We start from the raw sequence: 42,268 nt of genomic DNA on the forward strand, positions 1-42,268 counted from the left end.
TTCGTAGTGAGAGTGGTGGGGGAACAGAATCAGCCAAGGTGGATATATTCTTGCATGAGGGGCTAATTGATGATGCAATTGCGATCGCTAGTGAACTCAGTTCTGATAATTCAGAATTGATTCACCGAGTCATGGATGCTGCTATCCCTTACAATCCTAGTTGGGTGATTGCTAATGCTCGTCGCCGTGCCGAAAAGATTATGGATGCAGGTAAAGCCGAATACTATTACTACGCAGTTGAATGGTTGAAAAAGGTACGTAACGCCTACTTGGAATCGGGAAATAAAGCTGACTGGTTAAGTTATCGCCAAAACTTGATGCAAACCCACGCTCGAAAACGTAAATTGATGGGAATGTTTCAGCAAAGGGATATGCAGTAACCCTAAACCATAACAAAACGCAAGTTTACCTACTTTTAACAAAGGGATTTTGCCCTAAGTCTTGTTAGTTGAGATAGTAGGTAGATTTATGCTGTACTCCCGCAGCAACAGATAATTCTAATAGACATCTCCACAAATTAATTATGCGTTACCTGAAACCCTTGTAGAGACGTTGCAATGTAACGTCTCTATATATCTGCTTACTTATGCAGATCGAACACCATCAATGCTTTTAAGTCTGCAATAACCAGTTGATTTAACTTTTAAATTGAGATTTGCCCAAGATATCAACTTTAGTGACAAAAGATGAAGTAAGATTCACATCTGAAACAATCCCCGAATAATCCCATAGGTTCTAACAAAAAATAGCCCAGTACGATGATTGATAAATATCCTCAAAATCTTATAGTGTGCTGCTTACCACTGAGTATACTTCTATTACTTGGCAGCATAACTTCTAGTCCACTGAAAGCTCAGGCTGTTGATAATAGACAATTACCAACTAGTAATTTCATCCTGTCACAACGACAACTCCCACCACCACAGGATGTCCAACCACCCTTACCTTCGCCAGTTCCCTCACCTGAACTGCCACAACCACTCCCCCCACCAGCAGAACTATTTCCACCCTCTATCCCAACTCCCACACCTGATCAACCACCCCCTGGCAACTTTCCTCAAACTATTGTTGTTCAACGGTTTGAAGTTGTTGGTAGTACAGTATTCAGTCCCGAAGAGTTGGCTCTCGCCACTGCTGAATTTACCAAACGACCGATATCACTGACTCAAGTGTATCAAGCACGTTCTAAAATTACTGATTTATACATCCAAAATGGTTACATTACTTCTGGTGCTTATATCCCGCCCCAAACAATGCAATCCGGTGTTATAAAAATTCAGGTGGTCGAAGGTAAATTAGAAGATATCCAGGTAACTGGAACTCGGCGGTTGAATCCGAATTATGTCCGCAGCCGACTAGCAATAGCGACATCAGCGCCTCTGAATCGGCAACGTATACTAGAGGCACTGCAAGTTTTGCAACTTAATCCTTTGATTAAAAACGTTTCTGCTGAACTCACCGCAGGATCGCACACTGGTACAAGTTTGTTGCAAGTGAATATCAGCGAGGCAAAAACCTTTAGTAGCCCAATAATTCTTGATAATGGGCGATCGCCTAGTGTTGGCACTTTCCGCCGGGGATTACGATTGAATGAAGCCAACTTACTCGGATTTGGAGATGGTCTAAGTTTAGGATACACCAATACTGATGGTAGCAACTCCTTTGACGCTAGTTATACATTGCCTCTCAATCCCCGCAACGGGACACTTAGCTTGAACTATGGCACTACGTCGAGTAATGTCATTGAACCTGCTTTCAAATTTTTAGATATCGAATCGGCTTCTCGCTACTACGAATTGACATTCCGTCAGCCTATAGTCCAAACTCCCACACAAGAATTCGCTCTTGGGTTAACAGCTTCCCGACGCGAAAGTGATATCTCCTGGATACTACAGAGACAGAACCCACCAACTCCCCCCTCTGTACTTTCGCCTGGTGCTGATGAACAAGGACGCACCAAGGTATCTGCCTTGCGATTTTTTCAAGAATGGACGAGCCGTAACAGTCGTGAAGTCATCGCCCTACGCTCTCAATTTAGTTTGGGTATAGATGTGTTGAATCCCACGATTAATCAAAATCCTCCCGATAGCCGTTTTTTTGCTTGGCAAGGACAAGCGCAGTTGGCACGCCTTTTAGCTCCTGAAACTTTACTTTTACTTCGTTTAAATACGCAACTAGCATCCAGAACACTCTTACCTATAGAGCAAATTGGCTTAGGTGGACAGGATAGCGTTCGGGGTTACCGTCAAGATTATTTGCTGACAGATAATGGCACTTTTGTTTCTGCCGAAGTTCAAGTACCGATTCTGCGCTTACCCCAGATAGATAGCAGGTTACAGGTTATCCCGTTTGTGGATTTTGGTGTTGGCTGGAACAGTTCTGGTAGAGAGAACCCCGATCCTAATACTTTAGCTGCTGTTGGTCTGGGGTTGCGTTGGTCACAAGGCGATCGCTTCACCGTTCGTCTTGACTGGGGCATTCCTTTAGTATCTATTAACTCGAATGATAGAACATTGCAAGAAAACGGACTGTATTTTAGTTTATTCTATAATCCTTTTTAAATAGGGGTTCATTCTCCTTCCCTTCTCTACCATAGCCTTGTCCTGAGCCTGTCCTGAGCGTAGCCGAAAGGAGTCGAAGTATTACGAATTATTTAATTCAGAGTCTCCCCACCGCTCAGAATGAAAAACCGCAAATATACCATGTCTTCTATTCAGTGTTTGATTTTATTTTGGGTATCCTAAGAAAGACAAGGTTAGATGATATGGACAAAGGGGGAAAGTTTATAACTTATGTATGAGTAGAGAAAACAGCTATAACTTCTACCGCAAAACTAATTGAACAATTAGGCATCTCATTCCAAAAGGTCAATTATGAAAAGAAGGGCTGGTTTGAACTCTCATACCAATTTTGGAATCACAGACGGTAACAACTTTGATTGAGCAAATTTCCCCATAAATGTAGCCTGAAAATCTGAAGTTATCGCAATACCTTGGTGTTAGTGATATTTTGCCCCGGAAGATCCCCCCTACCCACGCCAGGTGCTCCTTTGTGGAAACCAAAAAGACCTTTCCGGTTGAGCAGTTGTTCATGGGGAAAACCGCCAAAACCACACTGCTTCGCCGCGCCCGCTCCCATTAAAAAGGGAGACTTAATTCCCTGCTTTTTAAGAAAGGTTAGCGAGGATAAAGCCTTAACCCAAAGGGATTAAAACTTTTGGGAATAGGGTTTTTCAGACTAAGACATAAAAATATGAGAATTTGAGGAACAGCCATGCTAGGAAACGAGCGGGAAAAAATACGCCATCTGTTGGTCATCCAAGACCTGCAAGGCCAGCGAACTGTCCACTTGCAAGAGACTACTTATTCTCTGGGGCGGCATCCCGCAAACACTATTATTTTATCTTCCCGGTCAGTATCAATGCAACATGCAATTTTATTGCGAGTAACTGTTCCAGAGACTGATCAATACGGCTTTCAGATTATTGATGGCAACTATAAGGGGAAAGGGAGTACTAATGGCTTATTTGTCAATGGCACTAAAAGCTTTTCCCATAATCTCAGAAATGGAGATGTCATTGCCTTTGGCAGTAATCAAGCTCAAGCTAAATATTATGCTATTTCTAACATTTCAGAAAAAGCATTTTCTGAATCTTTTGATGTTGAAGACTTATCTGCTTTCCTCTCAGAGCAAGGCAGTCCTGCCAATCCTTTTCAAACCTTAGCGATCGATCCCAGCGTTGAATTAGCTAGTGAGTCTGCCCTCGCTCGCCTAGCATCCTTCCCTGAACTCATCCCCAATCCAATCATTGAGATGGATTTCGAGGGAACAGTTACTTATCTCAATCCAGCCGCAGCTTTGAAGTTTCCCAAACTTAGGGAAATTGGAACAAAACACCCGATTTTAACAGGACTCCTGAGTACAGTTAAGAATCTAGAAAAAAATTCTTTTGTGCGGGAGGTTGAAGTAGGTACAGAAGTTTTTGAACAATCCGTTCTCTACCTTCCTGAAAGTGATTTAATTAGAACATTTATTATTAGGGATATTACAGAGCAAAAACAAGCCACAGCCGAACTACGTCAGCGCGATCGCTTGCTACAGGCAGTCGCAGAAGCTACCAATTATTTGCTAGGGGAAATGAATTATGAAACTGGTATTGATCTAGCTCTAGCTGTATTGGGTGAAGCTGCCAAAGCAGATCGTGCCTATCTCTTTCAGAACCATCCCCATCCTGCTACAGGAGAAATAGTAGTTAGCCTACGGTTTGAATGGACACATCCTTCTATTGAATCTACTTATCAATATTGGCAGAATCAGCCTTATCAAAGTTGTGGATTAGCTCGTTGGTATGCTGTTCTCTCTAGCGGCAAGTCGATTAGTGGACTTACCCAAGAATTTCCTGCCACCGAACAAGAATTCCTGATTAGAGATGGCATTCAATCTCTTCTCCTGGTACCTCTTTGCTTGGAAAAAGAGTTCTGGGGTTACCTTGGCTTGGCAGACTGCACCTTTGAGCGTCATTGGTCAAAGCACGAAGAATCTACCCTTTTGACGATGGCCGCCAGTATCATTGGTGCACGGCAGCGTCAGCAAGTAGAAGAAAAGATTCGCTATCAAGCCCTACATGACATGCTGACAGGGTTGCCTAATCGCTTCCTATTTAATGAACTGCTTAATAAAACTCTCCCCAACGCCACTCGCAATCGTGAAAGTTTAGCTGTGATCTTTCTCGACCTGGATCGCTTCAAGGTGATTAATGACACTTTGGGACACACTCTGGGAGACCAATTGTTACAAAACGTCGCTCAAAGATTACAAGACTCACTCAGAGGCGGAGACACTATAGCCCGTTGGGGAGGTGATGAATTCACTATCTTACTCCCGCGAGTCAATGATATTGAAGAGGTAACACTGGTGGCATATAGAATATTACAAGCATTGGAGGAGGCTTTCCATCTCCAAGGGCATGAACTTTATGTGACTGCCAGCCTTGGTATTGCCTTGCTTGATAACAACAGTCCTGACGCTGAAACATTAATCCAGCACGCAGATGCAGCTTTGTACTACGCCAAGGACAAAGGGCGGAATAACTACCAATTCTACAGTGTTTCCCTGAGTGCTAAAAATCCTGAACTCCTGACTTTAGAAAAGAGCTTGCGCTATGCCCTAGAACGCAATGAATTTACGCTGTACTATCAACCTCGCGTAAATATTGCTACAGAAGAAATTAATAGTATGGAGGCTCTATTGCGTTGGCAGCACCCAGAGATGGGATTGGTCGCACCCAGTGTTTTCATTCCCCTAGTCGAAGAAAGTGGCTTAATTGTCCCCATCGGCGAATGGGTGCTGCGGACAGCCTGTATTCAAAATAAAATCTGGCAAGATGCAGGATTACCACCTATAACGATCGCTGTTAATCTTTCTCTTAAGCAGTTCCGCCAACCCAAATTGCTGGAGACTATAGCTACAGTTTTAGAAGAAACGGGTCTGGAGCCGCACTTTTTAGAATTAGAAATTATGGAAACCACAGCTATTGAGGATTTAGATTTTGCCAGAACGGTGTTAAAGGATCTACAGCAGATGGGTGTTTATCTCTCCATTGATGATTTTGGTACGGGTCATTCCTCGCTCTCGCGTTTACAGCTTTTGCCACTGCACAATCTGAAAATAGATAAATCTTTTATTCAATATTTAACGCAAGATGTTAAAGTAGCTCATATTATCAAGGCGATAGTTACCTTGGGACACAGCTTGGGATTGAGGTTGATAGCCGAAGGGGTAGAAAAAGAAGAGGAACTGGAGTTCTTGAAATCTATTAATTGTGATGATGTACAAGGCTATTTATTCTACCGACCACTTTCTGCCCAGAAAGCAACAGAAATCCTCGAAAGTAAACGACCAACGCTTTAGTACGGTTTCTGGCGGACTAATATTATTGTTACAGTCGATCAATTATCTTGGCATTTTCTGGCAACTTGGCGTCTCGTTGCCCAGCAGCACGCGCCCTAGCAGTGAACAAACCAATGGGAGTATTTAATAAATCTACAAGAGTGGCTTTACCTGCGATGCCTGCTCTAGGCTGCGCCAACGCCTTTTTCATATCCCTTGGTATTTCCTTGACTAACCAACGTGCCAAACGATAGCCGCATTCTTTGAGTGTAATATCTCGCATCAAATCTACACCGTGTAGTTCGTGTAGATAGCGATTTGAGCGTCCATAGCGCCGCCATTGACTTCGCAGTTCTTGAAGTGTGGCGCGGTGGCGGTGCTTAACTATCGCATTTGGGGCAAATTCCAAACGCCCGATGTTTTGGGCTAAAATCCGCCAGCAAATATCGGCGTCGCCACCAGTGGTAAGATAGGGACGAAATAAACCCGCTTTTTCTAAGGCAATGCGTCGAATCGCTAAATTAGCGGTTTGACCATAGGGACGAAAGGAATGGTTAAGGGTATGCTTTTGCGACAAAGTTTCTTGACGCTCTGCGTGCTGTTCTAGCAGAGTTGTACCTGGTAGTGCCAAAATTTCACCAGCGACAATTACCACTTGTTTGTTGATAAAAGGCTGAATTAATGCTTTTAACCATTGTGGTTGTGGGCGACAATCAGCATCGGTAAAAACGATAATTTCACCCGTAGCGGCGCGAATCCCAGTATTACGAGCAGCGTAAGAGCTTTGAATTTGGTTTTCGCTCAACGAGCGGATTGTGATGGGGCAATTTTCGCCAGATGTTTTGAGGATGGTGAGAGTGCGATCGCTACTATTATTGTCCACCAACAAGTACTCTACCCGGTCTTTCGGGTAAGTTTGCGACGACAAACAATTAATTAACTCTGGTAAATCCGCCTCACCGTTATAAATAGGAACAACCACCGACACCATTGGTAAAAAACTGGTGACGGTGGTTGCATCAACTGGCTGATGATTCATAAATCTGAGATTTTAGAGATTGGATTACTAGCTAGTATTCCCAATCCAAAATCCTAGAAGGGTAATATAGCTTTTCCTACTTTTCCTAATCAAAGGAGGTACATCATAGCCCCCTCCCTGCTTGCGGGGAGGGGGTTGGGGGTGGGGTTCTTGATTGTTTGCGTAAATCTAAAATTTTAGGTTATCGGCGCGGCTCATGGGTCGAGTGGGCTGATTTGCTGGGGGTTGGGCAAAGTTGTGATTTGATAAAATTGCGATCGCCCGGGCATATTGCGGATCGCTCTTAGTTCCGATTAAATCTGGATTAGAAGCCAACTGCCGCTCTTGTGCCTCTGTCAAGTCTAGCTTGATATCTGGGGCAATCCCTTTATGGTTAATATCCGTTCCTGCCGGTGTGTAGTAATGGGCAATGGTAACTGCCAAGCCTGAACCATCTGCAAGTTCATGAACTGACTGCACTAAGGCTTTACCAAAAGTTTGACCGCCTACGACTACCGCCCGCTTATTATCCTTGAGTGCGCCTGTGAGGATTTCGCTAGCACTCGCTGAATTACCATCCACTAACACCGCCAAGGGACGATTTGTTAGAGCAGTGCGATTGGCTTTAGTTTCTTCAGTGCCGCCCACACGGTCTACTGTCTTGACAATTCCGCCGTCATTATACCACATCCGGGCAATTTCAATGCTCGCCTGTAACAACCCGCCAGGATTTCCCCGCAAATCCAAGACATAAGAATCAACTTTCTTAGTGTTCAAATCGCGGATGGCTCGTTGCATTTGGTCTGCGGCGTGAGCGCTAAATTCGCGCAAACGGATGTAGCCAACGCGGCGATTCCCTTCTTGTCTAAGGGTATAACGTACCGTTGGCACTTCAATACTTGCCCTTGTCAGCTTCAAATCAAAGGCACTTAGCCCCGCCCGTCCCAGCTTTAGCTTGATGGGAGTACCCGCTTTGCCACGAATTAGCTTAGAAGCATCATCCACTTTCATTTTGAGAGTGGGTTTGCCATCTATTGCCAAAATTTCATCGCCTGCTTTGATCCCGGCTTTCAGCGCTGGAGAATTTTCTATGGCTTCGACAACAGTGAGGCGCTGAGTTTTTTCGTTCACTTCCATGCGAATACCAATACCAGAGACTTCCCCAGATGTTTGGCTAGTCAGGGCTTCAAACTGTTTGGGGTCCATGAATCGAGTGTAAGGATCTCCCAACTTTTGTAAAGCTTCGCGGATGGCAGTGTATGCTTCTTCCCGAGAAGAATAGTCTTTGCTCAACAGGCTTTGCCTGGTTGCTTGCCAATCTTGTTGATTAAATTTGCCATCAACATATTCATGATTCACCAGTTGCCATACTTGGTCAACTATCACTTTCGGGCTGTCTTGTAGGGCTAGAGCGGCCCGGACACCACGAGTCCAAGCGGGGCCGAACACGGATATAGTAGCAGTAGTGGCGATCGCTCCACCAATCAAGGCTACTTGGAGCGGTGAGTAACTTTTCGCAGATTGGTTCATGTATATTAGCTGGAACAATTGTGTTATTGACAGTTTAGCAATCAGCCTTTCAAGAAACTTTTAAGTTTTTATACCCCAAACTAAGCTCTGCTCCCTTCATCATTTTTCTCGTTGAATGATGCCGAAAATACTGCATTATTAACAACCATTTCTCAGTTTGTTAGTCTTCTTGGGAAGGCTATACTGATCATGTGACACTTTAATCAGTGTCATTTTTGTACTTATTCATTACTTTTATAAGATAGCACTTTGATCACTGAATTGCAGTACTGTTAGACAGCCCTTAAATCAGCTTTTCTTACCTAAGTCATGAAACGTAAATTTACCATCAAATCGTTAATTTCTATTAAAAAATTTTTTACTAATCTGTGGCAATCGTTACGAAAACTAACTAGTGGATTGTACTTTGTTTTGGGCGCTTGGCTGATTTTTACCACTATAACCTTAGTTTTTGCTTCTTCGCAGCCAGTAGATGCCTTCTTTGTGCTTGGTGGCAGTATTCGTCGAGAAACTTATGTTGCAGGGCAAGCAAAACAATACCCGCAAACCCCAATTTTAATTTCTCATGGTTCCCCAGACCCCTGTATATGGTTAATTTTTCAGGCGGAATTAGCAAGGTTACAAAACGTTTGGTTAGAAAACTGCGCGAATTCTACCTTTGAAAATTTTTATTATGGTATTCCAATTTTGCGACGTTGGGGAGTGCATAAAGTCATGTTGATTACCTCGCCAAGCCATTTACCCAGAGCCAAATGGATGGCACAGATTCTCTTAGGCGCTCATGGTATTTGGGTAGAGACAGAGATTGTTGAGGAGTTGGGTGTTCCTGGTAATAATGAATCTTGGTCAAAAACTGGATTAGATGTAACACGCAGCTTATTTTGGGCGATTTTAAGTCAAATTATTCAACCGCAATGCTCAAATGTAACAAGGCTTACCGAAGTAAATATGCAAGCTTGGGAGAATCGAGGTTTTCATTGTGAACACCAAGGGGGGTTGGGGAGATAACTTACAAAAAAAGGGAACAGGGAGCAGGGAACAGATAAGAAACTAAAGTTTCAGAGTTGAAAGCTCAGTCAAAAAAAACAGTGTCATTATTTCAATCTCATGTTTTTAAACATGAGTTTTTTTTGTTAAGAGTTGCCCGTTAAGAGTTCCCTCTGAATCGTAATGCGTTCACATGCGAATTATTTTAACTACTTGCTCGGATTCGATGACCTCATATACCAACCGATGCTGTATATTTATCCTACGAGAATAAGCACCTGATAAGTCACCAACCAGCTTTTCATAAGGTGGAGGATTTTGAAAACGATTGTCTTCAAGGACTGCAAGTAATTCCTCGGCCTTTTCCTTTAAGTTACTAAAAGCTAATTTATTCGCGTCTTTTTGTGCTTGTTTTGTCTAAATCAAGCTCCAACTTGCACCTTCGGGCTTTGGAAGTGGCTCCTCAGACGTTGGCTGAGGAGCCAATCCAACTCTGCATCACATTCTTGAATCGGGGTTGCTAGTCCTTCTTTTATAGATTCTCGCATTCCAGGGATAGCTAATAAGTAAAGAGTCTCCTGAATTGCAGACCAATCTTTTTCCGCAAGCGGACTAAAAGGCGCTCGGAAAGGTCAGCATGGCATTCGGATTAATGACCTTAATCTAAAAATTCCCAATCTTGCAGCATCAAAATAGCATCTTTATACAAAGACAAATCCACCTGATGAACTTCTATTCCTTGCCCGATTCCTTGTAGAAGAGTGATTGTCAGTTTCCCTCCTAAGTGTTCACGGAACTCGGTAAGCCCCCTAAATAGACAATCTGGATGGTCTAGCTGATCTAATTGTTCTGTTAATGCTGATACATACAAGGTAAAGCCTAATTTCTTGAGTGTAGTTAGAACCCTTTGCCACTCAGATTGTAAGAGTTGCCCTGTTAAATATGAATAGGTGCTATCTAAAGCAATACCGATCGCTACAGATTCACCATGACGTAGGCTGTAATTAGTTAAATGCTCTAGTTTGTGAGCAGCCCAGTGTCCAAAGTCCAAAGGACGCGATGAACCCATTTCAAAGGGATCGCCGCTACCTGCAATATGCTCTAAGTGCAACTGGGAACAGCGATAAATCAGCCTTTCCATTATGTCCATGTCTCGATTAGCCAATTTATCGGCATTAGTCATAATGAAATCAAAGAAATCTGCATCTTTAATCAGCGCTACTTTCACCGCTTCTGCAATACCCGATCGCCAATCTCGATCGTTAAGGCTAGTAAGAAAATCAAAGTCATTCAAGACAGCATAAGGTGGCATGAATGTACCCAAAAAGTTTTTTTTGCCGAAGGCATTGATTCCGTTCTTTACCCCTACACCCGAATCGTTCTGCCCTAATACTGTTGTCGGGACTCGTAGCAGCCGAATTCCTCGGTGAGCCGTTGTTGCTGCGTATCCTGCCATGTCTAGCACGGCTCCACCTCCAATTGCTAAGACGTAGGAGTGACGGCACAATCCAGATACATTTATCTGCTGATGAATTTGCTCTATAAATCTAGAATCATTTTTGACTGTTTCTCCACCTGGAACTACTATCGGCTCACCAGTCAGTGTTAGTATATCTCCATAATATTGAGCATAGGCTGATAATTTTTTTAGCAACCCATCTTGATACTGTAAAAATCCTGCATCTACCACTGCTAGCACTTGTTTTGGGGCTGTCTCTCCATCTGCGGCGATCGCTTGTGCGAGTAAAGGATTCTCTAACTCAAACAGACCTCTAGTAAAGTGAACATCATAGTTAAAGGTCACGCGAATAAATTGGTTAATTGGTTGCAAATTAAGAGCGGTTTTTTGTTGGATAACCATTGGGTATTACTTATTAAGTAACTGTAAATATATGTAAGATCGCAATTAAATATTAAAGAAAAAAACCGAATTTAAAAGCTAAAAACAAAATAAATAACTATAAAAAGTTATCTAATAAACCCATCCTAATTATGAACTAATTATCGATAATTTAGAAGTTAAAAATAATATGATTTTACCATTTTATCGATGCCTAGACTTTATATTTATGATTGCCTATAAATATCATTATTACATTAAATTTTAATTTTATTCCGTAAGAGAATTATCTGATTTATCTAATTTAAATGATATCTTTACAGTATCTTATTGAAAGTCGGGAGATTATTATAGATTCAATGAAGTTACGATCTCAGTAGTATATTTTCTAGCTGCTTGAATTCCAAAGTATCAAGTTTAGTGCTAGATTTTATACTTAGTTGTCATAAAAAAGTTGGGCAACTTCTCCTGAAATTCATCATGAGTAAAGTAAACAAGTTACTGCATCACTGGCTGTTAAAATCTGTTTCAGAGAAAGCTTTTGCTTGGCTGGAACAGAAGCAAGTACAGATTGCTAGCGGGGCTGCTGAGAGAGTGTTTTTTACAGCTTTTAGTGCTGTGCCGCGTTATCTAGGTAAACAGGATTTGCAGCTAACATTCCAGGAATTGGAAGCAGCACAGGATGTGATTCCCGGTTGGTATCCTGGTAATTGGAGTGTAGATCAAGCAGGTCGCACACTCTTGGTTCTAGCTTTGCCCGATAATGATGTTGAGGGCTATGTGCGAGTCTCCTCTGGAGAGGCTGCGCCAACGCTTGATAAATTGTTCTCCACTGCCGATATGGGGGAGTTAGTTGTCCTTTATCAAAGTTTGCCGTTGTTACCACATCCAGAGTTACATCGCCATCGTGCTGCTGAGGGAATTCGCAGCAATATGAGTAATGTATTCCAAGCGATCGCACTACGAAACCCTTATCCAGCAAATTATTTAGATAATGCTGCTTGGAATCAGATGGTGCTGAAGGCTGTATTTGTCGGCAGTCCGTTGCATCTAATTTGGGGACTCGATCGGCGTGCTAACCCAGAATTGGCGAGGATGTTGGCAGACTATGCCCATGAACGTTGGGCAGCTAAACGCTCAGTTACCCCAGAACTTTGGCGAGCGGTAGGGCGGTTTGCGGATAGCGCAATCATCACAGATTTGGAAAAAGTACTAGCTAATGGGGATATACACGAGCAAGAAGCAGCAGCGTTAGCTTGTGGTGAGTCTCCTTTACCCCAAGCACAAGAATTACTTTCCCGTTACCCAGATTTACAGTCATCCATTCAAAAAGGTAATCTGACTTGGAGCAGTTTTAGCCGCGATCGCCTCTTTGTTTACAAATAGGACTTACGCATCAAGTACGAAATGTAGGGGCAATTCATGAATTGCCCCTACGATAAATCAAGGCTTTCAGTGCCTTGAAAGCGTAAGTCCTAACAAATAAAAAAGAGTGTGTGAGTGGGGGATAAGGGGACAAAAAGTGTTTGCCCAATTCCCAATTCCCAATTCCCAATTCCCAATCATTAAAACCATGATGTTTATCGACCCTCACATTCACATGTGTTCCCGTACTACATACGATTATTTAGTAATGCGGGAATATGGTATTGTTGCCGTTATTGAACCAGCCTTTTGGTTAGGACAACCGCGAACGAATGCTGGCACATTTAAAGACTATTTCAGTAGTCTCGTGGGCTGGGAACGGTTTCGTGCTAGTCAATTTGGCATCCAACATTACTGCACAATTGGACTCAATCCGAAAGAAGCTAACAATGAAGCACTAGCAGCAGAAGTTATAGAACTGCTACCACTTTATGCCTGTAAAGAAGGTGTTGTTGCCATTGGCGAAATTGGCTACGACGATATGACAGAAGCAGAAGATAAGTACTTTTGTCAACAGTTAGCATTAGCCAAAGAACTCGATATGTTGGTGCTAATTCATACGCCTCATCGCAATAAAAAGGCGGGTGCTAGTCGGAGTATGGATCGCTGTATTGAATATGGCTTAGATCCCTCACAAGTAATTATTGACCACAACAACGAGGAAACGGTTGAGGAAGTATTAGGACGGGGCTTTTGGGCAGCTTTTACGATTTACCCACAGACGAAGATGGGTAACGCCAGGATGGTAGAAGTTGTCCGTAAGTATGGACGCGATCGCATCATTGTAGATAGTAGTGCTGATTGGGGTATTAGCGATCCTTTGGCAGTCCCAAAAACGGCTCAGTTGATGTTAGATAGGGGCATTCCTGAAGAACATGTGCGAGCAGTTTGTTATGAAAACGCTTTAGCTGCTTACAGTCAAACTGGACAGATGAAAGCATCAGACTGGCTCAATCTGCAATCTGTTGATCAGCGTCAGTTGTTCAGTGGTAATTCTGTGTTGCGGGGACAAGAGCCAGGAATCAAATCAGTTTCAGATTATGTGTTGATTGAGTAAAAAATGGGGAGTGGGGAGTGGGGAATATCCCAATTTTGGCTTAAATCTTTTTCCTCACCCCCAGCCCCTCTCCCAAATATGGGAGAGGGGAGGCATAATTCTAGTTCCCCGAATCCCAGATGACGGGATTCGGGGTTAGGGGATGAGGGCTATCAAGGGAATGGCACATTTGGAATGTTCCCGTGGGGAGTGGGGAAGAGGGATTGCATAAATATCTGATTCATCTGTAATATGCAATTTATTTTGAGAAATTATTAGGAACGGAGGCAGATAAGTGAATATTGCAAGCTTAAATTTTCAAAGCTGGCGGGGTTATCTAGAATTGATGCGTCCTGCTAATATTGTTACTGCTTGGGCGGATATTCTTGTTGGTTTTGCTGCTTCCGGCTCTGGGATTATTTTTGCTCAATTAATCAATGGAGAAGCAAGTTTTACTATACTAATTCCATTAGCTTGCTTGTTGTTAGCTACAACTGGTTTATACGGCGGCGGTATAGTTTTTAACGATGTTTTTGATGCTGAATTAGATGCAAAAGAGCGACCAAATAGAGCAATTCCCAGTGGTCGCGTATCTCGTGAAAATGCTACTTTATTAGGGAGTATATTGTTTGCGATCGGGATTATCGCTGCTTTTCAAGTATCGTTGTTGAGTGGTGCGATCGCTATATTTATTACTGTTTCATGCCTTTTATATAACTCCCTTGCCAAACATCATCCTTTTTTTGGCCCTTTAAATATGGGTTTGTGTCGTGGCAGTAACTTATTATTAGGTGTAAGTGCTGTTCCAGCAATAGTAGGAGAACGTTGGTATTTAGCGCTGATTCCTATTTTTTACATTGCTGCTATCACCGCAATTAGTCAGGGTGAAGTTCACGGAGGTAAGAAGATTACAGGAGTCCTCGCATTACTGCTGATTGCAATAGTTTTGACGGCAGTTTTAGCTTTAGGATTATTAGGAAACTATACAGCGATCGCAGCATTACCATTTGCTGTTTTATTAGCTATCAGAGTTTTGCCTAATTTTATCAAAGCTACGCAAGAACCAGTAGCCGAAAACATCCGAAATGCTGTGAAAATAGGCGTGTTATCTCTAATAGTTTTAGATGCGACTGTTGCATCTGGGTTTGCTGGTTTGTATTACGGTTTATTCGTTCTAATTTTGCTACCATTTTCGATGAAGTTAGCAAAAGTATTTGCTGTTACTTAAATTTGAATGGATACAGCCAGTAATACATGAATTGGCTGTATGGGCGCATAGATGTGCGCCCATACCAATGAATATATGACATCACGGGTAGCATTTTAATCATTAAAAACCCGCTCCAGACGCAGAAGAGAGGAAAGAGCAATAATTTCTATACAAAGGGATTTTATATGACAGATATTTTGTGAAATAGTATAAGCCAAAGAAAATAGATTGCATATACAAGGGATAAATCTAGAAAATGAAAATTACAAAAGACAGCAACTTTCATTTAACTTATTGCAGCAATATTCATCCTGGCGAAAGTTGGCTAGAGGTTTTCGCCAATTTAGAAAAATATGTTCTCAATCTGAAGTCACGTTTATCACCGACAGCACCTTTTGGTATTGGTTTGAGGTTAGCAGATGCAGCTGCTAAAGAACTCTTACAAAATAATAACTTGGCTCAATTCCAAGCGTGGCTTAGTCAAAAAGATTTATACGTTTTTACCTTAAATGGATTTCCTTATGGCGGATTCCATCGACAGGTAGTGAAAGACCAAGTTTATGCACCAGATTGGTCTACACAAGAACGAGTAGATTATACATTAAATTTGGCACAAATTTTAGCTACTCTATTACCAGAAGGACTTGATGGCGGAATTTCTACACTGCCATTATCTTATAAACCTTGGTGGCAAAAAGGCCAAGCAAGTTTCGAGACAGTTCTGAAAAAAAGTTGTTTAAACATAGCGTCAGTAGTTGGAGAAATGATTCGGATCTGCGAAGAAACAGGAAAGATATTGCATATCGATTTAGAACCTGAGCCTGATGGTTTAATTGAAAATACTTCAGAAGTAATTGATTTTTATCAAAATTGGTTATTGCCAATTGGCGGTAATTACTTATCAGAAAAATTAAATATTGAACATACTTTAGCAGAAAATAAATTGCTAGAACACGTTCGAGTTTGCTATGATACCTGCCATTTTTCTGTTGAATATGAGGAACCGCAATCTGTATTTGGGCGTTTAGAATCCGCAGGAATTAAGATTGGCAAAGTCCAAATCAGCGCCGCAATTAAAGTAAAAATCCCTGCTGATGTTGAAAAACGTAGCTTGATAGTTGAACGCTTACGTCCTTTTGCTGAATCTACTTATCTTCACCAAGTAATAGAACGTCGCAGTGATGGTACACTCCATCACTATCCTGATTTAATAACTGCATTACCGCATTTAGAACAATCTCTAGCCCAAGAATGGCGCACCCATTTTCATGTGCCAATTTTTATTCATGATTATCAAATTTTGCAGTCTACCCAAGATGATATTGCTACTGTTTTACATCTACTTCAAACAAACAATGCTTGCTCAAATTTAGAAATTGAGACTTACACTTGGGATGTATTACCAGCAGAAATGAAGATAGATTTACTAACTTCTATTCAACGGGAATATCAGTGGGTATTAAAAGAATTTGCGGCAAATTAAAAGGAGATTAATTTATGCAGAAAACTGTTGTTCTAAATGTCGTGGGATTAACCCCTAGTTTACTAGGAGAAAACACACCGTTTTTATCTTCTTGGGCGGCTATTGGGCAAGTAGTCCCGATAGCAACAGTTTTACCTGCTGTAACCTGTTCTGTTCAGGCTACTTATTTAACAGGAAAATTGCCTGATGAACATGGAATTGTCGCTAATGGTTGGTACTTCCGCGATGAATGTGAAGTGAAGTTTTGGCGACAATCTAATAAATTAGTACAGGCTCCCAAAGTTTGGGAAATAGCTAAATCAATTGATCCAAACTTCACTTGTGCCAACCTTTTTTGGTGGTACAACATGTATTCTTCGGTCGATTATGCCATTACGCCGCGCCCGATGTATCCCGCAGATGGCAGAAAATTACCTGATATTTATACCCATCCTAGTGATGTGCGATCGCAAATTCAATCTGATTTAGGTAACTTCCCTCTGTTCGATTTTTGGGGGCCAAAAACTTCTATTAGTTCTAGTCAATGGATTGCCAATTCAGCAAAATGGATTGAGGAACGTTACAGCCCTACATTATCACTAGTTTATCTACCACATTTAGATTACTGTCTGCAACGATTTGGTCACGATGAAACACACATCCAAACAGATTTGAGAGAAATTGATGCTGTTTGTGGCGATTTAATTAAATATTATCAAGCACGTAATACTCAGGTAATTATTCTTTCTGAGTATGGCATTACCCCAGTCTCTAAAGCAGTGGATATCAACCGCGTACTACGGGAAAACGGTTTAATTGCTGTGCGGGAAGAATTGGGGCGAGAACTGCTCGATTTTGGTGCTAGCATTGCCTTTGCTGTGGCCGATCATCAAATTGCTCATGTGTATGTAAATGATCCAGCATACATCCCGAAAGTGCGATCGCTTTTAGAAGCGACTGAAGGCGTAGCACAGGTATTGGATGAAGAGGGTAAGCAAGCCTACCATATTGCTCATCCTAGATCGGGAGAGTTGGTAGCGATCGCCGCGCCTGACGCTTGGTTTACCTATTATTATTGGCTCGATGATGCAAAAGCGCCTGATTTTGCTAGAACTGTAGATATCCACCGCAAACCTGGTTACGATCCTGTAGAACTTTTCCTAGATCCGCAAATAAAATTTCCTCAAGGAAAAATTGCTCTGAAGCTACTTAAGAAACAACTCGGTTTTCGCTACTTAATGGATGTGATTCCTCTTGATGCTTCCCTTGTACGCGGTTCTCACGGTAACATTAGCACTTCTGTTGATGAAGGGCCTCTATTTATCACCCATCAAACTCACCTAGTTGGTGAAAATCGCATTCAGGCGACAGATGTTTGTTCGTTGATTCTCAAACATTTAAATCAGTAAAAAGGGCGGTTATACCAATTCTGTATGAAGGTGCGCCGAACTATATGAGGAACGAACCGCAAAGGACACCAAGAAAGAAAGAACAAGCAAAGGAAATTTGGCGCAGCTTCACAAATAAATGGTATGAGAAACCGCGTCTACACGAAACTTTACCCATCTCCGTGGGTTAAATCGGTTGCTTAAGCCCTTTGCTCTATGTAGGGTGACTTTAGTTTGTCTAGCCGCGAATGAACTTTGCCCTAGCTTTAGGTTGACATTAATGCATGAATGTGCATATTTAAACATTTCCAAAATACAAAACAATCTTCTTGTAATTCATAGTCATATCGAGTATGATTTATATGTAAATTCGTTATGACTATGAATTAATTAGCTTTATCAGTGGGCAACCATTTATCTACTGACTAAAATTTACTTTTTCAATTTCAGTAACTTAACAGAGAACTTCTTGACCATGACTGAAACCCGAAATTTAACAACTGCTGACGGTATTCCTGTTGCGGATAACCAGAACTCACTTACAGCTGGATCGCGTGGTCCTGTATTAATCCAGGATTTTCACCTCTTAGAAAAGCTGGCTCATTTCAACAGAGAACGTATTCCTGAGCGTGTTGTCCACGCTAAAGGTGCTGCTGCTCAGGCACTTTGACTATTACTAATGACATTACCCGCTACAGTAAAGCCAAACTTTTTTCTGAAATTGGCAAGAAAACAGAACTTCTTCTGCGCTTTTCTACAGTCGGAGGAGAAAAAGGTTCAGCAGATGCCGAGCGCGACCCTAGAGGTTTTTCCCTCAAGTTTTATACTGAGGAGGGTAACTGGGATCTTGTAGGTAACAATACCCCTATTTTCTTCATCCGCGACCCTTTGAAGTTTCCTGATTTTATTCATACCCAAAAGCGCAATCCCCAAACCAATTGCAAAGACCATAATGCAAGGTGGGATTTTTGGTCACTCAGCCCAGAATCGCTTCATCAGGTGACGATCCTGTTTTCAGATCGGGGAATACCCAAAACCTATCGAAACATGGACGGCTTTGGTAGCCACACCTTCAGTTTAATTAATGCTGAAGGTCATCGCGTTTGGTGCAAATTTCACTTTAAGACTCTGCAAGGGCATCAAACTTTGACAGAGGAAGAATCAGCTAAAATTAAGGGCGAAGATCCAGATCATGCGACTCATGATTTGTTTGAAGCGATCGCTCAAGGAGACTATCCCAAGTGGCGGATGTGTATTCAGGTGATGACAGAGGAGCAAGCATCAAAACATCCAGATAACCCCTTTGATTTGACCAAAGTTTGGAAGCACTCTGAGTATCCTTTAATTGAAGTCGGGATATTAGAGCTAAATCGTAACCCTGAGAATTATTTTGCCGAAGTAGAGCAAGCTGCTTTTAGCCCTAGCGCCGTGGTTCCTGGCGTTAGTTTTTCTCCAGACAAAATGCTTCAAGCTCGCATCTTTTCTTACGCAGATGCTCAACGGTATCGCTTGGGTGGTAACTATCAGCAACTACCCGTCAACCAGCCCAAATGTCCAGTGATGCATAATCAGCGAGATGGCTTTATGGCATCGGGGAACAACGGCGGTAGTACTCCTAACTATGAACCGAATAGTGTTGAGGGTACGCCTAAAGAAAGCCCAGCTTATGCAGAAGCACCTACCCATCTGGGCGATGTCACCGTTGATCGTTACAATCATCGTGATGGAAACGACGATTACACACAAGCAGGTAATCTGTATCGGTTAATGACTCCTGAACAGCAAGAGCGTCTTGCTAAAAATATTGTCGGTAGTCTCTCTCAAGCAACGCAAGACATCCAAATGCGCCAACTTTGCCACTTTTTTAGGGCAGATGTTTCCTATGGTAGTCGTGTAGCTGAGGGGTTAGGCATTTCAATTGATCCCTCAATATTTTCTCATAATGCTCAACCTGTAGGTAACTGGTAGCCTTATCTAATTTTGTTGGGTGGGCATCTTGCCCGCCTTAAAGCAAATTGATTTGATTAACTTACAAAATAAATCGAGGTAATTAAACATGAAATTAACAGGAACAGAAAAAGGCTGATTAATCCCTAAAGAACTATTAGGAGAAAACCAAGAGTTTGAGATTATTCAAGAAAAGGGAAAAATTATTATTACTAGCATCAAAGAAACATATTCTATTTGGGATTTAGGTTCAAATCCTGTGGAATGTGATGTAACAGATGGTGCAATTAACCACGCTCGCTATCTCTATAACCCATGAGAAGTATCTACTTTTTAGATACCAGCTATATTTTAGCTATAGAAATCAAAAATTAAGTATAAATCCGACTTTCCGCACTTCATCGTGTAATATGCGTAGATTTCCCATAGGTGGAAAAAAATGGTTAAATCAACAACATAAATCGCCAATGGTATTCAATATTAATACTTAATAATTTGAACATTATTAGGAATTTTTATTGAAAAGATAGATAATACATTTTGAAGTGCGGAATGTGGGATAAATAACAAAGATATAGCCGTCCTAAATGATTCGTGAACAATAAGATTCCCGACAACTTTTACGAAGTCGGGGATCTGAGTCTCTCGATTTTCACAACTCATTTAGGATTGCTATAGATAAACAAAAATATTTACAGTTATTGCGATCGCACCCATCACAAAGCATATCGTAGAGAAGTAGTTCTAGGCGTTGCGATCGCAATATTGGCTTTGGTGCGATCGCAATGATATTGTGTAATTAATTATCTTACCTACTTATTAGACTGAGATTTGAATCCCAGGCGGGTAATGCAGCTGATGCAGATTACCTAAATTACTGAAACCAACGGAAGACAAAAGCAACCCCTCCCCGATGCTTTGGGCAAAATACCTAAGAAGACAATCAACCGCAAAGCCTAACACCCCACCCCCAACCCAATACTGCTCGGATAAGACTAAAAACCTTGTGTAGAGACGCGAAATTTCGCGTCTCTACAGGTCTAAAACACTATCGAAAAATCCAAAAACCGAGCAGTATTGACCCCCAACCCCTCCCCAAAGCATAGCTTTGGCGCGGTGGGGTTCAAATTGTTTGATTTAATGCAAGAGGTCTATTGACTTGGTTTATTGAAAACTTCTAAAATCTGTCGGCAAATCTGTTTGAGCTTATCCTGAATTTCACCAGAAGGCGAAGATGCGCCGACAATACTCCAGTTTTCTACCGTCGAAAGTCGCCACGCCTCACCGCGATGATCAAATCCAGCTACCTCCACGCCGATCGCACGGCGGGAATTATTGATGGGATCTTGATAAAATCGGATTTGAATTAAAATACTACGACTTCGCCAAGATTTGCTGATACCAGGAAAGTGAAAGCCAATATCTATAGAGTCTGGATCGACTAACTCCCTAGTCTCCGGGTCATTTTTCCAGGGTTTGAGATCAGATTTGGCATCAGGAAACTCGAATTTGAACAAATTAACCACCGTAGCAATGTTGCTGGCGAGTTCAAGGTTCGTTGCCTGTTCAGCTGCGTTCACTAAAAAATACTCCTATTTTGCGTCGGCATCTTCCGAGATGTGAAAACAGAAAAACCGCCAGAAGGCTTATAATATCGGTGTTTTAGCTTATCAAGACCTTTGATATTTAGCAACTCTAAATCATACTTCCCTAACAATTTTGGTTACTAGACAGATACCAAAAATCGCTTCTTCTTGGGACTGGATAACACCTTTTAAGTAATTATACTTAAAAAGCAGATGAAACTCTGCCGTTTGGAAAAAATATCGAGATTTTCTGTAAAATCCTTGGCTGATAAGAACGATAAATTACGCTAGCGATCTAAAATGACACTGTTAATCGGCATAAAAACAGTAATCAAGTTCAATATATGGCGCGTCAACGCTCGATTTTTTCCTTTTTCCTAGTATTATTGGCCACATTCCTAATTAGTTGTGGCGGACCTGGTGTTGCGGTAGCACCTCCGACTTATACAGCAACGCAACTTGAAAGAATTCAGGCTTATGTTCCTGACATTCAGGCTGTGCGCGATCGCTCACAAGAGTTGAAAACTCTGATCCAAAAAGGTGATTGGATCAATGTGCGTAATTTTATACATGGTCCCATAACAGAAGCAAGGCTGAACCTGACTTATGTCACTCCCAACCTTCTGCCCAAAGACCAACCCGCAGCCCGTCAGATAACGCGAGATTTGTTTAACGACCTGGTTAAACTTGATAAAGCTACTAGTGCTAGCAAAGCTCAACCTGCCTTGACTAGCTCCGAGGCTGCTTTTGCAGATATTGACAAATTCCTCGATCTACTTCCTAAGAAACAAGAGGGTTAAAAGTTAAGAGTTAGGAGTTAGGAGTTAGGAGTTAGGAGTTAGGAGTTAGGAGTTAGGAGTTAGGAGTTAGGAGTTAGGAGTTAGGAGTTAGGAGTTAGGAGTTAGGAGTTTGCAGTTAGGAGTTTGCAGTTAGGAGTTTGCAGTTAAGAATTTTTAGCTCCTCACTTCTAACTCTTAGGGACTTCCAAATAAAAAAATGTTCCAAAACTGACGCAAAAACTCTCTCTATTTCTTCTCTCTGCGTTCTCTGTGGCTTTGTGGTTCGTTTATTGTAGGATTTACGCATAATCAGGATAAAACGAACCGCAAAGTCCGCAAAGGACACAAAGGAATAAAAGTTTTAGAGGGTTCTTGCGTAAGTCCTGTATTGGAATAATTTATTTCTTGGAAGTCCCTTAAGTTCTCGTTTAAAGCACAAGTCATGAATGTAGTTATTATCGGTTGTGGTGTGGTTGGGGCTGCGATCGCATACCAACTCAGTCTAGTTAAAAGGCTGAAAATCACGGTTTGCGATCGGCAAGCACCAGCACAAGCCTCTACGGGGGCTGCACTTGGCGTTTTGATGGGCGCAATCAGCCAAAAAATTAAGGGCAAAGCTTGGCAGATGCGACAAACAAGCATCCAACGCTATGAAACTTTGATTCCTGAATTAGAAGCTTTAACAGGTCGCAAAATCCCCTTTAACCGCCAGGGAATTCTTAGTCTTGGTTTGGAAGAGGAGAATTTAGCAGCATGGGAAAAACTTGTAGAAGTTCGCCACTCTCAAGGCTGGCATTTAGAAATATGGGATACGGCTAAACTCAAAAATATCTGTCCCCAAGTTGATTGCGAAAAAATTACTGGTGCTGTATATTCTCCCCAAGATCGTCAACTTGATCCAACTGCTTTGACATTAGCTTTAGTTGAGGCTGCCCAGCAAAATGGTGTAACTTTCAAATTTGGTGTGGCTGTTTTAGATGCCCAAACCTCGCCACCTGATTCTTCTCCCCAATTTTGCAATCAACTTGAAACTACAGAAGGAAAAATAGCCGCAGATTGGTTTGTAATCGCAGCAGGGCTAGGTTCAACACCACTGACAGCAAAATTAAATCAGATAATTGATATCCGCCCCGTACTTGGGCAAGCATTGCAAATGCACGTAGGGCATCCGTTAGGTAATCCAGACTTCCAGCCAGCGATAACGGGTAACGATGTGCATATTGTTCCTGTGGGCGGTGGAGATTATTGGGTGGGTGCAACAGTAGAATTTCCCAGCAATGGCGATGAGATACCGCCAAATCAAGAACTGCTGGAATCTGTTAGAAAACAAGCGATCGCATTTTGCCCAGAATTAGCCACAGCAACTATTCTCCGCACTTGGTCGGGGTTACGTCCCCGTCCTGAAGGTCGTCCAGCCCCAGTTATTGGTAAGTTACCAGGGTTTAGTAATGTCCTCCTAGCTACCGGACACTATCGCAACGGCGTTTTACTAGCGCCCGCCACAGCTTATGCAATTCGTGAGATGATTATTTCTCAAGGAGTGGGAAAGGATAACCAATGACAAATGACAAATATAGGAATATAGCGTGTCAATAACAGAACATAAAATCAATGTAGATTCACTGGAATGGTTTTATCGGGAATCTTTACCAATCGGTAGAACTGACTTAGCGCCTGTGTTGTTGCTACACGGCTTAGTCTCACAAAGTTACAGTTGGCGTAATATTATACCTGCGTTGGCGAGTCAGGGTACAAGAGCGATCGCACCAGATTGGATTGGTTACGGCAATTCTTTAAAACCAGAAAAACGAGATTTTGCTTACACTCCCGATGCTTTTATCACAGCTTTAGAAGGATTTGTTAAAGCGCTAGAACTTAAATATTTTTCTTTAGTTGTCCAAGGTTTTTTAGGTTCTGTAGGACTACAATATGCCTTGCGTCATCCAGAACAAATTGCTAATTTAGCTATTTTAAATACACCAATTTCAACTGCTGCTAGATTACCTTGGAAAATTAAACAAATGGGTTTACCTTTGGCAGGTGAAGTCATGACCCAAGACCCACTTTTAGTTGACCGGACGCTAGAAGGTGGAAGCCGTTATCGGATCGGAGATAAGGAATTAGATGTTTATCGAAAACCATTTTTAAAAAGTTCTTCATCTGGGCGGAGTCTTTTATCAAGTATTCGCAATTTACAGCTTGATTCAGCAATGAAAGAAATCGAATCTGGCTTTAAAGAATGGCAACAGCCAATTCTGATTCAATGGGGTATAATTGACCCTTGGCTACCCGTAGACATTGCCGAAAATTTTGCTAATTCCGTACCCAATACTGAATTAATAAAACTTAATAACGTCGGACATTATCCTCAAGAACACTACCACGAAGCGATTTTAGAAGACCTTTTACCCTTTGTGCGTCGTAAAGATGCTCATTGATAATATACTTTTGGCAAAAATCGATAGTAAAGAAATTAATTCTGGATTTTTGCCAGACTTATAATGTTATTCCAGCCTGCATTTGTGAAATTTTTATTACCATTAAAAATGGATCGCAACTACAAGTAAAGGAGATTAGTATTCATGGCTTATTCATGGTTTAAAGCCTTTCATATTGTCGGATTTGTAGTTTGGTTCGCTGGTTTGTTCTACTTAGTTCGTCTTTTTATCTATCATGTTGAAGCGAACCTTGAACCTGAACCAGCACGGACGATACTGAAAAATCAGTATCAAATTATGGAAAAGCGTCTCTACTATATCATCACTAACCCAGGAATGTTTGTGACGATCGCAATGGCTATCGGTTTATTAACCACTGAACCGGACATTTTAAAAGAGGGTTGGTTGCATATAAAACTACTGTTTGTTGCTATTTTAATTGGCTATCATCATTACTGCGCTCGGCTGATGAAAAAGTTAGCAGTAGATGAATGTGGCTGGAGTGGTCAGCAATTACGTGCTTTAAATGAAGCACCCACAGTTATGTTAGTAGCGATCGTTTTGCTGGCTGTGTTTAAGAATAATCTACCTACAGATATCGCTGCTTGGGCTATTTTCGCCATGATTATTTTGATGGCAGTCACTATTCAACTTTACGCCAAAAAACGCAGGCAAGATAAAGAGAAGTTGACGGCACAAATAGGGCAACCACAAGAACAAAGTTAGATAACTAATTACTTGATTTGCGGATGTCCATCTTGTCCATCCCAACAGATGAGGGCAGTCTTGAGGGTTCACAGTAAGGACTTTAGTCCTTACTGTGAAATTATTTACCCCTAAATTCAAAGTTGACACACTAGTGGTCTGTCCCATTGATTTTGGGGGCTGCTAGATCCCCGACTTCTTAAAGAAGTCGGAGATATGAACATCACTAACCTCTCAAAACTTTTGGGACAGACTACTAGTAGGTGTAAGTACAGTTTTAGTCTGGTAAGCGTTTTTGACACCAACCCAGTTACTAGCAATTGGCATTCGCCAACCAGTTCCGAAGGCGCGATCGGTTATTTTTAAGCCGGGGGGTGCTTGCCGACGTTTAAATTCAGCCCGCGCCACCATTTGGATTATTTTGTCTACAATTACCGGATCGTGACCGGCTGCAACAATTTGGGCTGCTGATTGGTGATCGTTAATCAGGCGTTGCAAAATATCGTCCAAAATTTCGTAGGGCGGTAGAGAGTCTTGATCGACTTGACCTGGCTTGAGTTCAGCGCTGGGTGCTTTAGTCAAGACGTTTTGTGGGATGATTTCATTATTGCGATTTAACCATTGGCAAAGTGAATAAATGCGGGTTTTAGGAACATCTGCAATTACAGCCAATCCGCCATTCATATCGCCGTAGAGAGTACAGTAACCAACAGCCATTTCTGATTTATTACCAGTAGATAAAAGCAGATAGCCAAATTTATTAGCGATCGCCATTAATAAATTACCGCGAATCCGCGATTGGATGTTCTCTTCTGCCAATCCAAACTCGGTATCTGCAAACAAATCACCTAATGTTTGATCAAAGCCTTGCATTAACTCGCCAATTGGTAAAAGATTAGTCTTAATCCCCAAATTTTCGGCTAATGCTAAAGCATCGCTAATGGAATGCTCGGAACTGTACGGGGAAGGCATGAGAACACCGAGGACATTTTCATTACCAAGTGCAGCAGTGGCGATCGCTGCTACTATTGCAGAGTCAATCCCACCACTTAAACCCAAAACTACTTTAGAAAAGCGACACTTGCGAGCATAATCTCGCACTCCCAAAACCAAAGCTTGCCAAATTTCTTCATCTTCCGATTCATAGACAGCTGCTATAAAACCTAATTGAAAATCCCGTTGGGCTTCATCAAATTCAACTATTACTAAATCGGTATCAAAGCCACGGGCGCGACAGATAATTTCACCTTGACGATTCAAGGCAAAACTCCGCCCATCAAAAATTAGGTCATCATTTCCGCCAACCTGATTAACGTAAATCATCGGTTGTTGAAAACGTATTGCACTATGCCTGAGTATTGTTTCTCGAAACTGGTGTTTGCTGGCAGTGTAGGGGGAAGCAGACAAATTTACAATTAAATCTACACCCAAAATTGCTAAGTCAGCAATCGGATTGACTGTATAACTACGTTTACCCCAAAATTCCTCATCGTTCCATAAATCTTCGCAAATAGTTACGCCAATATGGATATTATCTAAAGTGAAATAATTGGCTTGCAAACCTGGTTCAAAATAGCGACGTTCGTCAAATACATCGTAAGTAGGCAAAAGTCGCTTGTGAAAAACTTGCTTTATCTGGCCATTCTCTAACAAAGCTACGCTGTTAAATAAGCTTTTACCGCCACTAATATGTGCTTTGAGGTTATGTTCTACAGTTCCTACCAACACAGCTAAATTTGGCGGTAAATCCTGAGCTAACTTTTGTAAAGTAATGCCGATCGCTTCTACAAAACTAGGATTTAGTAATAAATCTCTTGGGGGATAGCCACACAAAGAAAGTTCTGGTGTCAACAATAAACGCACACCGCTAGATGCTGCTTGTTGTGCCGCCTCCAGGATTTTTTGAGCATTTAAAAGCAAATCACCAATTGTCGGATTAATTTGAGCGATCGCTATTTTCATATTATTTGTCATTTGTCATTGGTCATTTGTCATTGGTCATTGGGCATCCCCCGGATTTCTCACGTAGCGGTTCATTAGACATCTCCAGAAATTAAATATGCGTAACCTGAAACCCTTGTAGAGACGCGAAATTGGACTTCGTCCCGCTACGAAGAAAGCGTCTCTACATTCATTGTCGGAGATGTTTATTAAATAAACACCAATGGTTTATCTTTTAAGGGAGCAAAAGCTTCGGCGTCAAACTTATACAAACTAGCTGGACGACCAGCACCTCGTGATACTTTGATTCCGGTATCGCCTAAAAAACCTAATTTGAGTAGACGCGCCCGAAAATTAGAATAATCGGAAAAATTATCACCTAAAACTGTGGTGTATAACTGATATAAATCATTCAAAGTAAACATTTCTGGCAAGACTTCAAAAGCTACCGGACTATACTCTAATTTATTTCGTAATCGCCTGTGTCCATAGGTGAGAATTTGATTATGGTCAAAAGCTAATTTTGGCACTTCTTTAACTGGATACCAAGCTATACCAGTCATGCGATCGGCAATCAATTCGGCTTCTTCAAATCGCACTAGGGCAAAGTAACTAACTGATAGATAACGCACACCATAACTATCAGCTGCTTCCCGTGGATCGCGATTGGGTCCGCCAAAGGTATACAGTTGTTCTAAATAGAGATTGTTGACCTTAATTTTCTCCGCCATAATGCGATAGGCGGCATCTTCTAAAGACTCTCCAGGACGTACCAAAGTACCGGGAAGACTCCAATGATTTAAAAATGGTTCTTGCTGTCGCATTACTAGTAGAACTAACAGCCGATTTTGTACAGTATCTACAGAAAAAATTACATTATCAACACCAACCTTGAAATCAGCCAAAGGTTGTTGGTTTAACGGAGTTGGTATCTTTTTTTGTGAACGTTCTGGCATTCGTACAAATGCTCTCGATTAATATAGGCAACTACAGGGGCTGTGAGGGCTTGAGAATCTCCACGTTCGCGGTATCCTGTTGAGGAAACATCTAGACCGATCAGACTAGCGATCGCAATTTTCCCTCCCAGCTTTTGCACTACCTCTGAACTAGATTCATCTATTGCATATCCCGGTCGCGGGACGATCAGTAGTTGCACTTCCTGTAACAAATCTTCAATGCGATACCAACGCGGTAGCTGACTCAATAAATCTGAACCAATAATCAACGTCAATTCAGCATCTTCACCCCAAGTAAGCTTTGCTTTTTTCACTGTTTCCAGTGTTCTGAAGCTACTCAATTCTTGTTCCAAAGTAATATTGTGCCGTGGCGCGTCTATATTCGCAATCAACAGTTGCAGCATTGCGGCCCGATGTTCTAAGGGTGTTTGATGAGACTTAAATGGATTATCTGCTGCCCAAACCGCTACCCAATCATAACGCTCAGACAACCAATTCAGAATTTCTTGATGTCCAGCAGTTGGTGGATCGGCACTAGTACCAAACAAAGCAACTCTCATAATAATTCGTAATTCGTAATTCGTAATTCAGACATACTGAAACAGTAATTTTACCTCTGTGTTCTCTGTGCCTCTGCGGTTCGTTTCTTAGTTTCCTCAGTCAACACCCGTAACCCCTCAGAAATCTCCACTTCTATAGCCACCGGATGATCCAAACGCCGTGTCTGTTGTGGCAAACTGGCAACTGATGCGGCGGTACGCTGACGAATTGTTGCCAACGACTCCAACGGCTGCACCCGTTCACCTTCTTGCATTACCAACTGCAACAAAGCTTCTTCTTCCAAAGCAATTTCACCTAAAAGCCCCAACCTGTCTGCTTTTACCTTCCCTCCCGTAAACGAGCGAAAAATCTGCTTACGCCCTGGATAAGTAACTTTACCACTCGATTGCTTCATCACTGGGATGCCATCAATGTCCACAAGTTTATAAACTCCATTTACAGGCGAACCTGTAACTAGTCGCGTTCCCAGTCCGTAACCATCAATTTGCGCCCCAGCAGCTTTTAATTTGGCAATTTCCCACTCGTCCAAGTCGCCACTGACAAAAATTGGCACACCGGGAAGGAGCGATCGCACCTGTTTTGATAAGGTAACTAAATCTCCTGAGTCTAATCTCACTCCTGTTAATTGCATTTCCCCGGAATTTACTTTTTCGGCCAAGCGCTGGGCAGCTGCAATGGTATCGTAAGTATCAATCAGCAATGGCGCACCCGGAAAATATCGATGAAATGCACTAAAAGCTTGTTCTTCAGTGCCTTCTATTGCTGACAACGCCATGACTAAAGCGTGTGCCATTGTACCACTTGGTTTTTGTCCCAGTTGTAGCGCTGCTAACACATTGGATGTGGAATCTAACCCACCAGCTAACGCCGCCCGCGCCGCCCACAAAGAGCCTTGAGGACTAAATGCTCGTCTTGTGCCAAATTCTAAAAGTGTTGCTGATTCCCCCGCTATATCCCGCGATCGCGCTGCTTTTGTGGCAATCAAAGTCTGGTAATTAATCGTATTCAGCAGGTAAGTTTCTACTAGTTGTGCTTGCCAAAGTGGTGCTTCTATTCGCAACAATGGTTGATTGGCAAACACAGCCGTCCCTTCTGGTACTGCCCAAACATCACCTGTAAACTTTCCCTGGGCTAAAAGTGACCAAAAGCGATCGCCTGCTTGAGCAAAAATTCCCGTTGCCTGTAATGCCGCAATTTGCGCCAAACTAAAGCGGAATTTGGCCAAATATTCCAATGCCTGCGTTAGCCCCATTGCAATTAAATAACCAAAACCCTCTGGCAATCGCCTAACAGTCAACTCAAAGCTTGCCCGTCGTTGTTCTATACCTTCGCCTGTGTAACAAGCTGCCATTGTTAACTGGTAAAGGTCGGTCAGTAAGCTGTAATCATCCGCAGAGAGGTTTAGTTCCTCGTTCTGCTGGCTTTGCTGTTTATATACATAGTCCAAATCTGGCAAAGTTGTCATGCAAGAGCTTCCTTACAAGATGCTTCTGCTATTTATGGTAATATTTACCATAAATAATGTCAACTATCGGCAAGTATATTTTCTGAGATTGCCGTACAACAGTAGATTCATCGGCAAATTAATACTAACTTCATAAAATACTTAATATTTTTTAATAGTAATATCTAGCAATAATGTTAATGGATAAGGTGGCTAATGAATGGAACAATATCCTTTGTTTTTCTTCGCTCTTTTCCCAACTGGGGTTGGAGAAACAACTATGTTACAATTAGAATCAAAGAGAAAGCTTTGAGTTTTTAACAACCTAAAGTATTGCGAAGTTATCTGAATAAACATTGCATATAGTCTCAATATATTGAGAATAAGAGCCAGCCTTGAATATCAGTATTAGAGTATAGGTAGCACAATTAAAGCGGCTCGAAAAAAGGAGTCCAATATTATGGCTATTTCCAACATCATTGCGAATATAACCAAGTATATTTCTGAAGCTGCAATGCGGATTTTTGGGCCTAATGATGACGCTTATCCTGCTACAGGCGTACAACCTTTTACAGGTGAACCTTACGATAAGCGTAAAGATGAGAATAATTAGGTGCTGAATATAAAAATCTTTGCTGATAGTAGCGGGCAAGATGCCCACCCCACAAGAAGTAGTTGAGTATTTTTTTATTTGGAAGTGACTAAGAGCGAATTTAATTAGTGTTACATTGCGTAACATAATTGTTATTTATCGCTCTTTTATATCTCTGAAAAGATAAAAATAAGATGCTGACCTTGAATCTTTTTCAAAGCCGGAGAAACAAGGTTTTAAATATTCTCTAGTGAGAGTAATAAGATAGCGTTATATAGCAATCCTATTTGATTTGTGAAAATCGCAAGACTCAGATCCCCGACTTATCTAAGAAGTCGGGGATCTCGTTGTTCACTAATAGATATAAATTTTACGAATTTTATTAACTTGACTTATCAGCGACAAAAGATTAACATAATTTGGTTATGAATTTCAGATGATGTTTGTAAAGTCTAATTTATTATTAGTGGACTGGCTCTCTAGGAATTATTGATTAGCAGAACGTTCAAACACTACTGAAAGATTATTTGCTGGCATTTGGTAAGTCTGTTTCAAGGTAAGATTTTGGGCGCTAGCTACTGCGACAACATCATCCAAGTTACGTACACCCCACTCTGGGTTTTGGGCGCGTAAAGATTCGTCAAAAGCTGCATTACTCGCTGCTGTATGTTCTCCACCTTGTTTAAAAGGCCCATATAAATAGAGGATACCTCCTGTTGGTAAGATCCGCCCTGCCCCTGCCATTAGTCCTAGACAGGCTGACCAGGGTGAAATGTGAATCATATTGATGTTGACGATCGCAACAAGTGGCTCCTTATTAAGCCAATCAAATGCAGGATTCTCCACACCCCAAACTGATTCTCTGACATCAAGCTCAAGCGGTGGATAAAGATTAGAACAGCCAAAGTGTTCAGCCCATGCAGTAATGCTGGCTCGTAATTGTGGATTTGCATCTGTTGGCAACCACGCACGAGGACTAAGCTTGGGGGCAAAAAATACTGCATGTTCGCCAGTACCACTTGCTATTTCCAATATCGTGCCACTCTTTGGCAACACTTGCAAAAGTACTTCTATAATTGGTTCGCTATTGCGCTGGGTTGCTGGTGCGTATTGTCGTGCGTCTTGTGGTGTCATCCGTATCCGTTATATTATAAAATCTGACCGCATCTTATAAATTTTACTCAATAGACATCTCCAGAAAATATGCGTAACCTAAAACCCTTGTAGAGACGCGAAATTTCGCGTTTCTATATTCTTTTTCGGAGATGTCTAACCGCGTGGTCTATTTACCTGATAATAGCTGTAAGATAAAGGCGTGAGGAAAAAACTCACGCCTTTATATTTAAACTTTTTTCCCACCACCTGCTAAGAGTTCCAGGATGACTCCATTTGTCCAGCCGAAACCAACTTCGTTAGAACTATATCCAAAGGAGATTTCGTCAGAAACGTTGGCAGAACAGCGTTCAACATCATATTTTTCAACTAGGGTATTGTGACGCTCGAATTCTTTAATTACCATAGCTAAAAATTTGTTAGCAATGCGATCGCCTTCTGTATGAAACCCATAACGGTGAAGTCCCAGGACAGCAATGAACGTCAATGGTGCCCAACCGAAGGGAGCATCCCACTGGTTCCCGGTGATATGAGTACTGGTAAAAATTCCGCCTGGAGCTTCAAACAAAGAGAGATTTTCTACAACGCGCTGGGCTTGGGCTTGAGAAGAAATTCCTAGCCATAGGGGATAAAATGTGGTAGCAAATTCGTAGCGGCGGGCTTTTCCACTCTGGAAGTGATAGTCGAAATAGAGTCCTCGTTCTTCATCCCAAAGAAATTGATCGATGCGATCGCGGCGGATATCTGCACGATCGCGCCATTGTTTTTCCAGTTGTTCGTTCCCCAAAATATTGTTAATTTGCGCCAAGTCTTGTTCTACCTGATACAGCAAACTGTTGAGGCACACAGGAGCGTAGTGGAGGATATCAGCACTGAAGGGGCCAAATCGGTTGGTGATATCAAAACCGGACTCGCGCATAGTGCGATCGCCCTTATAAAATAGGTTGGTTAATTGGTCATTTTCCCGATTGTAGTAAAGATTGACATCATAATCTTCAACCTCATAGGTTTGGTAATATTCCTTGACGCGATCGTAGTGGCTTTTTCCCTCTTCATCGCGCTCGGAGAACACAACTTCTGGCGCTGGGCCTTCCCCAAAGGCATAAAATCTGGATAAGCCGGTTCCGGGATTCAAATGGGGCGGTACTACCCAGTAATAGTAAAATTGTTCTAAAAGCGGTACGGTTGTCCTCAACCACTCTTCATCCTGGGTGTGCTGGAATAGTGCCAAAACCATCATGCTGAGGACTGGCGGCTGCGATCGCGACAGCATATAAGTCCGGTTGGCATTGAGAATAGTGCCGTAATGCTTCACCTGGTACAATAATTGATCTACCTGGCTTTGTGCTAGCTCCAATTCTTCATCGTGCAAAAGTCCCAGTAATATAAAGTAGCTATCCCAGCCATACATTTCGTTAAATCGACCGCCTGGTACGACATAAGGCCCTGGTAAGTACAGTAAGCCATGCTCTTTTATCGCTTCGACTTCTGAGGGTAAAGTGCGAATTTGAATTCTTTGCATATCCTTTGGGGATAGCGATCGCTCTAATACTGTCTGAATGTTAGGACAATCTTCTAAGGGGGAAATGTAGACAATCCAGGGAGTGTCGGTTTTGTGGTCGAGTTTGGTATCTTTGGCAGATTGTAATAAGTGTTCGTGCGATCGCGTTAAGGTTTTCCAGGTTTTTTTAATATGCGATCGCACGGTGTCAATCTGCGTCGTGGTAAGTGCTGGTATGGTCATAATTTCATTTGACGGGGTGTGAGGAGTTTGGAAGAATTTTTTAACGCAGAGGGACGCAAAGGGAATCGCAGAGGTACGCAGAGGTTTTAGGAGTTTTCTCTGCGTAAGAGGGATTTATCTATTTACTCGGCACTATTAACTAATAGGGCGACTGGGAAATGGGCGAGGGCTGCTCCGATAGATAGGGTTTGTGTAGCCTGTAAAGGTTGTTGAGTAATGACGTTTTTCCAGGTGGAGGGAGTTCCAGGGGGTAATAACAGGTGCGTATCTTGCCATACTAACTCTCCCAAGGGGTTTTCTCCTGGCTGGATGAGGTTTGTTAAGAAGCGAGGGGCGATCGCAATCGCTGTTTGATTCCCTTCCCGTCGTGCAAAGGCGATTATGTGATTGGCGTGGGTTCCCTGAACTTCTAAGGGGAGATAGTCGCCGTCCTGGAATAATGAGACATAGTTTGTTCTGGCTTGGAGTAATTGAGCCGTTAAAAACAGTTTGATTCTGCCGTCGGTTTTATCACTCAGCAATTCTTGAATTAAACCTAGAATGTCGGTTTTCACTTGTTCGCGGATGGCGCTTAAGTAGGTGCGTCGCTGTTCAAAATCCACGGGACGGCGATTGTCTGGATCGACTAGGCTTAGTTCCCAAAGTTCTGTTCCTTGGTATAAATCGGGTACGCCGGGAGCAGTAATCTTTAGTAGTGTTTGGGAAAGGGAATTGAAGATACCATACTCTGCAATTCGCGCTTGAAAGGGACGAAAGGCTTCTAGGAATTCCCCGGAGAGGGAAGGATCGAGTACTTTCTCAATGAAGGAGGTACAAGCTTCTTCATACTCACTATCAGGTCGCAACCATGCTGTATGCACTTTCGCTTCTCTAATTGCCTTAATTATATAGTCTTTCACCCGTTCCACGAAGGACGCATGTTCGTGTTCTGCAAAAGGAAACGCCCCTACCAAGGTTTGATAGAGAAAATACTCGTCGTTGCGATCGGGCATAGCGAACCCCTGGCGATGGCTACGATGTCCTCGATTCATAGCACTCCAGGTATTTACCTGCTGATCCCAATCATCGGGGATTTCTGAGAGGATATTCAATCTGGCGCGAACATCTTCGCCGCGTTTGGTGTCGTGGGTGGCTGTGGTGTTCATTGTGTGAGGCCAGGTTTCTTGGTGCTGTTTGTTAAAGGCATGAAATTTGCCTAAGTCGATGCCAAAATGTCCAGGATTTCCCCCGACTTCATTCAGCGACAGCAACCGATTGTAAACATATAATGTGGTGTCTTCTACGCCTTTTGCCATTAACGGCCCACTGTATTGCTGCATCCGCAAAACAAAATATATCCACTGTTCGCGTTCTGTTTGAGTCAGAGAATTATCAAACTCTAGCAGCATTAACTTCTCAATAAAGGTCAGTTCGTTCTGCAACAGGGGCGTTTGTTCTTTGGCTTGATCGATTACTTTCTGAATGGTAGCGCGATCGCTTTCTCCAATTCCATCGGGTGTAATGTAGGTACGGTAAATCGGGAACAGTGTCAAAACTTCCGCGATCGCTCTTTTTAATCCATTCAGTGTAAAATCATTGCCATAGCGATATTTGCTGGAAACATTCTTTAACAAAAGTGCCAGATTGTCAATATCACCTGCTAAATTCTTTTCCAATATCAGGTGCTTTTTATCTTTCACTACCGAGGCATAATCTACTCTAGAACTAATAAAGTTCTGGTAAATTTTATCGAAGGATGATTCATTTTCAACTTGACAAAATATGCCATTTACATAGTTGAGAAAGTCATATCCAGATGTTCCTTCAATCGCCCAGTTTTCCGGCAAATCTTCAGTCAGTTCTAAAATCTTTTCAACGGTGATATAAACATCTCCCGTCTTTTCTCGCAGCCTTTCGAGATACTGGATTGGGTTATAAAGCCCATCAATATGGTCAATCCGTAAACCAGTAAATTTGCCTTCTTCAACCAGCTTCTGAATTAAGCTGTGGGTATTATTAAAAACCCGCACTTCTTCAACTTTAACAGAAATTAGTTCATTAACAGTAAAGAAACGACGGTAATTCATTTCCTCCGCGCCAACTTTCCAGAATGCGAGGCGGTAAAACTGGTCATTTAGTAATTCATCTAGGAGGTTAAAGCTTTCTGAGTTTCCGGGTTCTCCGTTGAATGTTTGGATATTTTCGTCAATGAACTCGTGGATTGCATCGTTTGTATTATAGAGTTCCCAAACCAATCCTTTAATAAATGCGATTTGGTCTTGTCGCTGTTTTCCTGCAACTTCTGAGGGGACACTTTTGAGAATGTAGAGAATCCCCAATAGCTTAATAAAATCGGGATGATTGCGTCCCAGTGTCCGGGTGAGCTTACCCAGATTAGAGGTGATAAATTTTGTGTAAGATTCTAACCGCAGTGGTAGTTTCAAGCTGTAATAGTTGACGGTTAAACCGTTTTGTTCGTATTGCAGTTGAATGTGTCCGTTTTCCAGGGATGTACCATAGAAATCTCCCAGTAACGGCGCGAGAATTCGCTGTTGGCGATCGCCAAACGGAGCATTCCAAGAAAGATCGAAGTAGTCGGTATAGCTGGAATCTGGGCCGTGTTCCAATACGTCCATCAAGTAATCGTTTTCGCTGCTATAGGCCATGTGGTTTGGCACAATATCTTGTAACCAGCCCATACCAAGCGATTGAACTTCAGCAACTAATTCATCAAAGGATTCATTAGTTCCCAGTTCGGGGTTAAGTTGATTGGCATCTACTATATCGTAGCCGTGGGTACTCCCGGATCTTGCTTTGAAAATCGGGGAAGCATATAAATCAGAAATACCTAAATCTGCTAGATAAGCTGCGATCGCTTTGGCGTTGTCAAAGCCAAACTGAGGTGTAAACTGAATTCGATAAGTTGCGGTGGGAATTCGCATAGTTTTTTTGAATGGGGTGTGGAAAGTAAGGGAGATGAGGGAGGTTGAGCTTGAACGTTAAGCCTTTTAGGGACTTCCAAATAAAAAAATGTTCCAAAACTGACGCAAAAACTCTCTCTATTTCTTCTCTCTGCGTTCTCTGTGTCTAATAAGGTTCGTTTATTGAAATAATTTATTTCTTGTCAGTCCCTTAGAGGATGTTTGAAAAGTCCTCTTCACGGTAGCAAAACATTTTAGATCCTCCTAAATTCCTGGATAAATTGGGGGACTTTGATCCCATTTTTAAGGCTACGGTGGTGTACACAAGTCTCAAATAGCTGATTAACCAAGGTTTTACCCCACCATAACCCTTCCCGATATAAAGGTGAGGGAATTAGATTTATTGTTTCCCTCCTATCGGGGCGATTAAGGGGGGGTAATTTGACTTGTGTGTACACCGTAGCTTTTTAAGGGGGGTTAGGGGGGATCAAAAAGTACCTAAAATCACAGTCAACCACTTTTAAACAACCTCTTGGGAGCATCTTAATGAGTGCTTAAGTCTTTTCCCTCACCCCCAGCCCCTCTCCCATATTTGGGAGAGGGGAGACATAATTCTAGTTCCCCTTCTTCCATCTTTGGGAGAAGGGGTTAGGGAATGAGGGCTATCAAGGTTTTTGCACCTGACGGGATGCTCCCCAACCTTTTAGCTCGAACGTTAAGCCTTTTAGCTTGAAGGTTAAGCCTTTTAGCTTGAACATTAAGCCTTTTAACTCAAACGTTAAGCCTTTTAACTCAAACATTAAGCCTTTTAACTCAAACGTTAAGCCTTTTAACTCAAACGTTGAGGTTATAAGGCTGAAACTTTTAGTTCTAAGAGACTTCCAAGTAATAAAATACCCCACAAGATTGGATAATTTAGTTGTTGGAGTTCGCTAACTCTCCCCCTTATCCTTTTTCATAAAGTACTAAACTAGTAGCTTGCAATTTTACTTCTTGGCCTACAGACAGATGTTCAGGAGCTTCAGAACCATGCCCAGACCATGAGGTATCAGCAGAGTCTAACAATTTATTAGCATTTTGCTCAAACGGCAGAGTCACTTTCACTGAAGACGAATTGAAGTTCATCACAAATATTAGTTCACTTGATTCGGACCAACGACGCACAATCACCAAGTCCTTCTCTTTATCGCTAGTCGCTTTGATAGAGTTGCGATCTTGATTCAAAAGTGCTGGATGCGTCTTGCGTAAATTAATTAACTGACGATACCAATCCCAGAGAACTTTGTGCTTACCGTTATTACGTAATTCCCAATTGAGTTTAGACTTTAGGAAAGTTTCTGACGATTCCGGATCTGGGGGATCATCTGCGAAGTGAAATGCTTCAAACTCTTGTTTACGTCCGGCTCGAACTAATTGAATTAAATCTGGATCGGAGTGACTGACAAAGTAAATGAAGGGTGCTGTTTCGCCGTATTCTTCTCCCATGAACAACAGGGGTAAATTTGGCGATAGTAGCACAGCGCCAGCAGCTAACTTTAATCCCTCAAAAGAGATTTTCTGGCTGAGGCGTTCTCCTTTCATTTGATTGCCGATTTGATCGTGATTCTGAATGCAGATTGTAAATTGTGATAGCGGGCGATCGCGGCAAGATACGCCATGAAATCGCTTGCGGTGTGGTGCGTACTTCCAATCGTAGACAAAAGTATCTTCATAAGCTTTTGCCAAATCAGCACATTGCCCAAAATCTTGATAATATCCTTGGCGATCGCCTGTCAACAGTGCGTGTAATGAATGGTGAAAATCATCACTCCACTGGGCATCAAGACCATATCCGCCCAATTCTGCTGGACGAATTATTTGCGGATTATTCAAGTCACTTTCGGCAATTAGATGGCGTTTCCATTTTTGCCCTTGTTGTGAGAAATGATGAACTGCTTCCGCCAATTCCCACAGAAAATGTTTCGCCCCCAAGTCGTAAATTGCTTGAACGGCATCCAGCCGCAATGCATCTATGTGGAAATCGCGCAACCAGTAAAGCGCATTTTGGATAAAATAATTTCGCACACCCTGACTATGGGCATCGTCGAAATTCAGCGCTTCGCCCCAAGGCGTTTTATAGGTTTTAGTAAAATAAGGCGCGAACTGACTCATATAGTTGCCTTCTGGGCCAAAGTGGTTATACACCACATCCAGCACTACGGCAATTCCGTGTTGGTGACAAGCATTTACCAGTTGCTTCAGTTCGGCTGGGCTACCGTAAGAATTTTGCACAGCATAAGGGTAAACGCCGTCATAACCCCAGTTGCGGTATGCAAGAGAAGCTTCAATATGGGTATCTCCCGGAAACTGGGAGATGGGCATGATTTCAATGGCGTTAATTCCCAGTTCTTTTAAATCCGGTAAGCGGGGAATAATAGCGGTGAAACTTCCTTCAGGCGTGAAAGTCCCAACGTGAACTTCATAAAAAATCATCGACTCCACAGGAATTCCAGCCCACCCTTCATCAGTCCACTCAAAGTGTTGATCGACAATTTCAGACGGCCCATGCACCCCTTCCGGTTGATACTGCGACGCGGGATCGGCAAAAGCGTCTTGCCCATTTAAGACATACCGATAAAGCGTGCCTGGATACACATCGTTGACTTTCGTTTGCCAGTATCCCTCAGACTGAGGCTTGAGCGGAATTAACTGCTGTTCTGGCGTCAAAATTTGTACCGTGACGCTCTCTAATAGTGGAGACCAAACTGTAAATTCACACTCTCCGTTACCCAAGTAGTTAGCACCAATTCTCACGCAGTATCCTCCCATCAGTTCCAGTTCAGTTTGTTGTGTCTTGTGGCGCGATGGCGTACCCGCCCTTTCTGGTGGCGATCGCAAATGTCATTGATTGCACAATATTTACAAACACGCCAGATAGCATAATGGTTGGTCTACTAGAGTCTTTGCTAGCACCTGAAGGCGGATTTTTGACCAGAACGAATTCTGTCTAATGATAAATAAGGAGGCAGAGGGTAGGGGGCAGGGGGCAGCAGGGTGCTTTCATACCAAGAAAGAAAAAACTTTATGCAGTTGCTTAGAGAGGGCGCTTATTCTTCCAACAGATGACAAATGACCAATGACAAAGATGCAACTTGAATGCTGATTAGCTTATTCTTTTGTTATCCAAATATTAAAGATACTTTAGATGGTTGCCCAAATTCAAGAACTTGAAGCGCAGTACTGGGTTAAAACTCGTTCTTCCCTCGACCCTAACGAATCCACTTTTTTAATCTGGAAAGGTAAAATTTACGCTTTTATCCCCGGTGAGAAAAAACAACTCCTGTTTAAGATGCTGGGATTGAGTGTTAGCAGATGTATTCCCACAGCAGAGGGTAGCTGGGATTTTACTTCCAGGGAATTAACTTACTACCTCAACCCACAAACAGATGAAGTCTTAGCCAAATGGGATAATCCTTGGACAGGCGAAACAGTTCCGGTGATCCACGTTGCGAATAATCCAGTACAGGGGAAGTTTAAGGGGAATTTTCCCGCCCAAGTAGATGGTGACAGTACAACCTTTGTTTTTGATATATTTCCCTATTACCCTAATCCCCTAGCAGACGATCCAAAATTTGCCGAATACAGCCCAAATCCAATTTATCAGGCAGCAGAATTGTTTAAATTAACAGTGCCAACCGCAGATTTATTTAACACAGCCCTCTCGTCAGTTTCTCAACTCAAACTGAGTTGGGATCGGATTGGTCAATGGCTCCCCTGGATGAAAATGGGCGATCGCCCCGGTCAACTTATCTACAGTGCTGTTGGCAGCAAAATCAATGGTTTAATAGAACTGCCCCCACTCCTGCAAGACGAAATTAATAACCGTATTCCTCTATATAAAAAAGCCCCAAAAGCATTGATAGATGGGGAAGATATGACTTCATGGTTGTACTTCCAAAAGCACTTTCAAGCTTACTTATCAGGTGAAATATTCCCGCTTCCCCAAGCAGAAGAATTTTGATCGAAGAGGGAGGGGGCAGGGGACAGGGGAGAAAGATACTGGAATTAGCCTAAAAAAAGGGTTTCAGCAACCCTAAATTTATTTATGCCCAAAAGCAAAAGTATTTATTTCGAGCGGAAAGTGCTACAAGAAATAATGCGTCCAAGTTTTCAGCAGCCCTAAATTTATGTATGGGCTTCTCCCCCCTGCCCCCCCAAGACGAGACGCACTCGCGTTCGCTAATGCAAAACAAAATTCACGAATTAGGTTGCCAAGCGTTGCCGAGGTACGAACTTGTACTAAGCGAAGTCGAAGTATTACGAATTATTTAAGCTGGCGGCTCTATCTTTTGAAATTCTTTCATTGCTTCGATATGAACTTGATTTACCTTTATATGCTCCTTTACTGTTTCTGAAAATAAATCTGTTGAAGGATCTTCTGTTAGTCTGTGCGCCAATTCTTGAAATTTCTGCGTGTGTTCGTGCATGGTTTCTCCATAGGCTTGGATACGTTCTTTTTGTTCCGGCTCGATTTGGTCATCTGTTTGTAAACTCTTACCCAACTCTTGTATTTCTTTGCTATGCTCAATTGATTTTTGAGCATGTTTTTGTGCTGTCTCTATAGTCTGCTTTGAAACTTCATGCATAATGTTAATCCCGACTATCGCTTTCAAATAACTCTTCTAATTTACTCAAATTTAGCCTCTTCACCTGAACAGTCAAATAAATGTAACCCTAACCTTTGGGAAAGTTCTTCACACACCTTTACCCCCCGCACACTATTACCACGCACATCTAGCAGGGGCGAAAAAACTCCAATGCCCATCTTATTGGGTACAACGGCGATAATTCCACCACAAATTCCACTTTTCGCCGGAATCCCAATTTTATAAGCCCACTCACCAGCAAAGTTGTACATTCCGCAGGTATACATCACACTCAAAATATCTTTGATGTAACGCTTATCCACCGCCCGTTCTTTGCTAATGGGGTTAATACCTCTGTTAGCAAGGGTAGCCGCCATCACTGCTAAGTCTTGGCAATTCACCATCACAGCACACTGCTGAAAATAAAGATCCAGCGACTCTTCAATATTCCGGTCAATCATGCCAAAGTTGAGCATCAGATGCGCCATTGCGCGGTTACGATGCCCTGTACTGCGTTCTGAGGTAAAAACTGAAATGTCAACGAACACATCGCGGCTAATATATCGCCGAAACATATCCAGCATTCGGTTGAGGCGTTCGGTGGGGCCGGAACCTTTAATTAAGCTGGTAGTTGCGATCGCACCTGCATTTACCATTGGATTATAAGGTCGCTTTGATTGCTCATCCAAAATAATCGCGTTAAATGCATCCCCCGTTGGTTCTACGCCAACTCTAGTCAAAACGTAATCCAGTCCATGATCTTCTAAAGCAAGTCCATAAGCAAACACCTTGGAAATTGACTGAATTGTAAAGAGGTGATCGTAGTCGCCAACTTTGTAAACCTGACCATCTACTGTCACAATGCAAATGCTAAACAAATCCGGGTTTGCCTTTGCCAGTTCTGGAATATATTTCGTTACTGCACCCTCTTCGACTGACTTGTACTGAGAATGCAACTCATTGAGAAAAGCTTTTAATGGCGATGGATTTATTTCTAAATCTCCTTGATGTGCTTGGTCTGTCATCAGGCTGATACGATTTCCCAAAATACCTACTATATATAGAACCCATTTGACATCTAAGAAGGTGCAGCAAGCCTCTTAACCATCAACCGAATAAAACAAAGATTAACCTTGGCAGTCGCATTAGCTA

The 42,268-nt window shown here is 42.2% G+C and carries 30 protein-coding genes and 2 pseudogenes (1 of these 32 only partly in view); 16 read left to right on the plus strand and 16 right to left on the minus strand.

The genetic code is table 11. The annotated features are described in order from the left end of the window. The 3 genes from V7K32_RS27410 to V7K32_RS27420 form a co-directional block, all read left to right on the plus strand. Positions 1-380, plus strand: the 3' end of a protein-coding gene (locus V7K32_RS27410) for an SWIM zinc finger family protein (RefSeq protein WP_334997875.1). It extends 1,396 nt beyond the left edge of the window; only the last 380 of its 1,776 coding nucleotides appear in the window; its start codon lies beyond the left edge, outside the window; its stop codon occupies positions 378-380. 378 nt (positions 381-758) lie between these two features. Next, positions 759-2,561, plus strand: a complete 1,803-nt coding sequence (locus V7K32_RS27415; RefSeq protein WP_334997876.1) for a ShlB/FhaC/HecB family hemolysin secretion/activation protein — start codon at positions 759-761, stop codon at positions 2,559-2,561. A 712-nt stretch (positions 2,562-3,273) separates the two neighbouring features. Beyond that, on the plus strand, positions 3,274-5,910 hold the full coding sequence (locus V7K32_RS27420) for an EAL domain-containing protein (RefSeq protein WP_334997878.1): 2,637 nt from the start codon (positions 3,274-3,276) through the stop codon (positions 5,908-5,910). Between the two features lie 28 nt (positions 5,911-5,938). Here the strand turns inward: V7K32_RS27420 and V7K32_RS27425 are convergent, their stop codons facing one another. Then, entirely contained in the window at positions 5,939-6,928 is a 990-nt protein-coding gene (locus V7K32_RS27425) for a glycosyltransferase (RefSeq protein ID WP_334997880.1), read from the minus strand. Positions 6,929-7,096: 168 nt separating this feature from the next. After that, entirely contained in the window at positions 7,097-8,437 is a 1,341-nt protein-coding gene (ctpB, locus tag V7K32_RS27430; RefSeq protein WP_334997882.1) for a carboxyl-terminal processing protease CtpB, read from the minus strand. Between the two features lie 309 nt (positions 8,438-8,746). On the opposite strand from ctpB, the gene V7K32_RS27435 reads away from it, so the two are divergent. Further along, the gene (locus V7K32_RS27435) at positions 8,747-9,445 is read left to right on the plus strand and encodes a YdcF family protein (protein ID WP_334997884.1); all 699 of its coding nucleotides are present in this window, start codon (positions 8,747-8,749) and stop codon (positions 9,443-9,445) included. Positions 9,446-9,613: 168 nt separating this feature from the next. Here V7K32_RS27435 and V7K32_RS27440 read toward each other — a convergent pair. From V7K32_RS27440 to V7K32_RS27450, 3 genes and pseudogenes are all read right to left on the minus strand, one after another. After that, a pseudogene (locus V7K32_RS27440) lies at positions 9,614-9,829 on the minus strand (Txe/YoeB family addiction module toxin); the annotation flags it as partial. A gap of 17 nt (positions 9,830-9,846) precedes the next feature. Beyond that, on the minus strand, positions 9,847-9,972 hold the full coding sequence (locus V7K32_RS27445; RefSeq protein ID WP_334997886.1) for a hypothetical protein: 126 nt from the start codon (positions 9,970-9,972) through the stop codon (positions 9,847-9,849). Positions 9,973-10,082: 110 nt separating this feature from the next. Next, positions 10,083-11,285, minus strand: a complete 1,203-nt coding sequence (locus V7K32_RS27450) for a 3-dehydroquinate synthase (protein ID WP_334997887.1) — start codon at positions 11,283-11,285, stop codon at positions 10,083-10,085. A gap of 459 nt (positions 11,286-11,744) precedes the next feature. Between V7K32_RS27450 and V7K32_RS27455 the strand changes: the two genes are divergently transcribed. The 6 genes and pseudogenes from V7K32_RS27455 (at position 11,745) to V7K32_RS27480 (ending at position 19,753) form a co-directional block, all read left to right on the plus strand. Further along, positions 11,745-12,650 carry an EboA family metabolite traffic protein gene (locus tag V7K32_RS27455; RefSeq protein WP_334997889.1) on the plus strand — a complete coding sequence of 302 codons (906 nt, stop codon included), beginning with the start codon at positions 11,745-11,747 and terminating at the stop codon, positions 12,648-12,650. A gap of 136 nt (positions 12,651-12,786) precedes the next feature. Further along, entirely contained in the window at positions 12,787-13,746 is a 960-nt protein-coding gene (locus tag V7K32_RS27460) for a TatD family hydrolase (protein WP_334997891.1), read from the plus strand. A gap of 274 nt (positions 13,747-14,020) precedes the next feature. Further along, entirely contained in the window at positions 14,021-14,953 is a 933-nt protein-coding gene (gene eboC / locus V7K32_RS27465; RefSeq protein ID WP_334997893.1) for a UbiA-like protein EboC, read from the plus strand. A gap of 238 nt (positions 14,954-15,191) precedes the next feature. Next, entirely contained in the window at positions 15,192-16,418 is a 1,227-nt protein-coding gene (gene eboE, locus V7K32_RS27470; protein WP_334997895.1) for a metabolite traffic protein EboE, read from the plus strand. 14 nt (positions 16,419-16,432) lie between these two features. Further along, positions 16,433-17,806 carry an alkaline phosphatase family protein gene (locus tag V7K32_RS27475; RefSeq protein ID WP_334997897.1) on the plus strand — a complete coding sequence of 458 codons (1,374 nt, stop codon included), beginning with the start codon at positions 16,433-16,435 and terminating at the stop codon, positions 17,804-17,806. 454 nt (positions 17,807-18,260) lie between these two features. After that, a pseudogene (locus tag V7K32_RS27480) lies at positions 18,261-19,753 on the plus strand (catalase). A 1,130-nt stretch (positions 19,754-20,883) separates the two neighbouring features. Here V7K32_RS27480 and V7K32_RS27485 read toward each other — a convergent pair. Then, positions 20,884-21,312: a hypothetical protein gene (locus V7K32_RS27485; protein ID WP_334997899.1), complete on the minus strand. Its 429-nt coding sequence runs from the start codon at positions 21,310-21,312 to the stop codon at positions 20,884-20,886. Between the two features lie 350 nt (positions 21,313-21,662). On the opposite strand from V7K32_RS27485, the gene psbQ reads away from it, so the two are divergent. The 4 genes from psbQ (at position 21,663) to hemJ (ending at position 25,261) form a co-directional block, all read left to right on the plus strand. Beyond that, positions 21,663-22,118 carry a photosystem II protein PsbQ gene (gene psbQ, locus V7K32_RS27490; RefSeq protein WP_334997901.1) on the plus strand — a complete coding sequence of 152 codons (456 nt, stop codon included), beginning with the start codon at positions 21,663-21,665 and terminating at the stop codon, positions 22,116-22,118. A gap of 421 nt (positions 22,119-22,539) precedes the next feature. Further along, positions 22,540-23,658 (plus strand): NAD(P)/FAD-dependent oxidoreductase, encoded by a 1,119-nt coding sequence (locus V7K32_RS27495; protein ID WP_334997903.1) that lies wholly within the window; start codon positions 22,540-22,542, stop codon positions 23,656-23,658. A 25-nt stretch (positions 23,659-23,683) separates the two neighbouring features. Then, complete coding sequence (locus V7K32_RS27500) at positions 23,684-24,535, plus strand: alpha/beta fold hydrolase (RefSeq protein ID WP_334997905.1); 852 nt, start codon at positions 23,684-23,686, stop codon at positions 24,533-24,535. Positions 24,536-24,679: 144 nt separating this feature from the next. After that, positions 24,680-25,261 carry a protoporphyrinogen oxidase HemJ gene (gene hemJ, locus V7K32_RS27505; protein ID WP_334997907.1) on the plus strand — a complete coding sequence of 194 codons (582 nt, stop codon included), beginning with the start codon at positions 24,680-24,682 and terminating at the stop codon, positions 25,259-25,261. A gap of 213 nt (positions 25,262-25,474) precedes the next feature. Here the strand turns inward: hemJ and V7K32_RS27510 are convergent, their stop codons facing one another. From V7K32_RS27510 to V7K32_RS27525, 4 genes are all read right to left on the minus strand, one after another. Further along, entirely contained in the window at positions 25,475-27,202 is a 1,728-nt protein-coding gene (locus V7K32_RS27510) for an NAD+ synthase (protein WP_334997952.1), read from the minus strand. Positions 27,203-27,390: 188 nt separating this feature from the next. Further along, positions 27,391-28,137 (minus strand): NUDIX hydrolase, encoded by a 747-nt coding sequence (locus V7K32_RS27515; RefSeq protein WP_334997909.1) that lies wholly within the window; start codon positions 28,135-28,137, stop codon positions 27,391-27,393. Then, positions 28,098-28,697 (minus strand): nicotinate-nucleotide adenylyltransferase, encoded by a 600-nt coding sequence (locus V7K32_RS27520; protein ID WP_334997911.1) that lies wholly within the window; start codon positions 28,695-28,697, stop codon positions 28,098-28,100. Before V7K32_RS27520 ends, V7K32_RS27515 begins: the two co-directional genes overlap by 40 nt. Before the next feature lie 50 nt (positions 28,698-28,747). Continuing rightward, on the minus strand, positions 28,748-30,163 hold the full coding sequence (locus V7K32_RS27525; protein WP_334997913.1) for a nicotinate phosphoribosyltransferase: 1,416 nt from the start codon (positions 30,161-30,163) through the stop codon (positions 28,748-28,750). A 439-nt stretch (positions 30,164-30,602) separates the two neighbouring features. On the opposite strand from V7K32_RS27525, the gene V7K32_RS27530 reads away from it, so the two are divergent. Then, positions 30,603-30,755, plus strand: a complete 153-nt coding sequence (locus V7K32_RS27530; protein WP_334997915.1) for a hypothetical protein — start codon at positions 30,603-30,605, stop codon at positions 30,753-30,755. A 465-nt stretch (positions 30,756-31,220) separates the two neighbouring features. On the opposite strand, the gene V7K32_RS27535 is transcribed toward V7K32_RS27530, so the two are convergent. The 4 genes from V7K32_RS27535 to treZ all read right to left on the minus strand — a co-directional run bounded on the left by V7K32_RS27535 (position 31,221) and on the right by treZ (position 39,284). Continuing rightward, positions 31,221-31,868: a DUF938 domain-containing protein gene (locus V7K32_RS27535; RefSeq protein ID WP_334997916.1), complete on the minus strand. Its 648-nt coding sequence runs from the start codon at positions 31,866-31,868 to the stop codon at positions 31,221-31,223. 208 nt (positions 31,869-32,076) lie between these two features. Then, complete coding sequence (locus V7K32_RS27540; protein ID WP_334997918.1) at positions 32,077-33,591, minus strand: trehalase family glycosidase; 1,515 nt, start codon at positions 33,589-33,591, stop codon at positions 32,077-32,079. A gap of 122 nt (positions 33,592-33,713) precedes the next feature. Beyond that, positions 33,714-36,512 (minus strand): malto-oligosyltrehalose synthase, encoded by a 2,799-nt coding sequence (gene treY, locus V7K32_RS27545; protein WP_334997920.1) that lies wholly within the window; start codon positions 36,510-36,512, stop codon positions 33,714-33,716. 924 nt (positions 36,513-37,436) lie between these two features. Beyond that, positions 37,437-39,284, minus strand: coding sequence for a malto-oligosyltrehalose trehalohydrolase (gene treZ, locus V7K32_RS27550; RefSeq protein WP_334997954.1), 1,848 nt, complete (start codon positions 39,282-39,284; stop codon positions 37,437-37,439). Between the two features lie 391 nt (positions 39,285-39,675). On the opposite strand from treZ, the gene V7K32_RS27555 reads away from it, so the two are divergent. Further along, the gene (locus V7K32_RS27555; RefSeq protein WP_334997922.1) at positions 39,676-40,491 is read left to right on the plus strand and encodes a DUF1838 domain-containing protein; all 816 of its coding nucleotides are present in this window, start codon (positions 39,676-39,678) and stop codon (positions 40,489-40,491) included. Positions 40,492-40,798: 307 nt separating this feature from the next. Here the strand turns inward: V7K32_RS27555 and V7K32_RS27560 are convergent, their stop codons facing one another. Both V7K32_RS27560 and glsA read right to left on the minus strand, forming a co-directional pair. Beyond that, the gene (locus V7K32_RS27560) at positions 40,799-41,116 is read right to left on the minus strand and encodes a hypothetical protein (RefSeq protein ID WP_334997924.1); all 318 of its coding nucleotides are present in this window, start codon (positions 41,114-41,116) and stop codon (positions 40,799-40,801) included. 41 nt (positions 41,117-41,157) lie between these two features. Then, complete coding sequence (gene glsA / locus V7K32_RS27565) at positions 41,158-42,141, minus strand: glutaminase A (protein WP_334997926.1); 984 nt, start codon at positions 42,139-42,141, stop codon at positions 41,158-41,160. Positions 42,142-42,268 lie beyond the last annotated feature (127 nt).

The organism is Nostoc sp. (assembly GCF_036917635.1).
Classification (GTDB): Bacteria; Cyanobacteriota; Cyanobacteriia; order Cyanobacteriales; family Nostocaceae; genus Nostoc.

Coding starts and splice junctions, on each gene's coding strand:
- V7K32_RS27445 (WP_334997886.1), bottom strand. CDS start 9,972: ATGCGAGAATCTATAAAAGAAGGACTAGCAACCCCGATTCAAGAATGT.
- psbQ (WP_334997901.1), top strand. CDS start 21,663: ATGGCGCGTCAACGCTCGATTTTTTCCTTTTTCCTAGTATTATTGGCC.
- V7K32_RS27525 (WP_334997913.1), bottom strand. CDS start 30,163: ATGACAACTTTGCCAGATTTGGACTATGTATATAAACAGCAAAGCCAG.
- treY (WP_334997920.1), bottom strand. CDS start 36,512: ATGCGAATTCCCACCGCAACTTATCGAATTCAGTTTACACCTCAGTTT.
- V7K32_RS27530 (WP_334997915.1), top strand. CDS start 30,603: ATGGCTATTTCCAACATCATTGCGAATATAACCAAGTATATTTCTGAA.
- glsA (WP_334997926.1), bottom strand. CDS start 42,141: ATGACAGACCAAGCACATCAAGGAGATTTAGAAATAAATCCATCGCCA.
- V7K32_RS27475 (WP_334997897.1), top strand. CDS start 16,433: ATGCAGAAAACTGTTGTTCTAAATGTCGTGGGATTAACCCCTAGTTTA.
- V7K32_RS27455 (WP_334997889.1), top strand. CDS start 11,745: ATGAGTAAAGTAAACAAGTTACTGCATCACTGGCTGTTAAAATCTGTT.
- V7K32_RS27450 (WP_334997887.1), bottom strand. CDS start 11,285: ATGGTTATCCAACAAAAAACCGCTCTTAATTTGCAACCAATTAACCAA.
- V7K32_RS27420 (WP_334997878.1), top strand. CDS start 3,274: ATGCTAGGAAACGAGCGGGAAAAAATACGCCATCTGTTGGTCATCCAA.
- V7K32_RS27520 (WP_334997911.1), bottom strand. CDS start 28,697: ATGAGAGTTGCTTTGTTTGGTACTAGTGCCGATCCACCAACTGCTGGA.
- V7K32_RS27540 (WP_334997918.1), bottom strand. CDS start 33,591: ATGACCATACCAGCACTTACCACGACGCAGATTGACACCGTGCGATCG.
- V7K32_RS27425 (WP_334997880.1), bottom strand. CDS start 6,928: ATGAATCATCAGCCAGTTGATGCAACCACCGTCACCAGTTTTTTACCA.
- V7K32_RS27515 (WP_334997909.1), bottom strand. CDS start 28,137: ATGCCAGAACGTTCACAAAAAAAGATACCAACTCCGTTAAACCAACAA.
- V7K32_RS27510 (WP_334997952.1), bottom strand. CDS start 27,202: ATGAAAATAGCGATCGCTCAAATTAATCCGACAATTGGTGATTTGCTT.
- V7K32_RS27560 (WP_334997924.1), bottom strand. CDS start 41,116: ATGCATGAAGTTTCAAAGCAGACTATAGAGACAGCACAAAAACATGCT.
- ctpB (WP_334997882.1), bottom strand. CDS start 8,437: ATGAACCAATCTGCGAAAAGTTACTCACCGCTCCAAGTAGCCTTGATT.
- V7K32_RS27415 (WP_334997876.1), top strand. CDS start 759: ATGATTGATAAATATCCTCAAAATCTTATAGTGTGCTGCTTACCACTG.
- V7K32_RS27555 (WP_334997922.1), top strand. CDS start 39,676: ATGGTTGCCCAAATTCAAGAACTTGAAGCGCAGTACTGGGTTAAAACT.
- hemJ (WP_334997907.1), top strand. CDS start 24,680: ATGGCTTATTCATGGTTTAAAGCCTTTCATATTGTCGGATTTGTAGTT.
- V7K32_RS27535 (WP_334997916.1), bottom strand. CDS start 31,868: ATGACACCACAAGACGCACGACAATACGCACCAGCAACCCAGCGCAAT.
- V7K32_RS27495 (WP_334997903.1), top strand. CDS start 22,540: ATGAATGTAGTTATTATCGGTTGTGGTGTGGTTGGGGCTGCGATCGCA.
- V7K32_RS27435 (WP_334997884.1), top strand. CDS start 8,747: ATGAAACGTAAATTTACCATCAAATCGTTAATTTCTATTAAAAAATTT.
- eboE (WP_334997895.1), top strand. CDS start 15,192: ATGAAAATTACAAAAGACAGCAACTTTCATTTAACTTATTGCAGCAAT.